We start from the raw sequence: 57338 nt of genomic DNA on the forward strand, positions 1-57338 counted from the left end.
CGTCACAGGTTCTGTATGATGCATCAGAATTTTTGTGACCTCCGGGCACGACAGAGACAGAGTAAGCTCCCGCACGCCTTCAAATTCCTCGATGTGCCGCGGATAACGCCTGCAGGTCTGGCACAGATGATCGCGTCCAAGCGCTGTATAAAGATCGCATAAATTTTCATCATTCAAAAATGCGCAGCGTTTTTCCGCTTTCTGATGAAATACCTGCCCTTTCCAGTCGATTCCCCGGCGCAGCCGTTTCCGAAAGCTTCCCTTGCAGGTCTTATATTTTTTCAGTGATCTTCTGTCGATCACGATCTGCCAGCCGGCACAGCAGGTATCCTCGCAGGCATCGGCTGTGCAGTGAAATTTTGTGTAATAATCCGGTCTTGTATATAGCATCCTTCTGTCAAAAAAATTTCTGCGGGACAGCAGAAACTTTTCCGATCTCCTTTCTCTCACTTTGCGCTCATTACATTTCAATGATTCCATTGGAGATCGCTTTGAAATGCCCTCTTGCACAGTGAATCTTTGATTCCTCGATCAGTCTTGGCTGCATGGTGTCCATAGAGCCCTTTGCTGATTTTCCGCTGTTAATATAATATACATCGGCAATATTTTTGTCAATTATTCGGCATCCCGATAAAATCAGTATATCATAATTGCCTGCAAAAAGGGAGGCTTTTCGCCTCCCCATCTGTCCTATAACTTCTCCGTTACATCCTAATACTCGAGATATGCCCCTTTCATCGGGCTTGCCGCGTGCTCGCTGAAAAGTCTCAGCACACCTTTTTTGTATTTCGGCTCGCGCGGCTTCCAGTTTGCTCTGCGCTCTTTGAGTACCGCGTCGATTTCCTCCGGCGTCTTTTCCACGCCGTGGATGCCGATAATGTTGAGCTTTCGCTCCATAACGTCGATTTCGATGAGGTCGCCCTCTTCGACGAGCGCGATGGGACCGCCGTCCACCGCCTCCGGGCTGCAGTGTCCGATCACCGGACCGGTGGAGGCGCCTGAGAAGCGTCCGTCTGTGATCAGCGCGATACTGCGTCCCAGCTCCTTATCACTGCTGATCGCCTCTGAGGTATAGAACATCTCCGGCATACCGCTGCCCTTCGGACCCTCGTAGCGGATGAATACCGCGTCGCCCTTCTGCACCTTGTGCTTCAATACCGCGTCAAGGCATTCTTCCTCGCTGTCAAACGGTCTTGCCCGCAGCACCGCCTTAAACATTTCCTTCGGGCATGCCGTGTGCTTGATCACTGCGCCCTCCGGGGCCAGATTTCCCTTCAGGATCGCGATGCTGCCGTCGGTTCCGATCGCCTTGTCGTATGGGCGGATGATGTCCTCTTTTGTCACATTCACGCCGTAGCGCGCATTGAAGTCCGCCAGCCACTTTCCGCAGCGCTCATAGAAGCCGTTCTGTTTCAGCTCCTCCAGGTTCTCGCCAAGCGTCTTTCCCGTCACGGTCATCACATCAAGGTGCAGATGCTCCTTGATTTCCTCCATAATCGCCGGAACGCCGCCCGCATAGTAGAATACCTCCGCCGGCCAGCGTCCTGCCGGACGCACATCCAGAAGATAACGCGCACCTCTGTGCAGACGGTCAAAGGTATCGCCGGTGATCTCAATGCCAAATTCGTGAGCAACCGCCGGAATGTGCAGCAGACAGTTCGTGCTTCCGGAAATTGCCGCATGTACCAGGATTGCATTCTCAAAGCTGTCCATCGTCACGATATCGGACGGCTTCATATGCGGCATCGTCGCAAGCTTTACCGCCTGCTCACCGGCCTGTCTTGCGTATGCCAGAAGGTCCGGGCTGGTCGCCGGCATCAGCGCACTTCCCGGCAGCGCCAGGCCGAGCGCCTCCGCCATGATCTGCATGGTGGACGCCGTTCCGATAAAGGAACATGCACCGCAGCTCGGGCAGGCATTGCATTTCGCCCAGTTCAGCTTTTCCTCGTCAATTTCTCCGCGCTGATATTTTGCGCTGTACATGCCGAGCTGCTCCAGAGTGAGCATCTCCGGCCCCGCATTCATGGTACCCCCCGGAACCACTACCGCCGGGATGTCCACTCTTGCCAGCCCCATAAGGTTTGCCGGCATTCCCTTGTCGCAGCTTGCCAGATAAACACCGGCGTCAAACGGCGTCGCGTTTGCGTGGATCTCGATCATGTTTGCGATCATCTCACGGCTTGCCAGACTGAAATTGATCCCGTCCGTTCCCTGGCTCTCACCGTCGCAGATGTCGGTGCAGTAATAACGTGCGCCGTGTCCGCCCGCTGCCTCCACGCCTTTCCTTACTTCCTCCACCAATACGTCCAGATGACCGCTTCCCGGATGACTGTCTCCGAAAGTGCTCTCAATCATGACCTGAACCTTTGATAAATCCTCCGGCTTCCAGCCGGTACCGATGCGCAGCGGATCAAGCTCCGGCGCTAATCTTCTCATTTCCTGACTCTTTAATTCCATCGTTTGCAGCCCCTTTCTACTTTATGTTAAATGTCCTGTCGCGATTTTTCTGTGATGCGCGGGGCGAAGGTACGTCACTCCTTTTCGCCCCGCCATCCGTCTATGCGAAGAAGGATATGATTAATGCTACCACAAAACCGGTTCCGCCTACAAGCGTTTCCATAATCGTCCATGTCTTTAAGGTTGTCTTTTCATCCATGCCCACCAGCGACTTCACCAGCCAGAAGCCGGAATCGTTGAAGTGGGAACATACTGTCGCGCCGCCTGCGACTGCCGCCGTTGTACATGCAAGGTACAGCGGGGACAGCTCTGCAATGCCCGGCATTGCCGCGATGATGCCTGCCGCCATCGTCATTGCCACCGTTGCGGAACCCACGCAGATTCTTACCAGCGCAGCTACGATAAATGCGATAACAACGATCGGAAGGTTTGCGGATGCCACCGCGTTTCCGATCACATCGCCAAGTCCGGAATACTGGAGCATATAGCGGAGCACGCCGCCGCATGCCGTTACCAGAAGGATCAGTCCGGTCGGCTCCAGAGATTTTGTCATGATCTTTTCCAGCTCATCCATCTTGTAGCCATGCTTTACGCCGAGCACGAGCATCGCCACGATGGTCGCGATCAGAAGCGCTACGAACGGCTCGCCAAGGAAACCAAGGATCGGCGCGATCGGAGCCATTGCCGGAACAACGCCAGCGACAGAATCCAAAATAATCAGTACAAGCGGAATCAGGATAATTCCAACGATCGTCCAGAAGTTCGGAAGCTTCGATTCGTCAAAGTCTTCCTGATTTGCCACATGCTCCGGAACCGGAACGTAATACTTGTTTCCGCAGATGGAGCCCCATACCGGACCTGCCACGATCATCGCGAAGATACCGCAGAAGATGCCGACCATGATCACCCAGCCAAGGTCTACGCCGAGCATCGTTGCCACCAGCACCGGTCCCGGTGTCGGCGGGATAAACGCATGTCCGACTGCAAGACCTGCCAGCAGCGGAATTGCGTAAAACAGCGAGGAACGTTTTGTTCTCTTTGCCAGCGAAAATGCAAGCGGGATCAGAATAATAAGGCCTGCGTCGAAAAATACCGGCATTGAGATAACCAGACCGGTGATTCCGAGCGCCCAGGCCGCTTTTTTATCGCCAAACCATTTTACCATCGAGACGGCAAGCGTCTGAGCGCCGCCCGATACCTCCAGAATTGCGCCAAACATCGAACCAAGTCCTACCAGAAGCGCAATACCCTTTAACGTGTTTCCAATACCATCATTTACCGCCGTCACGATATCCTCGAACGGCATTCCTGCTACCAGCCCGATGACGATCGCGCCGACCAGGATAGCAACCATTGCCTGAACCTTAAATTTAATAATCAGTACCAACAGTAATGCGAGTCCTATCAGCGCGGCGATCACCAGCCGGGTAGGATTCAGAGCGACTTCTCCAGTCATAATAATAATTCCTCCTTCAGCATAATTTCGTTTCCCTTATAACATCTGACGTCTTATGTTATGTTGGTTTTATTATAGTATTTTCTTTTATTTTCGTCAATACATCTGATGTATTTTGTTCTTTTTCTACTTTTCTAACAAAAAACAGCAGATTTTTCTGTTAAAAACCTGCTGTTTTTGTTTATTATGTCCATATTTTTTCTATTTATACCCAATCCTGAAATTTCCAGAGGGTGTTTGTCTGATGTTTTACTCCGTATTCTGCGCTTCCCCGATCTTTCTGTCGCCCGGTGTTTCCTGCGCTTCCCGCTCCTCCATCATCTTCATCAGCATCTGGCGGTTGTACGTCAGATGCATAATCATCGCACAGCGGGCGCCGGTGGAATCGCCCTTTTGTATGGCGTCCGTGACTGCCCGGTGCGTCTGGATGGTTTCCTTCATCAGCTTGCGGTGCGTCAGATTTCCGAAGGTCATGACCGCTGTGTTGATGATTGGTATCAGCGTCTCCACCACCCGGTTTTTGCTGCACTTTGCGATATATGTGTGGAACTCCACGTCTTTCTTCAAATGGTTTTTTCCTTCGCGGTATAATTTTTCCACCTCATCGCACAATTCATTCAGTCTTTTTCGCTCCTCTTCCGTTGCCGACCCGGCAGCGAGCGCGGCGATCTCCGGCTCCAGCATCAGCCGGACCTCAAAGAGCTCCAGCGCCAGTTGATAGCGGTCCTGAAATCTGGCGAAGCCCAGCGGATCTTCCTCCAGCGAGTGCGTGCTGATCACATAGGTGCCGGAGCCGCGGCGTACCTCCAGGATCCCCTTGGAGACCAGCGCCTTCACCGCCTCGCGGATCGTACTCCTTCCCACGCCGAACCGCTCCGCCAGCTCAAATTCATTCGGGATCTTCTCCCCCACCTTCACCGGCTCCTGCAGGATGAAATTCATCAGCTCATCCTCCACCTGCGATCCGAGCAGCTTTTTATTCACCTTCTCAAACTGATACATTGCATAACCTTCCTTGCTTTTGTCTACTCCTTCGGTTTATCGAGGAACCCGATAAACACGTTGCCCGATTTTTCAAACAGCTCCAGGGCGTCCTCGTCACTGATCAGATACGATTCCTCCGCGCCTGGCTCGTAAAGGCGCACATTGCCCCACTGATCGTATCCAAGCACGATCCGCACGCCGTCCACCGTATCCGCCAGCAGCACGTTGCCCTCGCTGATAAAATACTGCACCGACTCGATATCGCAGCCGGTCAGATCCAGCACCCACTTGTCGGGAAGCTGTCCCTGCAGATAATCAATATCCATCGTTCCGCTCTGGATACACGCCGGCACCTCGTCAAGCGAATACTCTGCCGCCGTTTTCTTGTTGCCGCGCTCCCAGACATAGGTCTGATCCTGATCGACGACCACGCCGAACAGCTCGTTCGCACGCACGATCGCGGTGTTGGCATTTTCGTAAATGCCCTCCAGCCTGCCCTTCGCGTACACGTAGTACAGCTCCTCATTGTGTTCCTTTTCCCCGATAGTGACCTCCCGCTCCGTCTCATTGACGATCATGCGGCTGCGCACCGTCTGCGGCGTCTGCTTTTCGGAGGCATTCTCCATCAGAAGGATCCGCTCCGTCTGCTTGCGGTCACTCACCTGCGTCGTCAGTCCGACCGCGTCCGTCTCCCGCACGTTATCAATAATGTGATCCTCCGACGCTTCCTCCCAGCCGTCACCTGATCTGCGCACGCGTGTCATGGTAAGCAGCCGGTCCTCAACCACGGCGTCCGTCACATAAATGCCGGTTTCACCGTATTCCTTGACCGTCTCGCCCTCCTCGTTGATGATGTAAACAGTGCGCATCGGGAAAATCTCGTCCCCCTCATGCGACGCGTCGATGTCCGACACCTCCGCGATTCCATAAACCAGCGCCTCGCCCATATAGCCAAGCATACGGATGCGCTCGTTCTCCCCGCAGGTAATCTGGCTGCTCTCCTTCGTGTCCATATTGTAGATGTTGATGGTACGCGAATCGTACGCCTCGTTCTCCGCCAGATAAGCAAAATACTTGCCGGATTCCGAGCCGACATAGCAGTTCGGCTTCATATTTTCCACGATTTTCGTTGTCTCAAACGTCGTCAGATTGATCTCGTACACATCTCCGTCCAGCAGCAGATAAAAATCCTCCTGGTCATCCGCCACATAAGAAATTTCCTGCACATCCGCCTTCAGAAGATCGTAGGAGCGCATGGTATCCACAAACAGCATTTCCTCGATACCGCCGGAGGAAGCGTCGTAAAAATAGACTGCCACGCCCGACTCGCCCTCGTGACGTCCGCGGTTCATGTAGCCCGCCACCACAAACTGGATGTTGCCGTTCGTACTTACCTTTAAGATCTTAATGTCATGCTGTCCGTAAATATCGCGGTAATCCGTGCCCCCCTTCTGGCGGAAGGTGAATACCTGCGCCATCTTTCCGCTCGAAGAATCGTAACTCCACAGCTCTCCGCCGATCTCAAAAGCGTAAAAGCGGCTCTTTGAATCCGTCACAAAGGAAATATCACTGTCGCAGATGCCCAGGCGGATGCCCTTATCCGTCAGCACGCCGTTATCCGGATTGAAGATCTCATTCGTCGAGCGCTCAAAATCCAGCAGCATCACCGATTCATCGGCATAGCGCAAACGGAAATATTCATTTACCGTATACAGCTCCGTGTAACCCTCCTCGCTCTGCGCGCTGATCAGGTACTCCTGCACGATCGTCGCCGTCGTCTCGTTCAGCTCCTTGATCGCCGGGATAGACTTATAATAAATCTGCGGGTTCAGATTCCCCCACACAATCTGATCTGTGGTTGTATGGATGTCCATAAAGGACAGATCCACCTCGTCCTCGTCGCCCTCCGGCTCCAGGTAGAGCGCCAAGCGGTCCACCTCCTGCCGGTTCAGGCATTTCTCGGAAAAGCTGATCACAAAATCCAGATATTCCTTCGTGTGCAGGCTGTCCTGCTGCACCACGCGGGTATAGTAATAGATGTCGCGCCCATCCGCGCGGAGCTGGATCTTCAGCACATACTCCTGGTTCATGCGCATAAAATTCTGCAGCGTGAAGGACGCCGTCACATAGTCGCCGTCCTGCGACAGGTTCGTCACCTTTGTGTTTTCCAACGACGTCTCTCCATCCGCAGTAAACACTTCAAAATAAATATCGCTCACCTGCGCGCCAAAGGTCTGCACCTCGATGCTCATATCGCGCTCCGTGGAGATCGGCGTAAGCGTGTCGCGCACCGCTGTCACCGCCATCGGCTTCACGTAACCATGCAGCGGGTTCATCTCCACATCCTTATATACCATATAAACAAGCGGAAGCGTCGCCTGCGACATATCCTCCGTCTGCATCTTTGTCTCGTCATTGATAAGCTGCGCGAAAACCGCCGCCGAAGCGACAAAAATCACCAGCAATACCGCTATTCTGATCAATACCTTTTTCATTGCACCCCTCCAAATAACGCGTCCTCCCGCTGCAGAAGCTTTCCGAGCAGCGGCTGCGCGTTCCATGCCTCCATGCACGCGGTCAGTGCCTGGTTTGTCTTTACAACGCCGTTTTTCCTTCGCACCGCACGGATCAGAATATTTTTCGGCGTGTGCTCCATGTCGATAAATTCCAGAAGCTGCACCTGATAGCCCTGCTCCTCCAGAAGCTCCGCGCGGAAAGCGTCCGTCAGAAGCGCCGCCATCCGCTCCTTCACCAGCCCATATTTCAGCACCGGCTGCATCAGCTCACTGGAAATCTGCCCGTTCAGCTCGTGCTGGCAGCAGGGCACCGAAAGGATCACCTGCGCATTCCATTCCACCGCTTTCTGCAGCGCATAATCCGTCGCTGTATCGCAGGCGTGCAGCGTAACCACCATATCCGCCTGCGTGCAGCCCTCGTAGGAGGCAATATCCCCAGTGAAAAATCTTAGTTTTTCATAGCCGTATTTTTCAGCGAGCTGATTACAGTGCGCGATCACATCTTCTTTTAAATCAAGCCCGATCATGCGGACGTCAAGCCCCTGCTGCTCGTGCAGGTAATAATACATCGCGAAGGTGAGATACGATTTCCCGCAGCCAAAGTCGATGATCGTCAGCTCACGGTCTTTATCCAGTGCCGGCAGGATATCCGCCACAAATTCCAGAAAACGGTTGATCTGCCGGAATTTGTGGTAGCGCGCGTTCACCGTCTTTCCCTCCGGAGTCTGCACGCCAAGGTCGACAAGGAACGGCACCGCCCTGCCTTCCTCCAGAAGGTACTGCTTTTTGCGGTTGTGCTCCGCCACCGCCGCCTGCCGCGGCCTGTCCGGCTTTTTTATCTTCACCGTCGCCTGCCCCTTTTTGCTCACCAGCGCCTGCACGGACAGCTCCTGCGTGTCCATCACAAGCTGCTTATAATCCTGCAGAAGCCAGGCTTCGATCTGACAAGTCAGCTCATCCTTTTCATAATTTTTGTGAAACTCCTTTTTGCCGTCGGAAACCGCTGTCTGAAAAAGAAGCCTCCCCTTCACCAGCACCGGGCGGATCTTCACTTTATCCGCCGTGCCGGCGTGACGCCTGCCGCTGATCGTGATGCGCAGCAATTTTTCGTCTAAGTGTTCGTCTAAAATCCCACGAAGTCGTTGCATATATGTCTGTCGAAATTCCGCAGACGGAATTTTCTTCCTTTCAGTCTTTGATAATTCATCTTATCACAATCAGCGGATTTCGTCTACCAGGGGTTTTTCAAATACCTCGCGGGAAAAAAATCGTCTACTCCCTCATCGCCTTATCAAGCGTCCGACGCACAGCGCCTGTGCCCGCCGTCATGCTCTGCAGATAGCCGCACACCTTGTCCGCCAGACCTGCCTCATACAGGTCAACGCCGAAGATCTCTTTCATTTTCAGCACCGGCGCGATGATGCTCCTGACATCCTGCTGCTCTGTCAGCTTTAAGCCGTCGATGCAGGGTTTTAAGGTGTCAAGCATCGGCTCCGGGCTGAGTTCGAAGGAATTTCCATTATCGTCCACTGCCATCAGATAGCGCAGCCAGCCTGCAAGCACCAGCGGGATTCCTTTCAGGGTCTTTACATCCAGCGTATCGGATTCCTGGTAAGCGCGGATGGTTTCTCCGAAACGCACCGCCAGCTTCTGCGAGGTATCCGTGACGATTCTCTGCGGCGTATCCGGCATAAACGGATTCGGGATACGCACCTTCAGAACCGTATCCAGGAAATCCTTCGGACGGATGATGCCGGGATCGGTGGCAACCGGCAGGCCCTCCTTGTATCCGATCGTTTCCACCAGCGTGCGGATGCCCTCGTCCTGCATCTCCTCATAAATTTTCCGGTAACCGAGCAGGCAGCCAAACACAGACAGCGCCGTGTGCAGCGGATTTAAGCAGGTGCAGACCTTCATACGCTCCACCTTATCCACCGTCTGTGCATCCGTGAAGATCAGACCGCCCTTTTCCAGCTCCGGTCTGCCGTTCGGGAAGGCGTCCTCGATCACAAGGTACTCTGACTCCTCGGCGTTCACATACGGCGCGATGTAGGTCTTTTTCGCGGTAATGATCGGCTCGGTTCCCTGGATATGGTCCTCCCTCAGCATCGCCTCCACGGAAGCATCCGGGCGCGGACAGATTTTGTCGATCATCGTCCACGGGAAGCTCACCTTTTCCGGGTTTGTTATGTAGGATAAAAAGCCCTCTTCCGCCAGATTGTTCTCACTCCACGCTCTGACATAGGTCTCTACCGCTTCGCGCAGGATCGTTCCGTTATGTGAGCAGTTGTCCATGCTCACCATCGCGATCGGCTTCTCTCCCGCCTGGTAACGCGCATACAGCAGCGCGCAGATTTTTCCGATGTAGCTTACCGGCGCCTGCCAGCCCTTCTGCAGATCCTCCAGCACATCGCTGCGAAAGCTGCCGTCGCCGCCCCTGATCGCGTATCCCTTTTCCGTGATGGTAAAGCTTGCCATCTGCAGGGAATCCTTCGTAAAAATCTCCTTTAAACGGTTAAACTCTTTCTCATAGCCTCCGTCCAGCGTCAGCGATTCCGCCACGCTTCCGACCACCGTTTTCTCCGTGCTCCCGTTCGCTTTGAGCGTCACCAGAATGAAATAATCGTCGCGCGGAATATTCAGCTTCTCCATCGCCTCATGCCCGCTCACTGCGATGATTCCCCGGTCGACTACTCCCTCATTCAGCAGATTCTGCACAACATTCGCCTGAAATGCGCGGAAGATATTGCCCGCCCCAAAATGTACCCAGTACGGATTCTCTTTTGTGCGCGCTGTCATTGCCTCCCGGTCATACTGCGGCAGACAATAGCCCGCCGCCTCCCATTCCTGCCTGTTTTTTAACCCCTGTTCATTTAACTGCATGTCCTTCCTTCTCCTTTTCTTTTTTCTTTTGCTCAGCCCCATTTGTTTGCTGCTAAAGCTATTATAGCCGTGTTTTCTTTAAAAACCCATTGTTGCAACTGTTGCGTATATTGCAAAACTTGCTGTTTTATGGTAGAATATTCCTGCGCATTCCTTTGCAGCAAACGCCCTTTTTATCGCCTGGCAAAAAATGCTCCGGCGCTTCCCAGACAGGAGTCTCTATAGATATGAAGAAAAAACTGCAGACAGCCTTCAGTCCGCGGCAGTATATGCTGTCGCAGGACTTTGAGCTTTATTATTACAACGATCACAATCTGTCCACGGTGAATATGCACACACATCCCTACTACGAATTTTACTTTTTTCTGGAGGGCAATGTGAGTATGCAGATCGGCGACAGTCTCTATCCCCTCGGCTACGGCGACATTATGCTGATCCCACCGATGCTCTCCCACCGGCTGCTCATCCACGGCACCGACGTGCCCTACCGCCGCTTTGTGCTCTGGATCAGCCGCGATTACGGACAGCACCTGCTTGCGCTCTCCCCGGATTACGGTTATCTGACGGAATATGCGCAAAAACATCAGACGTATCTCTTCCACACCGATCAGCTTTCCTTCAATTCTGTGCAGTCAAAAATCCTCCGTCTGCTGGAGGAAATGCATGACCGGCGCTTTGGGCGCGACGCGCAGATCCCGCTCTGCATCAACGACCTTATCCTGCTTTTGAACCGCATCGTTTATACACAAAAGCACCCGAAAATCCAGGCGGAGGAAACGCCGCTTTTCGAGCGTCTGGTAGAATATATCGAGGAGCATCTGGATGAAGACCTTTCCCTGGAGCGGCTTTCCGACGCCTTTTTCGTGAGCAAATATCATATATCACACGTTTTCAAAGACAACCTCGGCATTTCTATCCACCAGTACATCACCAAAAAAAGGCTTGCGCTCTGCCGCGAAGCCATGACCTCGGACGCACCTGTCAGCGACCTGTATTTAGGCTGCGGGTTTGGCGACTACTCCAGCTTTTACCGCGCCTTCAAAAAAGAGTATGGGATATCGCCGAAGGAATACCGGGATACCCTTTCCTTATTGCGGAAAATATGATAGAGTTATCATAATAAGCCCGCCGCAAACCGCAGCGGGCGTCATAAACGAGGGAGGATCTGCAATGTTTGAAAAGCTTGTGGCGATCGAGCCGGTAAGTCTGGTGGCGGAAGCCGAAAAGAAACTGCATGAATACGCGAAAGAGGTTGTTCTTTACCGCGATATTCCAAAGACGAGAGAAGTGATTATTGAGAGGATCGCGGACGCTGACGCCGTGCTGGTCAGCTACACCTCTCAGATTGACCGTTTTATCATAGAAAGCTGCCCGAACCTCCGCTATATCGGCATGTGCTGCAGCCTGTATTCAGAGGAGAGCGCAAATGTCGACATCGCCTGTGCGCGCGAGCGCGGCATCCAGGTGCGCGGCATCCGCGACTACGGCGACCGCGGCGTTGTGGAGTTTGTTCTGTATGAGCTTGTGCGGCTGCTCCACGGCTACGACGGCTATAAATGGAAGGATACGCCGGAGGAGATCACTGATCTGAAGGCAGGCATTATCGGTCTTGGCGTCACAGGAAGCCTGATCGCGGAAGCACTGCAGTTTATGGGCGCCGACATTTCCTATTTCAGCCGCACCCGCAAGCCGGAGCTGGAGCAGAAGGGTTATACCTACCGTCCGCTCCACGAGCTTCTCGAAAACAGTGAGGTGGTATTTACCTGTCTCAATAAAAATGTGATCCTGCTGCATGAGGAGGAATTTAAAAAGCTCGGCAGCGGAAAAATTCTCTTCAACACCTCCATCGGACCGTCCCACGATACGGAAGCGCTGAAAAGATGGCTGGATGGCGGAAATAATTACTTCGTGTGCGACACCAGGGGCGCCTCCGGCGATGTGAATGGGGAAATCCTTTCCCACGAGAGAGTTTTATCGCCGGATGCCTCCGCCGGAAGAACACGGCAGGCCTTCGGGCTGCTCAGCGAGAAGGTGCTGGACAATATCCGGCTATTTCTCAAGTCAGATACCCCGCTGCAGGCATAACGGGCGTCAAGCCAGTAGCAATGCAAGCATCGGGGTATTTGACCCGCGCGGCAATTGCCAAATGGACATGCAGGCATGTCCGCCTGGCTCGCTGCTCACGGGAATAAAAAGCTCTCTGCCTCAGCCCATTCCGGGACAGACGGCGACGCGCCTTTTCTGGTAACGGCGATCGCCGCTGCCCGCGCGGCAATGTCCATCGCCTGCGCAGCTGCAAGGCCTTTCAGCAGTGCCGCAATAAAATATCCGGTGAAGGTATCGCCTGCCGCTGTGGTGTCCACTGCCTTTACCCTGTAGACAGGCTGACGGAAAAACTGTTCTCTATCCGCATAGACGGAGCCGTCGCCCCCAAGCGTCAATACGATTGCCGCAGCTGGGAACCGCTCACGCAGCAGCTTCGCCATTTCTTCCCCTTGTGTCTCTGCCCTGCAGCCGAGAATCTGGCACGCTTCAATTTCATTCAGGACAAAATAGTCAACCATCTCCAACGGTAATCCCAGAATCTTCTCATCCATCGGGGAAGGATTCAGAATAATTTTCAGCTTTTTCTCATGCGCCTTCCGAATAATATATTCCAGATGATTGATCTCATTCTGTAAAAGCAAAAAATCGCCCGCTTCGAAAGCGTCCAGCACCGCATCTGCCTGCGCGCTGGTAATCGCATGATTTGCTCCTCCATACAAAATAATACAGTTATCCCCATCCCGGTCATTCTGGATGATGGCATTTCCCGTGCGCACCTCACGCAAAACTGTTACATATTCCGTGTGTATCCCGGAAGCTTCCATCTGCTCCAGCAAAAACCTGCCGTCCTCGCCGACGCAGCCTGCATGATAAACCTCCGCGCCCGCCTTTGCCAGAGCAGTCGACTGATTTAATCCCTTTCCGCCGCCGCAGGTGCGCAGCGCCTGTGAGGATATCGTTTCTCCCTTCTGAACAAAATGATCTACCTCATAAGTAAAATCAATATTCAGCGATCCATAACATAAAACCTTCATAGCATCCCCCTTAAGAATTGCCTGTTTATCTTCAGAATAGCAGATATCTCACGCCGGCACAACTCTGTAATCCAATTCCCGCATGCGCTGCAGAAGCTGCCGCTCCTGTTCTTCCGTCAGATTCTCCATCGGACGCCGCACCCGTGTCGTAGAAATAACACCCTCCGCTTTCAGAATTACCTTATATGCCGCAATATTATTGTTCTCACACATTACCGCATTTAAAATATTGGTCCGGCGCTGCAGCTTTGTTGCCAGCACAAAATCCTTTTTCTGAAGCGCATCCCAGAGAGCGGCATAATGCTCCGGGATACACATAGCATTTCCGGAAACCGTGCCATCACCCCCAACCGCTACAACCGCTTCAAACAAATGATCCGGTCCCACCAAAACGCTGAATGCCCCATCCCTGACAGTCATCAGCTGCTGCAGTCTTGTCATATCCGGGAAGCTGTATTTTGCCCCCACCACGTTCGGGCACCGCCTGCTTACCGCACGGCACACGTCTACCGAAAGGTCATTGACAGCGTTCTGCGGGATCCCATACAGATACATCGGAAAATCCTCCGGAATACTTTTCGCGATCGTCACATAATACTCTTCAATCGCTGCATCACTGAGCTTATAAAACGCAGGCGTCACCACTCCAATTCCGTCAGCGCCGATCTTCACTGCATGGTCTGCCAGTTCCAGCGTATCTTTCAGATTCCAGGCTCCCACATGTACAAACACCGGGACGCGTCCTGCCGCATGCCGCACAACTGTTTCTGCTGTCAGCCTGCGTTCCTCTGCCGACAGATACATCATTTCACCAGTCGTTCCACATGGATAAAGGCACTGCAATCCTCCATCTATGCAGTGATCCGTAAGGCGCTTCAGCGATTCCACGTCAATCTCATCATTTTCTGTCAATGGCGTAACCATCGGTACCACTGTTCCATATAATTTTTGCATATCAAACACCTGCCTTCATATGTATTTCCCTTCTTAAAAACTCTGCGCTTGACACTGCCTCCGCAGCGAAATCATTCCAGAACGTTGCCTCTATCGTCAGTATCCCTTCATACCCTGACGCTCCCAGTGCACCAAGATAATCCGAATAGTCATAACCGTCTCCCCTCTGCGGAAAGCGCCGGCATTCTCCGAGCGGATAATCAATATGTGCATGGCTGATAACATCACGAAATTTCAAAATCTCTCCAAAATCTTCCCCGTTCTTAACCATATGTCTCAGATCACACATTGTCCGGCAATTTTCTGCCGGGACTTTCCGTATAAATTCCGCTGCCTCGCTGATATAATTCAGATAATTGGAATTCGCCGGTCCCAGAGGCTCCACTGCCAGCAGCATTCCATGCCGCTCCAATATCCCGCAGATCTTTTCTGTAAATTCCAGCAGTTTTTCCTGGCAGCGCTTCCATTCCGACCGCGCTTGTGGCATACTTCTGCATTTTCCCGCCCCAAGCGGGATGATTCTGCACGAAAGCTTTGCCAGTCTCTCCGCTCCTTTTTCCACATGTTCCAGCCAGTAGTTTTCCGCAAAATCCGGTTCGTAAAAACGCAGATTCATCGGAAAAAGCCCCGAACACACGTCAAATGTCAGTCCGCTTCTTCCCGCATTCTCCAGGAATTCAGAAAACTCCGCTTCCGGCATCTGTGTGATCTCACAAAAATCAAGCTCTATTGTATCAAATCCTGCGCGCTCTATTTCCGAAAGCTGCGCAGTCGTCCCAAAACAGCCTAGCCTTATCATTTTCCCTTCATCCTTCCAGCGTACCGAGGATTTCCCGCAGATACGCGGCGCTCTTTGCCATGCCAACCGCTGCTTCCGGTATGTCCATCGGATGCCATCTTCTCTCATATTCCAGAGAGAGATACCCGTCATACCCAACCTCATGCAGATTATATATAATCTCTTTCCACGGAAGGATCCCTTCCCCTACGATCCGGGTAACAACAGCGCGTTCCTCCTCGTTTACATGGGTAACAGAGCCAGCCGAAAATTTTCTCCCCTCCGCCTTAAATTTGAAATCTTTCACATGAACATAAAAGATTTTATCCCTCTGTATCTGAATACATTTCCGGTAATCCTCTCCCGACAAAAATCCAATATTTGCCTGATCATAAAGAATGCCCACGTTATCGCGATCAATCTCACTTACAATGTCATACGTAATCTGCGGTCCGGTCGTCATTGTATTAAAATGATTCTCCAACACCAGCGCAACATTTTTTTCTTTTGCCTCATCGGCGAGCATCCGCATTGTACTTACAAGAATTTTCCGCTTTTCATCGAAATTTTCGTCTCCCTCCAGGAAAGTGCCCCCGTAGATCCGTATAAAATGTGCTCCCAGCATCCAGGCAATCTCTATGCATCTGCGACAATCCCGTATTGCTGCTTTCCGCCGGTTTTCATCCGGCTGATTATAATCGCTTGCGTAAGAGACGATCCCGGAAGCCTCTATTCCAAGCTTTTTTAGCTCCCTTTTCAGTTCCAGAATTTCCTCGTCCGTCGTGCTCTCATGCAGCGCACTTTTATATCCCTCCTGGTAGATAATCTCGATAGCATCCATTCCGATTTCAGAAAAAAGCTTTGCCGCTTCCAGCACAGTAAGTTCCGGTGTTCCCATCGTATGTCCTGCAATTTTCATATCGTTCACTCCATTCCGGGCAATCCTGCCTTTAACAGGATCTCATTCATAAGAAGATGGGTTTTATAGGCATCCGCACCGCTTGTAACCGGCTGTCTGCGCTCTTTGACACAGGCAAGAAAATGCGCAACCTCCTGTGTAAAGCCCATTTTGTCCTCCACACGCGCCCAGCCAAGCGCCAGCGGCGTCATTGCCGTCCGGACCTCCGTCTGCTCATTGACAATCGTCACACTGTCCGGCGCATTAACAAACGCGGACTGACAGCCTCCATAGCAGTCTATCTTTTCCACCCACTGTCCTGCCTGGCGTGAAGCCACCAGCATTCCTACGCTGCCGCTGTCAAATCTGATCTGTGCTGTCACCAAATCCTCGTAATTGGGATCTGTATACATACTGTGCGCCTCCACCGATACGGCTTCCCCACAGAACCAGCGTAACAGATCAACCATATGTATCGCATTTTCCAACGTTGCACGATACTCCGAACCATTTCTGTTTTTCTGTGCGATTACTACATCCGGTGCCTTTTCCTGAAACGCCTCTTTTACCTTCGCATACACAGGCGCATATCTCCGGTTGAATCCGATCATCAGAATACGGTTATTTTTTTCAGCAGCCTCCACCATCGCCCTGCTCCTGGCAAGCGATACCTCCAGCGGTTTTTCGCAGAAAACATCTATCCCCTTTTCCAGCAGCGGAATTACATAATCATAATGTGTGGTCTTCGGCGTCAGCACAAACGCGCAATCCATCTCCACCTCCAGAAATTCTTCAAAGCTTTTGCAGCCCTTTGCAATTTTATATTTACTCATTGCCGTTTCTATCGAGGCTGCCGAGCGGGCATAAGCCGCTACAATCTCCACGTCCGGCTGTTCCGCGAGCGCCGGCAATTCCGCAATATGTGCTATATGTCCCAGACCGATCACGCCAACCCTGATTTTTCTATCCATTATCCCTGTCTCCCTTTCCCTTCATTGTAATAGCACGCCCACATATCTGTGAACAGAGCCCGCATCCGTCGCATTTTTCCGGATCGATCACCGGCTGCTTTCCGTCATTCGAAATCGCTCCATAAATACATACCGGAAAGCACTTTTTACATCCGACACATTTCTCATAATCCACCTGTGCAAAGTAGCGTCTGCTCCGGTCCGCCTTATCAAGCGGAAGTACCTTTTCCGCTGCAACGCCAATAATATCCGTCACGTTTTTTACGGAATGCTTCTCCAGATACTGTTCCATCTGTTCCAGAATTTTTCTGATTTCATCGAACCCCTTCATATATATGAGCGATGCAATCTGTACATTAGCTGCTCCCGAAAGGAGATACCGGATCACATCTTCATAGTTCGTAACGCCTCCCGTTGCACTGATAGGACATTTCACATGCGGACGGGTCGCCGCAATCCAGTGCATAACAGACTGGATCACCCACGGGCCGCCATGTCCGCAGAAGCCTTTGTGCATAATAGGCTCCATTGTCTCGATATCCACCTCAAAGCCAACACTGCGGTTAAACATAGTCAGCCAGTCTGCTCCATCCTTTTCCAGATCCATGGCACACACAATGGGATTTGCCATCTGCTGCGTCATTTTCAGTCCAGTCGGAATCTTCACTGCTTCCCGCACATCCCGTACAGCTTTACTGGCAATCGGATAAAACTCCACTCCTTCCCTCACAAATGCTCCCACCGGACAGGAAGGCACAACTTCAATCGCATCCGCTCCGGCCTTTTCGCACTCCACTGCATATTCCGCCCAGGTTTCCTCCCTTGCGCAGTTCAGGCTGGCAATCACCGGAATATCCAGCATCTCTTTCGCCTTTTTAATCTCATCGCAATATTCTTTCAGATTCCCTTCAAATGCCTGCTCGTATGTCATAAACGTATCGGCATGATAACCGGAAATACCATTCCGTATCACAGTCATCCGCGGAAATGGATTATATCTGTTGACTGACTCCTCCTGGATGGATTTTAAAATAACAGCACCAAAACCAGCATCCTGCGCCTGTCTGCAGTGAAGGGCGTCCTTTGTTGTCCCGGCTGACGCTGCAATCAACGGATTTTTTAATTTCAGTCCCGAAAACTCCACACTTAAATTTGCCATACATCTCCCCCTAATCTTCTTTCAAAATTCCCATTTCTGTGAAAATACCGGTAATTTCTTTCCGATACGCAAGAAACTCCCGTGATTCCTTCACTGCCAGATTTCTCGGTCTTGGCAGATCGATAGGAATAATGCTCTTCACTCTTCCCGGTCTCGGCGTCAGAATGACCACCTTATCCGCCAGCATAATCGCTTCATCTATGTCATGTGTCACAAAAAGAATCGTGCATTTTTTCTGCATCCACATTTTTTCCAGATCCACGCGCATCTGCTCTCTGGTAAGAGCATCCAGCGCTCCATACGGTTCATCCATCATCAGAAGCTCCGGCTCATGTACAAGCGCTCTGCAGATTGACACACGCTGCTGCATACCCCCGGACAGCTCCCATGGATACTTGTTTTCGAATCCCTCCAGTCCGACCTGCCGGATCAGTTCCATTGCCTTCTGCTTTGTAACCGCTTTGTCCAGATTACGAAATTCCCCCTGGATCATGATATTCTGCAGGACGGTTCTCCACTCCAGCAGCAGGTGATCCTGAAATACAAATCCCACCTCTTTTACCGGCTTCGTGATCTCGTTTCCGTCCAGAACCGCTCTGCCGGAAGTAGGCGCCGTCAACCCGGTTCCAATAAACAAAAATGTACTTTTTCCGCAGCCGGAGGGCCCCAGGACAGTAACAAACTCCCCATCATTCACATCAAAATTTACATCTACCAGCGCTTCCGTATATCCTGTCAGGGTTTTATATTTCATTCCAATATGATCAAATTTCAGCATATGATTCTTCACTCACTTTCTGTCTTTGTCCGCGCGGCAGCCGGGCTGCGTTTCCGCTGCAATGGATCGCACAGTGCAGCAGAAACGATTTCACAAAGGATTACACCCGGATACAAACCTTCTTTCATTTATCTTGCCGGAAGATCCTCCGGAAGGCACGCATAAGTATAGATGTCCTCTGCCTGGATGCTCTCATCCACGCCAAGATAATTTACAAGCAGATCGCGGCAGGCATTCCAGTCCTCCTCAGATACATCTCCCAGCGTCTCGGAATCTTCTGCAAAAAGACTATCCAGCGCCACGGAAAGACTGCCCTCTACCACCGCCTGATCCAGGGTCGGGAATTTCTGCATAAAAATTTCCACAGCTTCCGCGCTGTCCTCGCGGCATTCATTCCATGCCTTCATGCTCGCAGAAATGAATTTTTCTACAGTTTCACCGTTTTCTTCAATCATGCTGTCACTTGCCACAATAGAGAGTCCCACTGTTGCCGCTCCATTATCCGAGTATCGGATAACGTTTACTTCTTTGCCCATATTCTGCAGCGTGATCGCCTGGTCATCCGCACCTCCCAGAATCGCGTCCACATCCCCATTGATCAGTGATGTTACCTTTGCGTTGGAATCCATCGTCACATAGGAAATCTTTGAATCGTCAATTTCGTTTGCCGCCTCCAGCGCTGCAAATAAGTTGGAGGGTGCATCTCCGGTAGTGATACCCACCTTTTTATCCTCCAGATCCTTCGGCACAGCGATACCGGAATCCGCCAGCGTAATTGCCGCAAAACCATTAACTGCATAAACCGGGCAGACAATCTTTATCGGTATGTCCTGTGCCACCGCCGAAGCGACAGAAGCAGAATCCACTAATCCCAGATCATCCTCACCGGTGCCAACCAGCTTCGCGGTCGTTCCCGAACCAGTCCCCTCTCCGATTGTCACATCCAGCCCGACTTCCTCATAATACCCCTTTTCCAGTGCATAGTAAAAAGGTACATGCAGGCCTGCCGCCGTGTAATTCAACCGGAAGGAAACCGGCGTAAGCGCACCTTCATCCGCCGCTCCTGCCATTCCTGCCATGGACATCGCCATAGCTGCTGCCATTGTTAATGCTGCAAATCGTTTCTTCATTAGTAGTTCCTCCTTTTTTTGTTTTATTTATTAGCTTCTTTTCGAAGCAATAAGTACCCTCTTATCATTTTGCCGTTTTATCATTTACGCGCTGACTGACATGCCAGGGAATCAGCTTTTTCTCCAGAATCTCGACGATCCCGAAAAATACCATTCCCATCAGGCAAAGTACGATCAAAATTGCAAACAGAAGTCTGGTATTGATGTCTCCGTTTGCCCTCAGAAGCAAATAGCCAAGCCCGCTGTCAGAGCCCAGAAACTCCGCTACGACCGCGCCTACCGTCGCCATGGATACCGATGTTTTCAAGCCGGAAAAAATGCTCGGCAGTGCGTTTGGGAGTTTGATCTTCCAGTAAAACTTCCATTCTGAATCGCTCATGGTTCTTGCCATATAGTACAGGCGGCCATTTAAGGATTTTAAACCTGCCACTGTATCCATCAGAAGCGGGAAAAAAGAAAGCAGGAATACCATCAGAATTTTAGGAAGTTTTCCAAATCCGAACCATACCACAAACAGCGGTCCGATTGCCACCTTCGGAATAAGCTGCAGGAAAACCATGAATGGATACAGGGTCTTCTCAAACACCTTAGAATAAGAAATCAATGTGGCGATCGGGATACTGATCAGCACCGTTGCCCCAAAGCCAACTCCTATCTCATACAACGTAGTGAACAGATTCTGCTTTATATAGGGCCAATATTGGATTAACGCGGCTACAGATGCGCTTGGCGATGGCAGAATATAGCTCGGAATTTTGAAAATCCTTACCGCCGCCTCCCAGAAAACGATTACAGCGCCGACGCTAAGAATGCTCGGTATGGATTCCTTCAAATTATACAGAAACTTCAGCCACCTCAAATGCCCCTTTCCCTGTTTCGAATAGTTTTTCTCCTGCACATCCATCGTTATCTCTCCCTTCTTTTTCGATCTGCCATCCTCTGGTTCTTACAGCCTTTTTACCGTATTTCCCTCAATTACCGCACTTTCTAAAACCCTCAGCCGCGGTTCAAGTCCCGGATTTTTTATACGGGAAAGAACCATTTCCCCGACACTTTTTCCAATTTCCTCCTGCATTTCTTTTGCATGTGTAATCTGCGGCTCAATCAGGCTCTGGAAATCGAGCGTTCCAAATCCGACCAGAGATACATCCTCCCCAATGCGGATCCCCATTTCCTTTGCTTTTACCAGAATGCCGTGCGTGAGAGACGCACTGCCGCTCACAATCGCCGTCGGCGGGTTTTTCCTTGCCATCAGTTTTTCAAACGCTTCCATCCCATATTGTCTGGAAAAAGTGCCAAACATAAAATTACCGTTTACCGCCATCTTGTCATTATCAAAAAAAGCCCGCATATATCCGTTGTAACGGTCGAAATTAGTACTGAGCTTCTTTTCTCCGCTGATAAGCGCAATATTCTCATGACCATGATCCAACAGATAAGTAACTGCATCATAGGTAGACTTTTCCTTATCAACATACACGGTATCATACACATTTTTTAATGTGTTTCTGTCAAAAGAAGCAACAGCACACTGGACATTTTTTAAAACGCCTGCAATATCTCTGGAAACAGGGCACACCACCAGACCATCCACGCACCTGGAGACCATTGCTTCTATGCTCTCCCGTTCTTTTTTTTCATCATTGTCGGTGCTCGCCATCAGCAATGTATAGCCTGCCGCCTGCACCATGCGCTCAATTTCCCTGGTTACTCCTATGATAAAAGAATCCGAAATATCCGACACTACCAGCCCGATCGTATTCGTCACATTTTTTTTCAATCCCGCTGCCAGCTTATTCGGTCTGTAATCAAGATCGATAATCGCCTTTTCTACCCTTTCCTTCATTTCCTCATTGATCGTGGGAACCCCGTTCATCACTCTGGATACGGTAGCCACCGATACATTTGCCCTTTTTGCCACATCTTTAATTGTCGCGTTCATAGCCCACCTGTAAACGTTTTCTGATCGATTCAAAAAAATATAAAACCTTTTCTCCGTAAAATTCGAGAAGTATTTTAAATTTTCCCTTTCTCTTTTGTAAGTTGTTACAAGTTTAATATATACTTTTATCCACCTTTTGTCAATATAAAGTTTGTATAATTTCATTTTTTGTGCATTTTGTACATTCTCTTTCTTTTTGCGCCCCTTTGAGATAACGTTTTCTTTCTAGTCTCAAACACTTGCTGTGAACGGAGCGAACATTTCCAATCGTAACTTCCCGCAGGCTCCCCCGCGTTTTATTTTCTGTACATTTTCCCTGGAATGTGATAAACTGTAACCATTCCGCACTGCCTGCAGCACCTGCCGCGGCCGCGGGAAAATGATTTAAGGATATAAAAGAAAGGTTCTTTATGTTGCAAACAATTGAAGCTATTAACACTGCTGTAAACAATTTTGTCTGGGGTGTGCCCGCGATGATCTGTATCATCGGTGTCGGACTTTATCTGAGTCTCCGCACACATTTTATACAGATCCGCAAATTCCCCTATGCGATTAAGACGACTATCGGAAGAATGTTCCGAAAAAAAGAGGCGTCAGACGGCGCTATGACGCCGTTCCAGGCGGTATGTACCGCGCTTGCGGCCACGGTCGGCACCGGAAATATTGCCGGAGTTGCCGGAGCGATCGCGATCGGCGGCCCGGGTGCCGTTTTCTGGATGTGGATTTCTGCGTTTCTTGGAATGTGTACGAAATTTTCAGAGGTGACGCTTGCGGTTCACTTCCGCGAGAAAAATGAGCAGGGTGATTTCGTCGGCGGACCGATGTACTACATTAAGAACGGGCTTGCAAAGCACTGGCACTGGCTTGCAGTTCTTTTTTCGGCCTTTGGCGTACTGACAGTATTCGGAACCGGAAACGCTACGCAGGCAAACACGATCACGACCGCGATCAATTCCGCTCTGCTGAATTATCATATCATTGATGATTCACAGACCGGTGCTGTCAGCCTCGTGACCGGCATTGTCATTACCGTTCTGGTCGGTCTGGTGCTTTTCGGCGGCGTGAAACGCATTGGAAAGGTGACGGAAAAGCTGGTTCCCTTTATGGCGCTGCTCTACATTCTTCTCGCCCTGGGCGTGGTATTTCTGAATATCCGGAAGGTTCCGGCTGTTTTCGGAATGATTTTTGAGGGCGCCTTCTCTCCCTCCGCCGTAACCGGCGGCGCTGTCGGCAGCTTTTTCCTCAGTATGCAGAAAGGTGTCTCCCGCGGCATTTTCTCCAATGAGGCAGGTCTTGGTACCGGATCCATCGCTCACGCCTGTGCGGACACCCAGAAACCGGTGAAGCAGGGGCTTTTCGGTATTTTTGAAGTGTTTACCGATACCATCGTGATCTGCACGCTGACGGCTCTCGTCATCCTCTGCAGCGGCGTCCCGGTCGTTTACGGCAGTGCTGCCGGAGCCGAGCTGACGATCTCCGGCTTTACCTCCACCTACGGAAGCTGGGTGTCCGTCTTTACCGCCGTCGCTATGTGCTGCTTCGCCTTCTCCACCATCATCGGCTGGGGACTGTACGGTGCGCGCTGCATCGAATTTCTGTTTTCATCAAAGGTAATCCGCCCGTTTATGCTGGTATATTCTCTCGTTGCGATCCTTGGCTCAACCATGGATCTCGGACTTCTCTGGAGCATCGCCGAAACCTTCAATGGTCTGATGGCGATCCCAAACCTGATTGCGCTGTTCCTGCTTTCCGGAACCGTAGTGAAACTGGTGAAGGAATATTTTTCATAGCAGATATTCCTCCGCATAATGTATTGCGGTCGCGCCGTCCGCTGCCGCAGTCACAATCTGACGCAAAGCCTTGGTGCGGACGTCTCCCACTGCAAATACTCCCGGCAGAGAGGTGCGCGTGGATTCGTCCGCCTTTATATAGCCCGCCGCATCAAGCTCCAGCTGCCCCTTCACCAGCTCTGTCACCGGCTTTCTTCCGATCGCCACAAACACGCCGTCCGCCGCAATTTCCGTCTCCTCTTTGGTATGCACATTTTTCACTCTCACGCCGGACAGCTCATCGTCCTGCAAAAGCTCCGTAACCGTGCTGTCCCAGACAAATTCAATATTCTCCGCAGACTTTAGCGATTCATGATAAACCTTCGACGCCCGCAGGGTGTCTCTGCGATACACAACGATCACTTTTTTTGCAACCCGCGCAAGCAGCAGCGCATCCGCAGCCGCCGTATTGCCGCCGCCCACGACCACAACTGTTCTTCCGCGGTAAAACATCCCGTCGCATGCTGCGCAGTAATGTACACCCCGCCCGGTAAGCTCTTTTTCACCAGCCAGGCCCAGCTCGCGCGGCGAAGCTCCGGTGGAAATAAGCACCGTGCGTCCATAAAAAGTGCCCTCGCCTGTGTGAACGGCCTTCACCTCCGGCGCAAGCTCTACAGACTGCACCTCCGTCATCTTCGTCTGCGCGCCGAACCTCTCCGCGCCCTTTCGCATCTTTTCTCCGAGCAGAAAACCGTCGACTCCGTCCTCAAAGCCCGGATAATTGTCAATCTGCTCCGTCAGCGCCATCTGTCCGCCCGCTGCCATCTTTTCAAAAAGAACAGTGTCAAGACCTGCCCGTGCTCCGTATAACGCAGCCGTATACCCGCCAGGTCCGCCGCCTATAATAATCACATCATATATATGTTTCATCGTATTCGCCTCCTACTGTATTTTCTACAGTATAGCGGATTTTAAACACGGGTTCTGTGAGATTGTCACATAAAGCGGATTTCCTTTCCATTTCAGTCTCGTTTGCTACTTACAGTACCAGAGACGGCGCTGTGTATACGCGTGCGCTAAGCTCATTGTCAAGCATATAGAGACTCTTCGGATCGTCGCCGAACAACTCGTATTTCTTAATCAGATTGTCCGCATTTGTCTCCTCTTCGCCCTGCTCTTTTACGAACCAGTCAAGAAACTGCATAGTGCGGAAATCCTTCACCGTGTATGCCGCATCATAAATATTATGTATCAGACTTGTCACATACTGCTCGTGCTTCAGCCCCTCCGCCAAAACAACCTTTGCGCTTGTCAGCTCTACCGCCGGTTTATCGATCGCTTCCAGGACTACTCTCTCGCCGTTGTTCTGCAGGTACTGGATCATCAGAAGCGCATGGTCGCGCTCCTCCTGCGCCTGGACCTTGTACCAGTTTCCGAAGCCGTCCAGCCCCTGATCATAGTAATAATTCGAAAAATCCAGGTACAGATAAGCAGAATAAAATTCCTTATTTACCTGCTGATTTAATAACTCAACCACTTTTTTATCCAACATTTCTTTTTCCTCCTTGTCTTTGCAGTATCGGTACTGCTGCCAGTTTCATTATAGTATAATCGCGCCTCTTGTCAACGATATTTGCAGCGATTCCTGTACTGTTAATTGACACTGTTAATTGACATCTTCCACGATTGCTTTTATAATGAAGGTGCGTTTTGAAGGGAGCGCCTGACATGAATTTTTCAGATTTTTTTCCCATGTGGAATAAATTAACGCCTGACCAACAGAATCGATTAAAGGACACCGCCTCCTTTCGTTCTATAAAAAAGGGAACTGTCATTCACAACGGTTCCATGGACTGCATCGGTCTGCTGCTCATCCAGTCCGGTCAGCTTCGCGCCTATATTTTATCAGAGGAAGGCCGGGAGGTTACCATCTACCGTCTCTTTGAGATGGACATCTGTCTGTTTTCCGCCTCCTGCATCATGCCGAGTATCCAGTTTGAGGTAATCATCGAGGCAGAAAAGGACACTGACCTCTGGATCATTCCCGCCTGGGTATACAAGCAGCTTCTCGAGGAATCCGCGCCGCTTGCCAACTACACCAACGAGATCATGGCAAGCCGTTTTTCCGAGGTTATGTGGCTCATCGAGCAGATCATGTGGAAGAGCCTCGACAAACGGCTGGCTGCCTTTCTTCTGGATGAGGCTTCGCTGGAAGGGACAAACCAGCTCAGGCTCACGCATGAAATCATCGGGAACCATCTCGGCACCGCCCGCGAGGTCATCACAAGAATGCTGCGCTATTTCCAGAGTGAGGGAATCGTAAAGCTAACCCGGGGCAGTGTAGAGATCACGGATTCCAAAAAGCTTGCGGCGCTCGCCGGGGACTGAAGTCTTCACTGCAGCTCTATAGCATCGCAAGAATATCAGACTTCGGTCTTGCCCCCGCCGACTGGCTCACGATTTTTCCATCCTTCACAACCATCAGCGTCGGAATGCTCATGATCCGGTAAGCCGACGCCAGCTCCTGCTCGTCGTCCACGTTTACCTTGCACACCTTGATGTCCGGTCGTTCCTCTGCGACTTCCTCCAGGATCGGACCGACCATACGGCAGGGACCGCACCACGCCGCCCAGAAATCAAGCAGGACCGGCTTCTCACTTTCTAATACTTCTCTCTGAAAATTTTCCTTCGTTATATGTAATACTGACATCTTTTATTCCTCCTTTGTGTTTGATGGGCTTATCATAACGCAAATAGGAACTTCCTTCCGTGACAATGTCACGCTCACTGCATTCCCGCCTCTGCATTTTCATCCGCGGTACCCGCGCGGCGTCACCCCATACCTCTTTTTAAACTGGCGGTTGAAATTGGAGAGGTTTGCAAAGCCTGCATTCTCCGCGATTATCAGGATTTTGTCGTCCGTCTCGCGCAGCTTCTCCGCCGCTGCCGCCAGCCTGCGCTCATTTAAATATGTCAGAAAGCTTGTGCCCGTCATCTGCTTAAACCAGCGCATAAAATGACTGCCGCTGCATCCGCAGAAATCCGCCATATCCTGTACAGTGAGCGGCTGCGCATAATCCTGCTCAATCCTCTGCAGCACCATTTTCAGCCGCTCCATGTCGGGAGTATCCCGCTCCGGCGCCTCCGGGCACATGCGCAGCAGACAGAGCAGCAGCTCCAGCAGCGCTGCCTTCACACCAAGCTCATAGCCGCGCTCCCGCCCGCTGCAAAGCTGCTCCGCCCTGCGCAGGCAGTCCGCGATCTGCTCATACCCTGCGTCTACCGGACAGAACACGGCGGGCTGCAAAAGCTGCCCGGAAGCCAGCGGCACCAGGTATTCCTTATCGCACACGTCGGCTGCGCCGCCGCCCAGAAACTCCACCTCAAAGATAATGTTTTCATATTCCATGCAATGTCCCGGCATTCCGTAGATTGCGTGCAATGTTCCCGGCGGCATCACAAAAATATCTCCACTTCTGGCATCCCCCATCATCCGGCCGATCTGTATCCTGCCGGCGCCCTTCTTCACAAAAATAATCTCCATATTTTTGTGCCAGTGCAGGGCGACCGACGGAAAATCGCCCGGGATCGTACAAGGATATATATTGAAAGGAAACATCCGGCTTCCATGCTTTTTCGTCTCCTGGAATTTCTCCATTTCACTTTTCCTGTCCATACGCGCTCCTTCCCGGCAATTCGCCGCACCTTATTCCCGCGAGCAATGAGCCAGGCTGCATGTCCATTTGGCGGCGGCTGCTCACATTCGCTTCTATGATAGAATAGTATCATAATCTGCGATAATTTTGCAAGATTACTTTCCTCATTTATGATAATACTATTAGTAAATAAAATAAAAATGAAGAAAGGGGCATTTCCATGAACAAAGAACTTTATCGTAAGCTTAACGCGCTCTGCACAAAACCGCTGGCGGAGGCATCCAACGAGGAGGTTTACCTTGCGCTGCTGAAGCTTGTGCAGGAGCTGAGCCAGAAGAAGGAAAAGCCGGTCACCGGCCGAAAGCTTTACTATATCTCGGCTGAGTTTCTGATCGGCAAGCTGCTCTCCAACAATCTGATCAATCTTGGCATCTATGATGAAGTCCGCGGGATTTTGAAGGATGCCGGAAAAGATCTTTCCGACATCGAGGAGCTGGAGCCGGAACCGAGCCTTGGCAACGGCGGTCTCGGCCGTCTCGCCGCCTGCTTCCTGGACAGCCTCGCCACCTTAAACCTGCCGGGCGACGGTATCGGTCTGCGCTACCACTGCGGTCTGTTCCGCCAGAATTTCCAGAACGATGTGCAGAGCGAGACGCCGGATTTCTGGCTGACGGAGCACTCCTGGGCGGAAAAGACAGACACCGTATACCCGGTTCAGCTTGCCGGAAAAACCTATCCGGCGCGCTTATATAAGCTGAACGTCACCGGCTACAACGGGCGCACCAACAGCCTCAATCTGTTTGATCTGGATACCATCGACGAATCGCTGATCCAAAGCGGCATCTCCTTCGACAAGACGGATATCGAAAAAAATCTGACACTGTTTCTCTATCCGGACGATTCCGACGACGACGGACGCCTGCTGCGCATTTATCAGCAATATCTGATGGTTTCCGCCGGAGCGCAGCTCATCCTTTCCGAGTGCGAGGCGCGCGGATGCGATTTCCACAATCTCGCCGACTACGCGGCAATTCAGATCAACGACACGCATCCGAGCATGGTAATCCCTGAACTGATCCGTCTTCTCGGCGAAAAGGGCATCGACTTCGCGGAAGCCGTGCAGATCGTCACCGACACCTGCGCCTACACCAACCACACTATCCTCTCGGAGGCGCTGGAAAAGTGGCCGCGTCATTTTCTCGGCCAGGTAGTGCCGCAGCTCATGCCGATCATTGAAAAGCTGGACGCTCTTGCACGCACGCGAACAGACGATGAGAGCACTGCCATCATCGACTGCTGGCAGACCGTTCACATGGCAAACATGGACATCCATTTTACACATTCCACGAACGGCGTTGCCGCGCTGCACACGGAAATTCTCAAAAACAGCGAGCTTGCAAATTTCTACCGCCTCTACCCGGAGAAATTCAACAACAAGACAAACGGCATCACCTTCCGCCGCTGGCTTCTGGAATGCAACCCGGCGCTCGCAAAAGAGATCGAAACGCTGATCGGATCCGGCTTTAAACAGGACGCCGACGAGCTTGAGAAGCTGCTCGCCTTTACAGAGGATGAGAAGGTACTCAGGAAGCTGACCGACATTAAAAAGGACAACAAAAAAGCGCTCGCCGACTGGCTGTACCACCGGCAGGGTGTGAAGATCAACCCGGATGCGATGTTTGCGATCCAGTCGAAGCGCCTGCACGAATACAAGCGCCAGCAGCTCAATCTGCTGTTCCTCATCCATCAATATCTGGAGATCAAGGCAGGGCACACCCCGGCGACTGCGCTTGTGAGCATTTTCGGTGCGAAGGCAGCGCCTGCCTACACGATCGCCAAGGATATCATCCACGCGCTGATCGCGCTGTCAAAGGTAATTGCCGCCGATCCGCAGGCTTCCCGGTGGATGCAGATTGTTTTCGTGGAAAATTATAATGTGACTGCAGCGGAAAAAATGATTCCCGCCTGCGACCTCTCCGAGCAGATCAGCCTCGCTTCCAAAGAGGCCTCCGGCACGGGAAATATGAAATTTATGCTGAACGGCGCGCTTACGCTCGGTACGATGGACGGCGCCAACGTAGAGATCGCAGAGCGCGTGGGAAATGAAAATATCTATATCTTCGGTCAGAGCAGCAAGCAGGTCATCGACCGCTATGCAAAGGGCGATTACTGCGCGCACGACTGGTACGAGAGCGATCCGAACCTCCGCCGCGCGATCGATTTCCTGTGCAGCCCCGAAATGAAGAAGGCAGGACATGAAGAAAATCTGTCCCGCCTGCAGAATGAACTGATCCGGAAAGACTGGTTCCAGACGCTGCCCGACTTCAACGCCTATCTGGTGCGCAAAAACCAGGCAATGATGGATTACGCCGCAAGCCCGGAAAACTGGAGCAGGAAAGCGCTTGTCAATATCGCAAAGGCCGGCTTCTTCTCCTCCGACCGCACGATTGCGGAATATAACCGCGACATCTGGCACCTGGGAGAGTAACCTGCAGAACCTGCCGCCGGCAGCTTCCTTCGGATGCATGGCAAAGCAGGGCAGACCGCGCAGTCCCCGGACCTACCGGCTCCGGCTGACTGCGCGGTCTGCTATCTTACGCTAATTCATGCATCCACACACGCATCTGGTTTTCTCCTCTGTTCGCCCATGTGTAGTAAGGAATTGCCGTGAGCACCGCTTTTTCCTTTACCGGGCGCTCCTCGCTGTACAGCGCGTCCGTGCCCTTCATCCGGTAGCCGTCTATTTTCAGCAGCATGTTTCCCGCCAGCACACCTTCCTCGCACCAGACTGCCTCCGGCTCTGCCGTCTCCGGGATCCGCAGACTCTGAACATCCATTCCGTTGTCGACTCCCTCAAAGCAGTAAACGATCGGTCCGCGCATGAGCGCCACGCAGCCTGCGTCGTCCCGCACCTTCTGGTTGGCAAATACTTTTCTGACCGGCATATCAAACAGCACCTCCACCCGGTCGCCCTCCTTCCAGGCGCGCTCCAGGTACAGATAACCTTTCTTTAAATATGCTTCCACGTCGACTGCTTCTCCGTTTACCTTCACGATCGTGCCCTTATCTTTTGGCTTTACATAGCCCGGAATGTGGATCGCCAGGGTGAATTCCGTCTCCTTCGGGGAAATCTGATAAACAATCTTTCCCTCCCACGGATAGCTGCTTTCCACGGAAATCCTCGCCTTTTTCAGATCCGCCTCCTGTCCGATCAGCAGGTGGGAGTAAACGGTATCCGTGCTCTCGCTCCACGTATAGGACGCAAGGGACGTCACCATGCGAACCAGATTCGTCGGACAGCAGGCGCACTCGTACCAGCCGGGACGCTCCGGCAACGCATGACGGTACCCGAAAATTTTTCCGGAAATGCCCGGCTGGATCTCCAGCGGATTTACATAGAAGTAGCGCTTTCCGTCAAGCTGGATGCCGCTGATAGTGCCGTTGTAAAGCTCCCGCTCCATGATATCCGCATACGCTCCGTCCGCCTCGATCTCCAGCATCTGCTTTGCAAAAAATACCATTGCGATCGACGCGCAGGTTTCCGCATACGCCATATCGTTCGGCAGGTCGTAGTCCTCCGAAAATGCTTCTCCCTCCATCGTGGAGCCTATGCCTCCGGTGATATACATCCGCTGGTTTACAATGTTGTTCCAGAGTGTGCGGCATGCCCGGTACAGCCGTTCGTCGCCGTCCTCTCCTGCCAGATCCGCCATCGCCGTATACATATAAACCGCGCGCACTGCATGTCCAACCGCTTTATCCTGCTCATAGATCGGTTTATACATCTGCGCGTATTTCGTATCCAGCGGATCAAGCGTGTACTGTCCCCAGTGCCGCCAGCCTCTTTTCACCTTTTCCTCATAGAAATAATCCGGATTTTTTCCGCGCTCCTCCAGGAAGAACCGCGCCATTTTCTTATATTTTTCTTTTCCGGTCGCGCGGTAGAGCTTCATCAGACCGATCTCCACCTCCTGGTGTCCCGGTATTCCGCGCTCCTTATCCTCACCGAAGCGGCTGATGATGTGGTCCGCCATCCGCTCCATAACATGAAGGAGCTTTGTCTTTCCGGTAGCCTGGTAATATGCCACCGCCGCCTCCATCATATGTCCCGCACAGTAAAGCTCATGGCATTCCTCCAGGTTCTGCCAGCGGTGCTCCGGCTCCTTGATGGTAAAGTAGGTATTCAGATAACCGTCCTCCTGCTGGGCCCTGGCAATGATTTCGATCATCTCATCAGCGCGCTTTTCCAGCCCGGCGTCCGGCTTTACCGTCAGCGAGTAAGCGACGCCCTCCAGCCATTTCGCCACATCGCTGTCCTGGAATACCATCCCGTAAAATTCTCCCTCGCTAAGTCCGGCGGCAATACGGAAGTTTTCAATAGCATGACTTTTTGCGACGCCTTCCACCTCGTCGTTCAGAACCTTTTCCTGAAACGGAATCACGACGTCGATCATCCGCTTCTGCATTTCGGACCAGAAGCCATCCCTGATCTGTACCTGTTTTACGGTAACTTCATCTCCCGCTTTTTTCATTCTTGCTGTCTCCCCTGTTCATATTTGCACCCGCCCTTTTTATCTCAAACGGGAAACCATTTGCCGCAACTGCCTGCGTTAAAAATATACGGATCGCGTTTGTTGTGTCCATGCCTAAATCTTTAAACAGCTCATCTGACCTTACCTTCAAATCATCGTCAACTCTTATTTGAATCGTACTTGCCATCTCAGCATCATTACCGCCTCGCTGTGATCATGCACGCCGTTTAAGCATCCTTCGGCAGGCTCTGCATATACTCATCCATCGCCTCTGCGACCTCCTTGGAGTGCGCTACCGCCTCAACCACCGTGCGCGCGCCATTCACAACGTCGCCGCTGGCAAAGATGCCCGGCTTTGTGGTGCGTCCCTTCTCATCCGTCACCAGCAGGCCTCTCTTGTCCGCCTGCAGCCCCTCCGTGTTTTTCACAAGGCGGTTCATCGGTCCTTGGCTGATGGAAACAATTACGCTGTCCGCCGGATACAGCTTTTCCGTATCCGGGATCTGCTCGACACTGCCGTCCTCGTGCTCAATGACGTCTGCAAAAATCACGCCCTCGTCCGTAATTTCCACCGGGGCCTTGCAGTAGAAAAATTCCACGCCCTCCAGCACTGCGTAATCAAATTCATGTTTGCTTGCCGCCACGCCCTCGCTGCGCGAAAAGCACTGCAGATAGCGCACGCCGTGCCGGATCGCCGTTCTCGCCACATCCATCGCGGCATTGCCCGCTCCGATCACGATCACGCGCTCGCCCAGATGATAGCTGTCCGGGCTGTTCAGATAATTGATGCCAAAATGCACGTGTCCCAGCGTCTCGCCCTTAATGTGGAGCGCGTTCGGCTTCCACACGCCGGTGCCGACGAAGATCGCCTTATAGCCGTCGCGCATCAGATCGTCTATGGAAATATCCGCTCCGATCATCGTGTTCGGGCGCACCTTGATATCTTTTAAAATCAGATGCCGGTACTCAAAATCGTCGAGCACGCTCTTCGGCAGACGAAATTCCGGGATGCCGTAGCGGAGAATGCCGCCGATTTTTTCCTTCCCCTCAAAGATCGTCACCTGGTAGCCCTTGCGCGCCAGAATGACCGCGATCGTCAGTCCGGCAGGACCGGAGCCGATGATCGCCGCGCGCATCCCGTTGGACGGCGCCGGACCCTTCACCATCTTGGAGCTGTAGGTGGTGGAGATGTAGTTTTCAATAACGGAGAAATGCACCGGAGCGCCCTTTTTGCCCAGCACGCAGTGCCCCTCGCACTGATTTTCGTGGTTGCAGACAAGGCTGCACACCGTCGTCAGCGGATTATTCTCAAACAGCATCCAGCCCGCCTCATCCAGCTTACCGTCCAGCAGCAGCCGGATGACCTTCGGGATCGGCGTGCTGATCGGACACCCCTTCTGACACTGCGGATTTTTGCAGTTTAAACAGTGATTCGCCTCGTCTAAAACATGAATTGCCATAAAATTCCTCCTCTCAGAAATAATTCACACTGCACTAAACGGTTTCACCTGTTTTTATTGTAGCATTTTTCTTATTTCAGAGACAAGTTTGTTCGCGGCATGGCAGACCTGTTTCACGACGCAGTAATATGTTTTTCCTGCTTTCAGGCTTTTTTCGCTATCGCATCAATTGCTTTTATTTCTTCCTCTGTAAAGGACATATTCCGCAGCGCTCCAATGTTATCAAGAATCTGCTCCTTCTTTGAGGCGCCGACGATCACGCTCGTCACAACCTGGTCGCGGAAGATCCAGGCGAGCGCCATCTCCGCGAGGCTCTGCCCGCGCTTTTTCGCCAGCTCATTCAGCGCCCGTATCTGTGCCAGACGTTCCTCGCTGAGCGCGGACTGCTTCAGGAAGCGTCCGTCCGAGCGAATACGGCTGTCCGCCGGGATACCGTTCAAATAGCGGTCAGTGAGCAAGCCCTGCGCGAGCGGACTGAACGCAATAATTCCCTTATGAAGCTTCGCCGCAATCTCCTTCAGTCCATTCTGCTCGATCGTGCGGTCGAAAATGGAGTAACGGTTCTGGTTAATGATAAACGGACAATGCAGCTCTTTTAAAATCGCAGCCGCCTGCTCCATCGTCTCGCCATCGTAATTGGAAAGCCCCACGTACAGCGCCTTTCCGCTTTTCACGATCTGGGAAAGCGCCTCCATCGTCTCCTCCAGCGGCGTTTCCTTATCCATACGGTGATGATAAAAAATATCAACGTACTCCAGCCCCATGCGCGTGAGGCTCTGATCGATGCTGGCGATCAGATATTTCCGGCTGCCGCCGTCCCCGTAAGGTCCGTCCCACATAGTATATCCCGCCTTGGAGCTGATGATCATCTCATCCCGGTAGCTCTGAAAATTTTCCCGGAGTATGCGTCCGAAATTTGTCTCCGCGCTCCCCGCTGGCGGTCCGTAATTATTCGCCAGGTCAAAATGTGTGATCCCATTGTCAAAGGCGGTAAACAGCAACTCCTTCATATTTTCGAGCGCCGCCGTCTCCCCGAAATTGTGCCACAGTCCGAGCGAAACTGCCGGGAGACGCAGCCCGCTTTCCCCGCAGCGGTTATACTTCATTTTACCGTAACGTTCGTTTTCTGCAAGATACATCGAAAATTCCTCCTTTTTCAATATAGTTTCTTACTGTTATTCCTGCGCTTTTTCAACATATTGTTCCCCGCTTCTGTCAGTCTGGGTGATGAAAATCTGCGGAATCAACGTTTCACAAAATATTCCTCATACCACACCAGGAAGGTGTAAATCGTCCACACTTTTCGCCAGTTATCCGAATTTCCTCCGATATAGTCCTCAAGTATCGCGTTAATTTCATCCAGATTAAAAAACTTCGCCGCCATGTCGCTCTTAAATTTTGCGCGCACATCCTGGTTATAGCGATCATCCGCCATCCAGATACGGATCGGCACGATAAAACCAAGCTTTTTGCGGAAAGCAATTTCCTCCGGCAGCACCTTTGCCGCCGCAGTGCGGAACGCTACTTTATTCTGCTCCTCATTTACCTTATATCTGGACGGCATTCTCGATGCAATATCAAAAATCCTGCGGTCAGTGAGCGGCATACGGATTTCCAGACCAGCCGCCGTGCTCATCTTATCCACATTCAGATAAATATCGCCCTCCAGCCAGATCTGGATGTCCACATTAGACATTTTGGTGAGCGGATCTAACCCTTCCGTCTCCTCATAAATCTCTTTTACCAGATTGATCGGCAATACCTTTTCATTATAATTCTTGAGTATCTTTTTCTTTTCGTCCTCCTTCATAATGTTGGTATTGCCGACATAGAAGGTTTTCAGATTATCTCCATAGCGCTCTGCATTACGGTACATATTATAGCCGCCGAAAAACTCGTCAGCGCCCTCTCCGGAATAGCAAAGCTTTGTGTGCTCTGCTGTCGCGCGGCAGGCGATCGCAAACGCGATCGCAGACGCATCGCCAAGCGGCTGCTCCATGTGATACATCACATACGGTACAATTGCAAAGTATTCTTCCGGTGTGATCCGGCAGCGGCTGTTCGCCCTTCCAAGAATTTTCGCCGTCTCCAGCGCCAGCCCGGATTCATCAAAGCGTGCCTCATCATAACCGCAGGAATCCGTCATCTGCGCATCCGACATTGCAAGCACATAGGAGGAATCCACGCCGCCGGACAAAAATGATTCCGCTGTTTCCTCCGCCGACTTCACCTCCGGCATAATCTCCCGGATCGTTTCATGGATTTCCTCAGCCCAATCCTCCAGAGATCTGCTCTCGTCCGGACAAAACTGCGGCGTCCAATAACGTTCGATCGTCAGCTTTCCATCCTGCCAGATCAGATAGCGCCCCGGCATCAGCTTTTTCACGCCTTTAAAGAAGGTATCCTCGCCTGCTACATAGGTGAGGCTGAGGTAAAGCTGCAGCATCTCCTCATTTAATTCCTTTACAAAGCCCGACTGCTCCATGATCCTGCGGATGGTCGTTCCATAAAGCAGTCTCCCATCCGACGTCTCATAATAATAGAACGGCTTTGTCCCAAACTGGTCACGCAGGCAGAAAAGCTTCTGCGCTTCCTCATCCCACAGCGCAAAGGCAAACATGCCATGCATATGATCCGCCATCCGGCATCCCCATTTCTCATATGCTTTTACCAGTATCTCCGTTTCGCGCGCTTCTCTGGAAAGCGCAGTATCAACGCCAAGCTCCCTGCAAAGCACCTCCCAGTTGCGGATATGCCCTCTGTACTCTTTTACTTTTATCATATGTCTGATTTCTCCTGTTTACATATTTATAGTTTTTCTTCTGCACTTATTATAGCTTTAAATAATACATCGGTCAATCACCTGTTCCGCGCAGGTCCGCATTCTCTTTTCTCATTCTTTACTGTTCACAGCAACCTTCGCATCGCAGCAGATGATTGAAGCGTAAAAGCAGTACTTCCCATAACGCCAAAAAGAGCAGGGTCTCTGCAACCCTGCTCCTTCATGTTCCGCGATATATCCCGGTCTGTATATGAAATTTCTTTATTCCTCAGCCGCTGCTTCCTCTGTGTCCGCCTCTGCCGCCTTATTGTGGATCTCTGTTACCGCAACCACAGTTGCTTCCGGATCCGTCATCAGATGAATCTTTTCATTGGAAGCAAGCTCCAGATCTTTTACAAGAACGCTGTCTCCGATCTTCATATTCTCCATATTGATCTCCACTTTATCTACCAGTGCTTCCGGAACAGCCTTGTATGCAATTTCATGCAGCTTTAACTGGATAAGTCCATTTACCACCTTATCATGGTTCAGCAATACGACCTCCGCCACAGAGTGTACTTCCTCTCCGCTTACCAGCGCCTGGAAATCAATTTCATCAATCTGGCGTTTCATCGAATTATAGTCGATTTCTTTAATCAGAACATCCAGCTTTTTGCCCTCTACTTCCAGCATGATCTGGCTGCCCTTGTTGCATGTTTTTAAGAGACGTTCTGCATCCTTCTTTTCAATTTTTACCGGTATCGTTTCTTTCAGTTCTTTGCCAAATACATTGCCGGTAACAAATCCTTCCCGTCTGAGTTTTTTTGCCTTTGTGTCCAAACTTCTTCTTTCAGCTTTCAAAGTATTCATTTATCTTTTCCTCCATAATCACTGAATGCCTGGCAGGCTCACATATTATAATGCAGGTCTGTAAGTATCTCCTCTTTGTTACATATACAGTATAACACCTATAGCAGAAAAAGATTAACCAAAATAAAAAGAAATGTTGTGTACTTTTTTAAAAAATTGCACAACATTTCTCCCGATCTGTTCGTATCAGATTCTCCAAAATCATGAAACCATTTTACATAAAAAGCGGAAGAATCCTCTCCGCAATAAACACAGCGCCGCACGCCAGAAGCGCTACCGTGAGCAGACTTTTCTCCCTGTAGGCTGCGATCAATGCCACAGCAAATCCGATCGCCGCCGAAACAGTGCTGTTCGTTGCCGAAAGGATTGCCGGAAAAGTCATCGCTGCCAGACACGCATATGGGACATAATACAAAAACGACTTTATGTAAGGACTGGTTATTTCTTTTTTTACGAGCGCCATCGGCAGCATACGGATGAGGTACGTCACGCCTGCCATCACCAGAATGTACACATAAACATTATGACTCATGAATGCTGTTCCTCCTTTTCCTCTTTCACCGGGCAGACATATGCGGCAATGCCCGCCACAAGCAGCGTTGTGATAATAATCACAAAACCGGATGAAACATTTTTTAATACGGGTGCTGCCGCGAACAGACTGCTGACTGCCATCGCCCCAAGTACCACCCCGGCCACTGCACGATTAGTCTTTGCAGGCGGGATAATAATCGCAAGGAACATTCCATAAATCGCTACGCTCAGTGCGCTCATCATAAATTCCGGCAGCAGATTGCCGGAAATTGCTCCGGCCAGCGTGCCAAGCGTCCAGCCCGGAATCGCCACGCACATTGCTCCGTAATTGTAATATGGACTGACCTTCCCCTCCTGGCTGGCGCTGACGCCAAAAATTTCATCCGTAATTCCAAATGACACCAGGCATCTGTGCAGCAGAGACGTCTTTGTCTCCATCTTCTGCGAAAGCGAGAAGGACATCAGACAATAACGCAGATTAATAATTAGCTGCGTCAGCGCCATCTCCCAGTAAGAGCCTGCTGCAAGTATAATATCCAGACCGGCAAACTGCCCGGCAGATGTAAGGTTCGTCAGAGAAATCAACACTGCCTGCCAGATGCTTAAGCCCCCGGACACCGCCATCATACCAAACGTAAACGACACCGCGAAATATCCAAGTGCAATTGGTACTCCATCCTTCAGGCCTCTTCTAAAGCTCTCGCGTTTCATGAAACGCCCCTCCGTTTCCTCTAAAGTCAGACTTTTGTTATTGTACCACTCCTTCCAGGGAACTGCAATCGAAAATTATGGTTACAAATTTCTTTGACACCTTTCACATAAGCACCTATAATATTTTCAAAAGAACATTACCGATTTAAAGGAGTCCGCTATGCCGCACATTATTGAAATCACTGATTTTTCCGCCCCGGAGCTCGACGTCTACGCACGCCTCACAGAAAACCAGCTTCTCAACCGCCACGAACCGGAAAAAGGTCTTTTTATCGCAGAAAGCCCCAAGGTAGTGGAACGTGCGCTGAATGCCGGATGCACGCCCGTGTCAGTTTTACTGGAGCGGAAACACATTGAAGGAGAAGCGCGCGATATCCTTGCCCGCTGCGGCGATGTTCCCGTCTACACGGCAGATTTTGATATCCTTACAAAGCTTACCGGCTTTGCGCTTACGCGCGGCGTGCTGTGCGCCATGAGGCGTCCGGCGCTGCCCACAGCAGAGAATGTATGCCTTGGCGCCCGCCGCATCGCCGTGCTGGAAAATATAATGAATCCCACCAATGTCGGCGCAATTTTTCGTTCGGCGGCAGCCCTGGGCATAGACGCTGTTCTTCTCACACCGGACTGCAGCAATCCCTTATACCGCCGCGCGATCCGCGTCAGCATGGGAACTGTTTTCCAGATCCCCTGGACGTGGCTGCCGGCAGAGCCTAAGCAGCCTTCCCCGTCCTATATCCCTTTCCTGAAAAACCTTGGATTTCAGACGGCAGCTCTGGCATTGACAGATAACTCTATTTCCCTTGCAGACCAGCGTCTTGCCGCGACCGAAAGACTTGCTATTATACTTGGCTCCGAGGGAGACGGGCTCTGCGCCGCCACGCTTTCAGACTGTGACTATACGATCCGCATTCCCATGATGCACGGCGTCGACTCTCTGAACGTAGCCGCCGCAAGCGCTGTCGCGTTCTGGGAGCTGTGCAAATATCCGGGATAGCCCCTATACACGCCCGCCCCGCGCAGTTTTTTCACCTGTAATCCCGCCTTTTCCGCAAAGACGCGGCACTCCCCGCGCTGCTCACTGTTCCCACACAAGCGCGCTTTCCTGCTTCGCCAGGATGCCGTTGCCACAATCATACCATGTCTCCAGCTTATCTTCCTGATCATCAGTCCGGTCATATACCGCTCTGTCAGAAAAGCGCTCGCCGGATAGCTTTTCTTTTTCTGTCTCCGCCAGAAGATACGCTGTCCCCGGTTCCATATTCAGACTTTCCGGCAGCCTGCCCGGAGTATATTCTTCCTGCTTTATGCACTGATGCGCCTCATCCATCTGATAAAGCGTGATCTTTACCGGGCGGTGCATTGTTGCAAAGCTGACCTTCACACTGCTTTTTGCCGTCTGGCTCTTTCCGTTTTCCGTCGTCTTTGTCTCCGCGGTTAAAGCAGACGCAAAATGTACCTCTTCCTCTTCCGATTCCCCGCTTGTGCTGAAGCCCTCTCCGGCAATCAGGTAAACCTGCCCTTCTGCCGTCTGATACACCGGGTTCAGATAATAGGAAATCCCTTTATCCGACTGTCCCGGGATCATGTATATCGTACCCTCCATGCTCACTTCATCACCCGCATCTGTGACAGTTATATTAAAATCCACATCGGAAATCCCGGTATCGTATACCGAATGCCAGCCCCTGTTTCCGTCTTTATCCTCCAGAACCGGCGTAAAAAAGGAAATCCCCTCCACATCTTTAAAGGAAATGTCCCAGTCGTAAGTATCCTCGCTGCCCTTTTTATCGATTACCGCGTAGAGTCTCCCCTCGTATCCGGAAGTATTGCTGATCTGGATTTCGTTCGCCTTCACAAGCCAAGATGCATGATCCTGCAGATACGCATCCATGTCAAAGAGATCCAGATGATCCGACGTGATGAGCGCTCCGATCAGCCGGTCATCCCCGCCTTCCGTTTCCGCACCGGGAACTGCCAGCGAACAGCCGCTCAAAAGCAGCGCCGTAAATATCCCCAAAAATATTATCCGGTTTCTACTCCTCATGCTTCTCCTCCTCTCCAAGCTCTCCGTCAAACTTTAAAATATCCCCCACATCGCACTGCAGATAGTAGCAGATGCGGTTTATCGTGTGAAAGCGGACGCCCTTTGCTTTTCCGCTGCGCAGCACGGAAAGATTTGCCTCGGTAATACCCACCAGGGCGCAAAGCTCCTTCGACGTCATTCCCCGCTCTTTTAAAACCATTTCAAGACAAACTCTGATTCCCATTTCTTACCTCTCCGTGAAAAGCATAGGATTCCTTTATATAAACAGATCATGCTCCTGTTTCATCCGCTGGTCCTCCTGCAGATAGCGTGCCGCCAGCAGCATTGCCAGCACAAAGACGATGGAAAGCACCGGAAAATGGATGGTAATGTTTACCCGGTAAAGATACCGGTGCAGTAAAAGCTGCAGCACATGAAACAGTATTTCCGCTGCGATCGTCACCATGAGCGCCGACCGGCAGAAATCCGCCAGCCTGCCGACCGTGCTGACCGCCGCATCAGAATAGCGGTCCTGCGCCAGTGCATCCAGCATTTTTACCGCGAAAAATACAGCCACCAGATCCATACTGTAGGGCATCGCTTTCACGGCAAACTGAAATACCAGAAACGCGTAGGTAAGTGTCAGCTCCTGCGCCGTCCCAAATACCGCCGCTTCCACCGACGACATACTGTTGCCGCTCCTCACAGCTTCCACGGCAGAGAGCAGATCCCCGATCCCCTGTCCAAATATCGCAAATACAAATGCTGTCATCGTAAACAACAGCAGAATTTTCAGCGCCGCCTGCAGCTTTCTTACATCCGCCGACGTATACATATGCAGCATCCGCAGCGCCAGATAGCCGCAGAGCACCGCATAGAAGGTACTCCCAAGCATCCACTTTCCGCTTCCTGCCACGCCCGTCTGCAGTAATCCCGGATTGATCATATAATAATTCACAAAAAACAGCAGCGCGCTCATAGCAGGCAGAAGCCAGTCCGCCCGGCAGAGCATTTTCCTGCTCCTCAGAATAAAAAATACAACGCATGGGAGCAGACTTAGCAGCAGATAGAACGCAACAGCCACTGCATTGCCGGCCCTCCCGGACAGAGAAAGCCTGCGCAGCCCCCAGCCGATCTGCTCAAACGGAAACGCTGTAATGGTGGTAAACATACCGGAAACCTGCATCTGCGGCAGCGCAAATATCACACAAAAGATTGCCTCCAAAACCAGTGCAGTGTAAAAGATCTTATATCTCATGCCGTCACCTCCGGATAAATCGTTATCGCGTTCAGAAATTATTGTTTTACGATAATCTTCTAAGAAAAGTATAGCACAAAATTATCGTTAGTCAATAATTTTGTGCCATTTTTCTCAACTTCTATTTCTCAGATCCTTACTGTTCACTCCGTTCGCAGTAACCTTCGCAGATCCATTTAAAATCCGCTTCGCGAATGGGATTTGCCCGCAATTTTACTATCCCTTCAGCCCGCGCGCCTGCCGGTCCATGTCCTCCACGACAATATCATATATTTCGCCAAGCGTCGCACAATATTCCAGCACCTCCCACGGCTTGTTGGTGTGAAAATGGATTTTGATCAGCTCCTCATCGCCCACTGCCAGCAGGCAGTCGCCCTCAAAATGTCCGGTGATGTAATCACTGATCTCATCCTCGTCGAGATTTTCCCCTTCGATCAATAGTTGTGTGTCATACTTAAATTCTAACATATGTTACCTCCCGTATTTTTTCTGGTTTTGATTTTATCATATTGGCGGGAGTTTTTCCACTGAAATCACAGCTATTGTTCCTTAAATACCTTTCACATCACATATTTTTTCAAACTATCGGAGACATCTCCTGTTTTCTGTGATATACTGGATCCATCAGAATTCTCTCATTACAGAGGTGACATTGAAAATGGTGTGTGAAATCACAAATGCAGATATCGCCGCTCCCCTGTTTGACGGCTGGGAGGAAACACTGATCTGGTCCTGCCTGCAGAAAGTTATGGGAAAGCTATATGCAAATGCCCCGGAAAATCCAACGGCAGCTATGGCGATCATTGCCGATTTTGCCTTTTTTGCCGGAGAACCGGATGCGGAGCTGGCAGCCTGTAAACCAGACTGGTGCACACAGGATTTCATAATCCTGGTTCCGCAAAATGATGCATGGAAGGATCTGCTGCTGCGCTGTTATGGCGCAAAGGCAACGCCTGTCATCCGCTATGCATTTTATAAACAACCCCATATATTTGATACAAAAAAATTAGAGCAGATCGTATGTGATCTGCCCGCAGAATGTGAGCTTGCTCTGATTGATGAACACTTTTACAATCTGTGCAGTGCCGAAGCCTGGAGTGCTGACCTGATATCGCAGTTTAAAGATTATGAGACATTCCGCCGTCTGGGACTCGGTGTAGTGCTGCATAGGGATGGTGTGATCCTTTCCGGCGCGTCCTCCTACACCAGATACCGGGAAGGCATCGAAATCGAAATTGACACCCGGGCAGACTGCCGCCGCCAGGGCTTTGCCCGCCTGTGCGGTGCAAAATTGATCCTGGAATGCCGGAAACGCAAGCTTTATCCAAGCTGGGATGCGCAAAATCCGGCTTCCGCCGCTCTGGCGCAAAAGCTTGGCTACCGCTTCAGTCACACTTACACAGCAATCGAAATACGGGGGTATTAAGCCATGGCCGAACAAAATCCAATCAGTAAAAAAGAGATGACGCTCAGTCTCTCCGACATTGAACATACCGCTAAGATCTGCCGGGCGCTTTCCTCGGAAACCCGTCTGGAGATCCTGCGCTGTCTCGTCGGAAAGCCAATGACGATCAGTCAGCTCGCCGAGCAGTTCTATCTTCCCATATCCTCGATGAGCCTCCACATCAACACCCTAAAAGATGCCGGGCTTATCACAGTGCTGCCAAAGCCCGGCATCCGCGGCACAAGAAAGCTGTGCGGCATTTCCGCCGCCAGCGTTTTTCTTGATCTGTTTGCCCACGAAAACCGTTTTGTCCGCAAGCCGCCTGCTTACATTTATATGCCGATCGGACATTATTGTAACTGTGAGGTCACACCGCCCTGCGGGATCGCCACGGCAAATTCGTATCTTTACGAGGAAGATTCCCCTTACGGCTTTTATTCCACCGATCACATCAACGCCTCTCTGCTCTGGCTCACAAGCGGTTTTCTGGAATACCAGTTTTCCAATGAAGCCCTGCATACCGGCGAGGTAGATCACATAGAATTTTCCTTCGAAATTTGTTCCGAGGCGCCCGGTTTTAACAACGACTGGCCCTCCGACATCTGTTTCGAATTAAATCACAGGCACATTGTCACTCTGCACACACAGGCAGACTACGGCGGACGGCGCGGTATCTACAATCCCTCCTGGTGGAATGATTCCAACACACAGTTCGGCGAATTCAAAATTATCCACATCACACACACAGGATGTTACATTAACGGGCAGAAGGTTTCCGACGAGACCATTGAGAGCCTTGCGCTCTTAAACGGCTATTGCTTCACCTTTACCCTGAAAGTAGATGCAGACAGCGAGCATGTCGGCGGAATGAATCTCTTTGGAAAATTTTTCGGAGACTATGCGCAGGATATTATTATGAAGGTGGATTATGTGTGATGCAGCATCTGTGCGGGCGCTCATTAATCTCCCGGATTTTCTTCACATCACATTTTGGTTTTCTGTCATAAGTCAGCAATCCATTGATCTCCTGCTCCACGTCAGTGAGCTGCGTGTAACAGAAGCCCCACAGTGCCTTTGACGCGTACACAGCATCAATCACACGGCTATATGCCTCCAGAAATTCCTTCTCTGTGTCCGCGCAGGTGTAGCCCCATCCGGAGCAGCGGGCCGCGTCATAGGCAATACCGCCAAATTCCGTCAGCATGATCGGTTCTCCTCTGTACGAATATCCGTCCACGTAAATACTGCGCCAGGTAGAAGGATTCCGGATCAGCCCTTCCCGGTCCGCAAGCATTTCCCGGTACTGCGCATATATCTCCGGTTCATCCTTCCCGCCGTGCCGGTAGTTGTGTATGGCGCAGATATCCGTTTCCGTCATCTGCCATCCGTCATTAGACACCACCAGCCTGGTATCATCCAGCGCGTGAAGATAATGATACATCGTCAATGCAAAATGCTGCTGGCATCTGTCCCTCTCGATCTGCGGAACTCCCCAGCTCTCATTTAACGGAACCCAGGCAACGATACACGGATGGTTGTAATCCCGCTCTACAATTTCACGCCACTCGCAGAGCATCTGTCCGGCGGTTGCTTTGCTGTACATCACTGGTGAAGGCGATTCTCCCCACACCAGAAAGCCCAGACGGTCTGCCCAGTACAAAAACCGTGGATCCTCTGCCTTCTGATGCTTACGACAGCCGTTAAAGCCCATGTCCTTCGCCAGCGTGATATCGCGGACAAATGCTGCATCCTCCGGCGCTGTCAGAAGCCCTTCGCGCCAGTAGCCCTGGTCAAGCACCAGCTTCTGATAATAAGGCTTGTTATTCAGATACACCATCCCGTTCTCTGTATGTATCTTTCGAAAGCCAAAATAAGAAGCAGCCCTGTCCCGGATATTCCCGTCCGCTTCCACGAGACTCAGCTCCACATCAAAAAGTACAGGATGCTCCGGCGTCCATGAAATTCCCTCGTCATGAATATTAAGATGGAAGATCTGCGAACAGATCACATCCACCGAAGCCTCTGCCGTTTCTGCGATCCACGCAGTACTTCCCTCCGCGATCCTGGCGCCTTCCAGAAATACCCGGTATTGCAGCATATCCTGTGCAGAAACCCGGGCGCCCCGGCAGCAGATATCCACCCTTCCTTCATCAAAGCGTACTTTATAAGTCACATTTTCAATATGTTTCTTCGGCACCCATTCCAGCCATACTGTCTGCCAGATCCCGGTACTGTTTGTGTACCAGATCGCGTCCGGCTTCTCTCTCCAGAACTGTTTTCCGCGCGGAATAAATTCGTCTGTATGAGGGTCAAATACACGCAGGACAATCTCCTGCATCCCCGCTTTCAGGTAATTTGTGATATTTACAGAAAACGGCGTACATCCGCCGGTATGCGTTCCCGCCAGACATCCGTTCACATAAACTTTTGTGTCATAATCGACAGCCCCAAAGTGCAGCAGGATATCCGTCTGTGCATCCGGTTCTTCCAGCTCCACACTTTTCCGATACCAGACAATGTCGTGCGGCTCACTGCTGCCGATGCCGCTCAGCGCGCACTGATAGACAAAGGGCACCTGTATGGTCTGCGCAAACGGTCCTCCGGACGCATACCATTTTTCTGTCAGTCCCCGGTCTGCATCATCAAATGCAAATTCCCATTCTCCATTTAAACTCCGCCATGTTTCTCTCACAAACTGCGGTCTGGGATATTCTGTTCTTCCTGTCACTGCTTGTTCCTCCAGCCTTTTTACATTTCCTGCTTTTTTAAAATCCTTATCCTGTTTACTGAATGCGGCTTCAGGCAAACCTTCCTGTCAGGCAGCGCCAGCGTTGTCACCTGCGGATAAATGTTCTGCTCCTCCCATGAATTCATATCTGATGTTTTTGGCGCATACAGGGTCGTAACCTCCGCCAGAGAGCTCCCGTCCTCCTGACAGTCCATATGCGGAAGACAGATTTCTGCTTCTTCCTCTAGCGAACGGTTTACCACAAAATAAATCTGCTCTCCTGCAGAATTAATGCCCGCCGCAGCGTCCACTACCGGCACTGCCGACAATGGCTCGATATTTCCAATCTGTTCCTCTGTATCATAGACCGGAGAATCTGTTTCAATCTCCAGAATTGTGTCAAGATCACTCTCTGCATAGAGCTTCAGCACATAATAGCTTGCTGTCCCGAACGCGTGTCCGTCCCGGCTCACAATGCAGCCTCCGGGCCATCCGTTTACCAGATCTGAATAATTGCAAAGCAGCAGCTTTTCCGCGTTACGCAGAAACATATTCAGCATCCCCGCATTAAAAATAGCCGCCTCCAGCGTCTGCTCCCGGTAAGAATCAATAATCGTCCCCAAATTATACTCTGTCACCGCAAGGAGCTTCTGCTTTTCTGTTCCGTCATTCATCACACGCCAGCTCTCCTGCAGAATTTCCTCATATTTTTTCACGCTTCCCGCTACCGCGTAATAAATATCTTCATTTCTGAATCTTTTTCCTTCCATGGATTTCAAGGCATACATATGAAGGCACAGCACATCCATGTGATCCCCGATCACCTGCTTTACCATCCGGTTCCAGTCCTGTGAACGGCAGTCGCCCTCCCCTCCGCAGACCATAAAAACAATGGTGTCATCCTTCTCCTTCATCTGCCGGTAAAACTCCATATAGCGCCTGCTGTAATCCTCCGAGCTGCTGTGCCCGATCTCCCATTCACCGAAGATCTCATTTCCCAGATCCCAGTATTTCACATGATACGGCTCCGGATGGCCATTCTGTGCCCGCATTTTCCCGTAAGTGGTGTCTGCGCTTCCGTTACAGTATTCCACCCAGTTTGCCGCCTCCTGCGGTGTGCCGCTGCCAAAATTAATACATATCATCGGCTCACATCCCAGCTTCTCACAAAGGGCAAGAAATTCATCGGTTCCAAAGCTGTTGTCTGTATACCCGCCCCAGTGGCGGTTTCTCCGGTATGGTCTCTCATCAATCGCGCCAATCCCGTCCGCAAAATGATAGCAATCCGCAAAGCAGCCTCCCGGATAACGGATCACCGGCGGCTTCAGCGCTTCGATATGCTCATACACTTCCCTCCAGATACCGGCCCTGCGGTCCGACGGCATCAGTGACGCCCCGTCCAGCCAGATTTCTCCTTCTCCCGGCAGACGGATCTCAAACACTGCCTCCCGGCAGGCGCGATCCGGGCAAAATGCAAAAGAATACTTTTTCCAGTTTGTCTCTACAGAGAATTCCCTGCTAAAAAGCTCCCTGCCCTGCCCGTCGCGGATCAGCAGCAGTATCCTGGTCTCTTCCCGCGCTTTCAGCCAGATATATCCGTCATACTCCTTCTGCTCCAGCACCAGATTTTCCTGTGCGATCCCCACATAGCCATCGTAATCGTTGTAGCAGACAATGTGCTGCGCGTACCCGTCCCGGGCGATGCTCTCCTTTGCATCCAGCGTTATCTCAAAAGCATTTTTACAGCCGGTGCGCACCCAGCCCTCTGCCACATTTGGATTGCCGTCCACAACCCCCGCCGGGATGTCTTTGCGTTTGTCAAAGCCCCTGTTTTTCAGAAGCTGGCTCCACATTCCCTCATCAATGCAGTCCCGCATAAATTCTACAAAGTGTCCGAAGATCAACGGATTCATTTCCTTTTGCGCACCTTTTGTTTTTATCGTCACTTTTCTCATCAAGCTTACCCCTTCATTCCCGACATTGCAATTCCCTGTACAAACTGCTTCTGTGCAAACAGATAAAGTATAAAAATCGGCAGGATCGACAGGCAGGCGCCAGCCATGATCAGCCCGTATTCCACCACATGCGTCCCCATAAATGTCGCAAGCCCTGCAGGCAGCGTCTTTTTGCTGTCTGAAGTCGTGAGGATCAGCGGATACAGAAGGTCATTCCACTGCGCCATGAAATGGAAGATAAACAGAGATACAACTGCTGCCTTACACTGCGGAAGCATAATTTTCCAGAAGATCCGGAATTCCCCTGCACCATCGATCCTTCCCGCTTCCTCCAGACCCTTTGGCAGTGAAATAAAGAAGGAACGCATCATAAAAATTCCAAAAGCACTTGTCGCCCGCGGCAGGATCAGCCCTGCGTAAGTATTGATCAGCCCCAGCTTAAATACTTCTACAAACAGCGGCAGCATTATCACCTGGAAGGGAATCATCATGGTTCCCATCACCAGCAGAAACAACACATTTTTCCCTGGAAAATCCATTCTCGCAAATGCATAGCCCGCCATTGTGTCTAAGGCGAGTGAAATCACGGACACAGACAGCGCAAAAATAATCGTATTCTTATAATATGTCAAAAACGGAATCCGCTCCCAGATTTCCCGGTATGCATCCAGACTGAATGTTCCGGAAAAGAGTTTCGGCGGATAAGCCACAATATCTGCCTCTGCTTTAAAGGAAGTAACCAGCATCCAGATGAATGGATATAATATAATGAATACCAAAAACAAAAGTACCACCAGCGAAAGCGCCTGGCCGCCCATTTTTTTCCATCCTCTTTGTCTCATCTTCTCTGCCCTCCTACATCATCGCACTTTGCTCATTTCTGGTCATCCGCCGGAAGGTAAGTACCGATACCACAAAAGTGAGCACAAAAAGCGCTACTGCAATGGTGGACGCATAGCCCATATCAAAAGATTCAAAAGCTGTGCTGTAGATCAGCTGCACCAGTGTCTGGGTCTTAAACAGCGGACCGCCCTGCGTCATTACATATACCTGGTCAAATACCTGGAAGGAGCCGATGATGCAGTCCACGATCGTAAAGCTTAACGTCGGCATCAGCATCGGCACCGTGATCTTCCAGAATTTCTGGAGGCCGCCCGCGCCGTCGATCTCTGCCGCCTCGTAATATGTCTCATCGATTCCGTTCAGCCCTGCCAGCAGGATCACCATGTAAAACCCAAGCTTCTTCCACACGCCGATCAGAATTACCGTCGGCATTGCCCAGGTGGTGCTTTTCAGAAGGTCGATCGGTTCGAAACCGAGGCATTCAATCCAGTAACAGAAAACTCCGATATCTTTATTGATCAGAAAGCTCCAGATAATGGAGATTACCGTCATAGAACAAATTGCCGGAATAAAAAATACTGTTTTGCAAAAGCTGTGGAACCAGCTCTGCCGTTTTACCAGAACAGCAGCGATCAGCGACAGCATAATCTGCAGCGGGACCGTGCATACAGTATAATAAATTGTATTCCACAGAGCATTAAAGAACTTGCCATCGTGAAATAACTTCTGATAATTTCCAAACCCCTGAAACTGAAAGTTCGTGAGCATCATATTAAAATTGAAAAAGCTGAATATAACTGCAACAATCAGCGGTATAAAAACAAACACCGCCAGTACCGTCATGGAGGGCAGCACAAACAGTATTCCCGCCCGCTTCCGTGCATACCCCAGAGATTTCTTTTTCACGCAACGCACATCCTTTCCGTAGCTTCTGCCCAGCCAGACTAAAAAACGTCCACCAGACGTTTTTGTCGTATGCATGGCAACAAAGCGCTGCTGCCCGATGCGGCTATTCCCGGAGGTCCGGGATCTGCGATACATCGCACAGCAGCGTCTTCTCAGCTATTTAGTTTAACAACATCTCAATCGCTGCATTAGCCTCGTCTAACGTTTCCTGAACATCCGCATTTTCCAACAGGATTTTTTCGAATGCCGGAGTAATTGCCTGATTGTCGATCTCCGCAAAGTTCGTCAGATTCTGTAAATACATTTTGCTCGCATCCAGCGGCTTGGAAAACTCTATGATATATGGATTCTCAGACAGAGCTTCCTCATCGATATCGGTTCTTGTGGGAGCAAATCCTGTGCCAAGGCACCATTTAATCTGTGTTTCCGCCGAATTCCACCACTGGAAGAAATTATAAACCGCTTCCTTCTGCTCACTGGAAGAAGTCAGATACATGCCAACGCCATTTCCCTGTGTCACCTGCATCACCGGTCCTTCCGGTGCCTGCGCAACGCCAAAATCAATGCCTGCCGCTTCAAATCCGTTGGTCGCCCACGGTCCGCAGAAATACATTGCCAGCTTCTGGCTCTCAAACAGCTTGTCGATCTCTCCGCCGGTCAGCACAGCCGGACCAAACTCCTTATCACGGATGTTCTCCGCCCACCGGGTAATCGTCTCTACATTCTGCGCACTGTTGAATACTGCCGTGCCATCTTCAATAAAATCACCGCCGTTGCCCCAGAGCATGATACACCACATCGGCGTCGTCTCCTTGAGTGCCATAGTAAAGCCATACTTATCCGTATTATCAACAATCTGCTGTGCATACGCCTCCAGCTCATCCCAGGTAGTCGGCGGAGCTTCCGGATCAAGTCCTGCTTCCTCAAAAATTGTTTTGTTATAGTAGAGCAGCAGCGTTGCATAGTCCATGGGAACTCCATAATATTCCCCATTATATACCAGACTGGATCTCAGCGCCTCCGGCACTACGTCCTCCTCAATATATCCTTCTGTCCATGCATCGTTGACTGATACATATGCTCCCGCCTCAGCATAAGCGCCCATCCGCTCCGGTGCCATCGCCACAAAATCCGGCCCTTCTCCAACCGCAAGCGTGGTGGACAATTTCTGGTAAAGGCTGTCCCACGGCATAATGCTCATGTCTATTTCAATGTTTGCATCGTTCGTCTCATTGTATTCCTGCACAAGTGCTTCCAATGTCTCCTGATCCGAACCCGTAAAGCCATTCCAGAACGTAATTACCGTCTTTTCTCCTGCATCTTCTGCTCCGGCAGCAGCCGAAACTCCCATCACCATACCTGCACCTAACAACAGAGCCATTATTCTCTTTGCCTTCATGATTTTAATTTACCTCCTTTGCCCTTTCTGTCCTACTCTCCAATTTATTCCAATATTTCTGTATTATATTGATGATATTTTCGTGTTTTTTTATTCATTATACAGATATACCGGAATTCTCGGTTCCTGTTCAAAATAAACATTTTTACCTTATGTCAGCGCTGTGTTTTCGGTATTTTGTTGTTTATAAATGTATTATATGGGGTATTTTCGTATATTTCAATAGTTTTCTTTTTGTTTGCTGTCATTTATTCCCTGTGCAATTATTTAGTACATTTTTTTCGTAGTAAATACCTGCACAGTATTAAAAAAAGCTGCTATGACCGCAATTGCGATTTACAGCAGCTATAAAACTATTACGTAACTATTCTATTCCTTTCAGCAGCTCCACAATACATGTAAAGCTCGCAATATCCCAGGCAGCCCTGCCGATAAACAGACCGTCTACGTTTTTACAGTTTGCCAGCTGCACGCAGTTTTGCGGATTTACACTGCCGCCGTAGAGAACCGGAATTTTGTTTCCGTTTTCTCCAAAAAGCTCTAAAAGCTGTTCCCGTATGATCTCATGCACATACGCCACATAATCTGCAGAAGCTGGCGTTCCGGAAGGGCCGATAGCCCAGGTGGGTTCATATGCAACCCAGAGTCTTTGGCTCTGCTGTACACTCACATCAAAGAATGCCATTTTTATCTGCCGCCGTATGACCTCCGGGGTCACTTGAAACTGTTTATCCCCGGCACGCTCTCCCACACAGAGCAGCGGCGTCATCTCAAATTTCAGAGCCGCCTTCACTTTTTTATTCAGATCTGCGTCGTTCTCATTATAATACTGGCGTCTCTCCGAATGACCGAGCTCCGCAATCTGCACACCGATTTCCTGCAGCCAGACCGGCGAGATCTCCCCTGTATAATTGCCCTCCTCCTCCCAATGCAGATTCTGGGCACCCAGCAAAATGTCGGTATCTTTTATGGCTTCCTTTGCCATCTGCAGGTGCGTAAAAGGCGGTATCATAAAAAACTGAAAAGCCGGAGCGTCTGCCGCCAGTATACGCACTTTTTTGAGATACGCCGCTGCCTCATCAAAGGTTTTGTGCATCTTCCAGTTCGTCCCAAGCAAAAACCGCTTCACAGATCACCACGTCCTTTCCTCAGACCTTTGAAAATGCCGCCATATTGCGCTCTTCCAGCTCCCGGATAGCATTTACCTTTGGCGTAGAATTACCATCTGCAAATTCCAGCGACAGCCACTCGGCAGTCACCTTCTTTGCCAGTTCCGGTCCGATGATCCTGGCGCCCATGCAGAGCACGTTCGCATCGTTACTCAGTTTTGCCCGCTCCGCAGAATAATTATCGTGGCAGACTGCCGCCCGGATCCCCGGAAATTTATTTGCCGTCATAGCCATACCGATCCCTGTCCCGCATATTAAAATCCCTTCTTTTTCATAATTGCTTTCAATTATTTTATTGCAGACCTTTTCTGCAATATAGGGATAATACGTGTTATCAAGGATGCTGTCGCAGCCTATGTTTTCCACCTCATATCCCTTTGCCTTTAAGAACGCAATGATCGTCTGTTTCAGATCCACTGCTGCGTTATCGCAGCCAATCACAATCTTTTTCATTCGTTTGCTTTCTCCTTTTTTACCCATTCCAGAAACGCACCAAACATCAGCATGACCGAAGTTGCCCCCGCATCCTGAAATCCGATCGCGCGTTCCATCAGACATTTTGCCCGGCCAAATTTTGCCGGATAGTTTTTGGTAGCTTCCACACCCTTTTTTGCCGCGTCAAATGCACGCTGGAAAAGCTCCCCGAAGGAAGTCCCCCCGCAGCTGTCCATTGCATCGCAGGCTGGTTCCAGTGCGTCCACCATCGTCTTATCCCCCGGCTGTGCTCCGCCTCTCTGTTTTACTGTATCCAAGCCTTTTCGCATCATCTGTGCAAACTCTTTTGTATCGACGCATTCTTTTACTTCCATGCCTTTTACCGCTCCCAGAAAAACAGAGCTGAAAATTACACCGGAAGCTCCTCCCATAGAGCCAAGCATTGCCATGCCAGTCTGACGGAAAAGCTGGTTAATATCGGAGTATTCTTCTCCTGCCAATTTTTCTTTTACCGCTGTAAAGCCAACTGCCATGCCAATACCATGATCCCCGTCCCCGATTCTGGAGTCGACCTCGGTAAGCAGAGGTTTGCTTTCTATGATCCGTTCCGCCATAAACAAAATCATGTCTTTCATTTGCGGCGTATGTATGATATTCATTTACACTCCCCCTTATTTTTTAAAATAGTAAGGACTATAGCAGGGAGCATCATAGTATTTTTTCAGTTCCTCATCCATACGCATAAGGCTGATAGAGGCTCCCGCCATTTCCTGACAGGTAATATAGGAATTTACATCCATATGATGTACGATAATTTCTTTTTCTGACAATCTTTGAATCAATCTCCGGTTTAAAATATACAGCTCCGCAAGCGTAGTAGAGCCAAGACCATTGATTAAGGTGCAGACCTCTTCTCCCTTTTGGATCCCCGATTCTTCCAGAAGCTTTTCCAGCAGGATATCCACGATCTCATCCGCCTTCTTCATTTCCATGCGCCGGATTCCCGGCTCCCCGTGAACCCCCATCCCAAATTCAATTTCATTGTCCGGCAAAGAAAAAGCCGGTTTTCTCTCTCCCGGTATCGTACCGCCGGACAGGGCTGCGCCAATGCTGAATGTATTGTCTCTGGCCTTTTGAGCCACACGGCAGGTCTCATCCAGATCCAGTCCCGCTCCGGCTGCAGCCCCGGCTACTTTAATTACCATGACTGCCCCGGCAATTCCTCTTCGGTCGGTGATCCGCTCTCTGGAAGCAGATGCCACATCATCCCATACCCGGACGGTTCTGCAGGAAATATCCATATTCTCCAGAAGCTCACTGGCCATATCGAAGTTCAGATTATCCCCGCTGTAATTGCCGTAGACAAATAACACGCCCTTCCGGCGCTCCACCTCCAAAACTGTCTGCATAATGGTGTTTGGATCCGGCGATGCAAAAATGTTGCCGTTAGCGCTGGCATCCGCCAGATTCTCTCCCACGAACATCCCATACATGGGTTCATGTCCGCTTCCCCCGCCGATCACAAGCGCCACCTTATCTTTCACATCCTTTACCCGTACGCCCTTCACGCCTTTCACCTGAACGTAGCGCTCCGGGAAGGTCTGAACAAAGCCCTGAATCGTCTCTGCAGGCACGTTTGCAGGGTCGTTTATCATCTTTTTCAAATCCCTCTCCTCCTTTATGACCAGTCAGCACAGGCGGGTACTGTTTTCACAGCCCCGCCCGTCCTGTGACTTATTTTTTAAATTTCAGTACATTTATGGAATGCTTCTTTAAAACGATGTCACAGCGGTTTTCTTTTGTAGCTGCACTATCCAGCTTTTGCACCTTAATTGTGTCAGGCTGGTCGGCAGTGTTGGCTGCGTCTATCTCTTCTGCATAAATGGTATAGCCTTCCAGAGAAGTCACTTCCTTTTCCCAGAAGAAATGCAGGGATACTTCCATGTCCTCCTCCGGATGTTTATTTACCAGGGAAACATAAATGGTTCCATCCTCATCTCCCGTTACCGCCGCGTCCACATAGCTGCTTCTGTGATTGTCTCCGTCATTTCCGGAGAACAGCTCCAGAAGGTCAATGCTGATCTTCTCCCGGCCGATTTTCTGGCTTTGCGGAAGCTTTACGGAATAGGACTCGCCCACCACGTCCGCCTGATAAATCTGTTTTCCTGTCTGATGACGCAGCAGCTCAAATACCGGGAACTGTGCGCGCCTTACAATGCCCTGTTCTGTAACAGATAACGCTCCCGTAATGTTTACAAAGGTAGAATAGTTTGCCATGCCGATGGTCTCGCCGTTCCGAATAAACATGTTTAAAATCAGAGCCGTTACCAGCGCGTTCTGCAGCGTGTAGGCCTTATCGTCCTCTGCGTTTTCCAGGGCCCATCCATTGAAATTCCATTCATCCCATGCAACTTTAATGGAAGAAGCGGTATCATTCATTCCCGCAGTGATAGCTGAACAGGTCATCTTATGGAGCTTTTCCATATAATCGCCGATACACATCGTTTCCAGGTAATTTTCCTGATTAAAAGGTCCCCACACGCAGGAGTAATGATGTGCAGAAATATAGTCGATCATCTGCCAGAGCTTTTTTACAACCGTTACATTCCAGTCAGTAATCTGCTCATAGCCGCAGGCCACCAGTTTAATAGTCGGATCTACCCATTTAAGAGCTTTGGCAAACTGGAAGGCCTTATCCGCATACTCCTCGGCTGTATAATTGTTCATCTGCCAGGGACCGTAGCTTTCATTTCCCAGGCCCCAGTATTTTACGCCGAACGGTTCTTCATAGCCATGGCTTCTGCGCAGGTTTGCATAGTAAGTATCTCCGGTTCCGTTACAGTATTCGATCCAGTGCATGGCTTCTTCAATGGTTCCCGTTCCCATATTAACGCAGATCAGCGGCTCTGCTCCCACTCTTCTGCAAAGTTCAATAAAGTCTGCTGTACCGAACTGATTGCTCTCCTCTGTCAGCCAGGCATACTCAAATACCTTCTTCCGGTTTTCTTTTGGTCCGATGCCATCTTCCCAGTGATAATTGGAAACAAAATTTCCTCCCGGATAACGCATGATCGTAGGTGCCACTTCTTTCAGCGCCTCAATTACGTCCAGGCGGAATCCATCAGCGTCTGCATTTGGATTACCCGGATCATAATAGCCGCCGTAAATATTTCCAAATGCATGTTCACAGAAATGTCCGAAAATTTTCGGATCCACCTCTCCGCGGGGTACATTTAAGTTTACATAAATATTTGTCATTTTCAACACACCACATCCTTTAGCGTTAATAATCAGTCATGCTTTCTCTCATACCACTTCTCTACCAGCGCTTCTCCGCTTTTTCTCTCTTCATCAAACTCCAATGTTTCGATAATTAATCCCATGCTTTCAAGACCGTCATAATATGCGTAGCTTCCGGTAGGCCAGCTTCCTCTCTGCATCATCTTCAGCCCCTTACTCTCCAGATACTCCTGGGTTTTGTCGTTGTCTGCCACCTTCCATGCCACATGATGGATTCCCGGTCCATGCTCCTTAAGATAATCTTTCCATACGCTGGGACCGTCATCAGCCGGAGACATAAACTCAATCTGTACCGATCCAAAATCATAAAAAGCCCCCTTGAAATTTCCGTCCACCTTCTGTCCCATGTAAGTGACGTCCGCACCGTCATATACAACAGTTCCGTTCAGACCAACCTCTGCCTGATGTGCAAAGCCAAATATCTCCTGCACTTTTTTTGCCGCCTCTTCCACATCGCGGACAACTACACCGATCTGCCAGACAATACTTGTATCCATTTTGTTCATTATATTTTCCTCCTTTTTTGATTGTTTACTTTTCCATCGGCAGCCCCAGATCTCTGAAAAAGGCTGTCCAATACGGTAATTTTTCAGTTGCCTCTCTGGAAATCTTATCCAGATATGTTAAATCATCTTTTTCGATCTCAAACATGAAGCTGTTAATATTCTGCTGTATCTGTTCCGGCGTTTTTCCTCCCATCAGGATAGAGGTAATGCCTTCCTGGTAATTCAGCCAGTTGATCGCAAGCTGTCCGCAGGTCACTTCATATTTCGCCGCTACTGGTTTCAGCTTATCTGCAAGCTCCACGCAAACAGGGAAGTATTTCTCCTCATACAGGAATGTGCCTACCCGGTCGTCATTTTCCGGAAGCTTAAAGGATTTATCGTACTTTCCGGTTAAGATTCCCGTAGCCGTCGGGCTATAGGGCACGATTGAAATCTCGTTTTCCAGACAGTAGGGCTTTATTTCTTTGTCTATCGTCCGCCACAGAAGACTATAGCCCGGCTGGATTACATCCACTCTGCCCATGGCGCAGACCCTCTTCATCTGCTCCAAGGTAAAATTTGATACCCCGATGGTACGGATCAGCCCCCGCTCTTTTAAGGAAAGCATGGCTTCCATGGTTTCCTCCACCGGAATAATCCCCTTCGGATCCGGATAATGAATGTAATATACATCCAGATAATCCGTGCCCAGACGTTTCAGGCTGTTCTCACAGGCCTGTATCGTATCTTCCTTTCTCAGATGGTCATACCATACCTTGCTGGCAATATACACATCTTTTCTTCTGCCGCCCAGAGCCTTGCCCAGAAGCGTCTCCGAGTAGCCGTCTCCATAACACTCCGCCGTATCAAAAAAGTTGATCCCCTCTTCCAGCGCAATGTCCACCCCGCGCTGAAACAGCGCGTCGTGTTCCGCCGACCAGACGCTTCTGTCCGGCGCCCAGCCACCCAGGGCCGCCTTAGATACCTTCCATCCAGTCTTTCCCAATGTTTGATATAACATCCTTTCACCTTCCTTATCCCTTCAGACCTGAAGTCGAAATTCCCTCTACGATATACTTCTGACCGACGGCGTACAGTACAATACAGGGGAGTG

The 57338-nt window shown here is 50.7% G+C and carries 54 protein-coding genes and 1 pseudogene (2 of these 55 cut by a window edge); 8 read left to right on the forward strand and 47 right to left on the reverse strand.

The annotated features are described in order from the left end of the window. The 8 genes from fliB to ACLU9Q_RS02560 all read right to left on the reverse strand — a co-directional run. Positions 1-390, reverse strand: the beginning of a protein-coding gene (gene fliB, locus ACLU9Q_RS02525; RefSeq protein WP_296839258.1) for a flagellin lysine-N-methylase. Its footprint begins 765 nt before the window's first position; 390 of the gene's 1155 nt are visible here — the first part of the coding sequence; it begins with the start codon at positions 388-390; its stop codon lies off the left edge, out of view. Between the two features lie 70 nt (positions 391-460). Then, on the reverse strand, positions 461-685 hold the full coding sequence (locus tag ACLU9Q_RS02530) for a hypothetical protein (protein ID WP_296839262.1): 225 nt from the start codon (positions 683-685) through the stop codon (positions 461-463). 26 nt (positions 686-711) lie between these two features. Beyond that, entirely contained in the window at positions 712-2457 is a 1746-nt protein-coding gene (gene ilvD, locus ACLU9Q_RS02535; protein WP_296906069.1) for a dihydroxy-acid dehydratase, read from the reverse strand. Positions 2458-2557: 100 nt separating this feature from the next. Further along, positions 2558-3913, reverse strand: coding sequence for a GntP family permease (locus ACLU9Q_RS02540; protein ID WP_296834726.1), 1356 nt, complete (start codon positions 3911-3913; stop codon positions 2558-2560). Between the two features lie 249 nt (positions 3914-4162). Beyond that, positions 4163-4915: a FadR/GntR family transcriptional regulator gene (locus tag ACLU9Q_RS02545; RefSeq protein WP_412624617.1), complete on the reverse strand. Its 753-nt coding sequence runs from the start codon at positions 4913-4915 to the stop codon at positions 4163-4165. A gap of 23 nt (positions 4916-4938) precedes the next feature. Continuing rightward, positions 4939-7392, reverse strand: a complete 2454-nt coding sequence (locus ACLU9Q_RS02550) for a hypothetical protein (protein ID WP_296834730.1) — start codon at positions 7390-7392, stop codon at positions 4939-4941. Further along, positions 7389-8561: a class I SAM-dependent methyltransferase gene (locus ACLU9Q_RS02555; protein ID WP_296834732.1), complete on the reverse strand. Its 1173-nt coding sequence runs from the start codon at positions 8559-8561 to the stop codon at positions 7389-7391. The genes ACLU9Q_RS02550 and ACLU9Q_RS02555 overlap by 4 nt, the downstream gene beginning before the upstream one ends. A 124-nt stretch (positions 8562-8685) precedes the next feature. After that, on the reverse strand, positions 8686-10296 hold the full coding sequence (locus ACLU9Q_RS02560; RefSeq protein ID WP_296834734.1) for a mannitol dehydrogenase family protein: 1611 nt from the start codon (positions 10294-10296) through the stop codon (positions 8686-8688). Positions 10297-10523: 227 nt separating this feature from the next. On the opposite strand from ACLU9Q_RS02560, the gene ACLU9Q_RS02565 reads away from it, so the two are divergent. Further along, positions 10524-11402: an AraC family transcriptional regulator gene (locus ACLU9Q_RS02565; protein WP_296834736.1), complete on the forward strand. Its 879-nt coding sequence runs from the start codon at positions 10524-10526 to the stop codon at positions 11400-11402. Positions 11403-11466: 64 nt separating this feature from the next. Next, on the forward strand, positions 11467-12381 hold the full coding sequence (locus ACLU9Q_RS02570) for a D-isomer specific 2-hydroxyacid dehydrogenase family protein (protein ID WP_296906066.1): 915 nt from the start codon (positions 11467-11469) through the stop codon (positions 12379-12381). Between the two features lie 95 nt (positions 12382-12476). Here the strand turns inward: ACLU9Q_RS02570 and ACLU9Q_RS02575 are convergent, their stop codons facing one another. From ACLU9Q_RS02575 to ACLU9Q_RS02620, 10 genes are all read right to left on the reverse strand, one after another. Beyond that, positions 12477-13376, reverse strand: a complete 900-nt coding sequence (locus ACLU9Q_RS02575; protein ID WP_296906063.1) for a ribokinase — start codon at positions 13374-13376, stop codon at positions 12477-12479. Positions 13377-13424: 48 nt separating this feature from the next. Beyond that, positions 13425-14330, reverse strand: a complete 906-nt coding sequence (locus ACLU9Q_RS02580) for a dihydrodipicolinate synthase family protein (protein ID WP_298514279.1) — start codon at positions 14328-14330, stop codon at positions 13425-13427. A 1-nt stretch (position 14331) separates the two neighbouring features. Then, on the reverse strand, positions 14332-15129 hold the full coding sequence (locus ACLU9Q_RS02585; RefSeq protein WP_296834744.1) for a sugar phosphate isomerase/epimerase family protein: 798 nt from the start codon (positions 15127-15129) through the stop codon (positions 14332-14334). Positions 15130-15136: 7 nt separating this feature from the next. Beyond that, positions 15137-16027, reverse strand: coding sequence for a sugar phosphate isomerase/epimerase family protein (locus ACLU9Q_RS02590; protein WP_296906056.1), 891 nt, complete (start codon positions 16025-16027; stop codon positions 15137-15139). Positions 16028-16032: 5 nt separating this feature from the next. Continuing rightward, positions 16033-16977: a Gfo/Idh/MocA family protein gene (locus ACLU9Q_RS02595; protein ID WP_296834746.1), complete on the reverse strand. Its 945-nt coding sequence runs from the start codon at positions 16975-16977 to the stop codon at positions 16033-16035. Further along, a complete protein-coding gene (locus ACLU9Q_RS02600) occupies positions 16970-18136 on the reverse strand; it encodes a 4Fe-4S binding protein (protein WP_296906052.1) in 1167 nt (388 codons plus the stop codon). Before ACLU9Q_RS02600 ends, ACLU9Q_RS02595 begins: the two co-directional genes overlap by 8 nt. A 10-nt stretch (positions 18137-18146) precedes the next feature. After that, the gene (locus ACLU9Q_RS02605) at positions 18147-18914 is read right to left on the reverse strand and encodes an ABC transporter ATP-binding protein (RefSeq protein ID WP_296834750.1); all 768 of its coding nucleotides are present in this window, start codon (positions 18912-18914) and stop codon (positions 18147-18149) included. Between the two features lie 128 nt (positions 18915-19042). After that, on the reverse strand, positions 19043-20044 hold the full coding sequence (locus ACLU9Q_RS02610; RefSeq protein ID WP_296834752.1) for an ABC transporter substrate-binding protein: 1002 nt from the start codon (positions 20042-20044) through the stop codon (positions 19043-19045). Between the two features lie 64 nt (positions 20045-20108). Continuing rightward, a complete protein-coding gene (locus ACLU9Q_RS02615) occupies positions 20109-20948 on the reverse strand; it encodes an ABC transporter permease (protein WP_296834754.1) in 840 nt (279 codons plus the stop codon). A 42-nt stretch (positions 20949-20990) separates the two neighbouring features. Further along, entirely contained in the window at positions 20991-21986 is a 996-nt protein-coding gene (locus ACLU9Q_RS02620; protein WP_296906049.1) for a LacI family DNA-binding transcriptional regulator, read from the reverse strand. 410 nt (positions 21987-22396) lie between these two features. On the opposite strand from ACLU9Q_RS02620, the gene ACLU9Q_RS02625 reads away from it, so the two are divergent. Further along, on the forward strand, positions 22397-23776 hold the full coding sequence (locus ACLU9Q_RS02625; protein ID WP_296906046.1) for an alanine/glycine:cation symporter family protein: 1380 nt from the start codon (positions 22397-22399) through the stop codon (positions 23774-23776). On the opposite strand, the gene trxB is transcribed toward ACLU9Q_RS02625, so the two are convergent. Together trxB and ACLU9Q_RS02635 are read right to left on the reverse strand one after the other, a co-directional pair. Beyond that, on the reverse strand, positions 23771-24685 hold the full coding sequence (gene trxB, locus ACLU9Q_RS02630) for a thioredoxin-disulfide reductase (RefSeq protein WP_296906043.1): 915 nt from the start codon (positions 24683-24685) through the stop codon (positions 23771-23773). The genes ACLU9Q_RS02625 and trxB overlap by 6 nt on opposite strands. Positions 24686-24794: 109 nt before the next feature. After that, positions 24795-25307, reverse strand: coding sequence for a ferritin (locus ACLU9Q_RS02635; protein WP_296834762.1), 513 nt, complete (start codon positions 25305-25307; stop codon positions 24795-24797). Positions 25308-25483: 176 nt separating this feature from the next. On the opposite strand from ACLU9Q_RS02635, the gene ACLU9Q_RS02640 reads away from it, so the two are divergent. Further along, positions 25484-26143, forward strand: coding sequence for a Crp/Fnr family transcriptional regulator (locus ACLU9Q_RS02640; RefSeq protein WP_296906040.1), 660 nt, complete (start codon positions 25484-25486; stop codon positions 26141-26143). A gap of 16 nt (positions 26144-26159) precedes the next feature. Here ACLU9Q_RS02640 and trxA read toward each other — a convergent pair whose 3' ends face one another. Together trxA and ACLU9Q_RS02650 are read right to left on the reverse strand one after the other, a co-directional pair. After that, positions 26160-26465, reverse strand: coding sequence for a thioredoxin (trxA, locus tag ACLU9Q_RS02645; RefSeq protein WP_296906037.1), 306 nt, complete (start codon positions 26463-26465; stop codon positions 26160-26162). Positions 26466-26564: 99 nt separating this feature from the next. After that, positions 26565-27431, reverse strand: coding sequence for an AraC family transcriptional regulator (locus tag ACLU9Q_RS02650; RefSeq protein WP_296906035.1), 867 nt, complete (start codon positions 27429-27431; stop codon positions 26565-26567). 200 nt (positions 27432-27631) lie between these two features. Between ACLU9Q_RS02650 and ACLU9Q_RS02655 the strand changes: the two genes are divergently transcribed. Continuing rightward, complete coding sequence (locus ACLU9Q_RS02655; protein WP_296906033.1) at positions 27632-29899, forward strand: glycogen/starch/alpha-glucan phosphorylase; 2268 nt, start codon at positions 27632-27634, stop codon at positions 29897-29899. Between the two features lie 106 nt (positions 29900-30005). Here ACLU9Q_RS02655 and ACLU9Q_RS02660 read toward each other — a convergent pair whose 3' ends face one another. From ACLU9Q_RS02660 to ACLU9Q_RS02695, 8 genes and pseudogenes are all read right to left on the reverse strand, one after another. Then, a complete protein-coding gene (locus tag ACLU9Q_RS02660) occupies positions 30006-31943 on the reverse strand; it encodes a glycoside hydrolase family 127 protein (RefSeq protein WP_296840685.1) in 1938 nt (645 codons plus the stop codon). A gap of 22 nt (positions 31944-31965) precedes the next feature. Beyond that, a pseudogene (locus ACLU9Q_RS02665) lies at positions 31966-32130 on the reverse strand (type II toxin-antitoxin system RelB/DinJ family antitoxin); the annotation flags it as partial. A 40-nt stretch (positions 32131-32170) separates the two neighbouring features. Continuing rightward, complete coding sequence (locus ACLU9Q_RS02670) at positions 32171-33403, reverse strand: NAD(P)-dependent oxidoreductase (protein ID WP_296840682.1); 1233 nt, start codon at positions 33401-33403, stop codon at positions 32171-32173. A gap of 143 nt (positions 33404-33546) precedes the next feature. Next, a complete protein-coding gene (gene mgrA / locus ACLU9Q_RS02675; RefSeq protein WP_296840680.1) occupies positions 33547-34542 on the reverse strand; it encodes an L-glyceraldehyde 3-phosphate reductase in 996 nt (331 codons plus the stop codon). Positions 34543-34646: 104 nt separating this feature from the next. Beyond that, on the reverse strand, positions 34647-36185 hold the full coding sequence (gene asnB / locus ACLU9Q_RS02680; RefSeq protein ID WP_412624618.1) for an asparagine synthase (glutamine-hydrolyzing): 1539 nt from the start codon (positions 36183-36185) through the stop codon (positions 34647-34649). A gap of 261 nt (positions 36186-36446) precedes the next feature. Beyond that, on the reverse strand, positions 36447-37034 hold the full coding sequence (locus ACLU9Q_RS02685; protein WP_302591963.1) for a 50S ribosomal protein L25: 588 nt from the start codon (positions 37032-37034) through the stop codon (positions 36447-36449). Between the two features lie 214 nt (positions 37035-37248). Then, complete coding sequence (locus ACLU9Q_RS02690) at positions 37249-37566, reverse strand: AzlD domain-containing protein (RefSeq protein ID WP_302591962.1); 318 nt, start codon at positions 37564-37566, stop codon at positions 37249-37251. Next, positions 37563-38279 carry an AzlC family ABC transporter permease gene (locus ACLU9Q_RS02695; protein ID WP_302591961.1) on the reverse strand — a complete coding sequence of 239 codons (717 nt, stop codon included), beginning with the start codon at positions 38277-38279 and terminating at the stop codon, positions 37563-37565. Before ACLU9Q_RS02695 ends, ACLU9Q_RS02690 begins: the two co-directional genes overlap by 4 nt. A gap of 160 nt (positions 38280-38439) precedes the next feature. On the opposite strand from ACLU9Q_RS02695, the gene ACLU9Q_RS02700 reads away from it, so the two are divergent. Next, complete coding sequence (locus ACLU9Q_RS02700) at positions 38440-39273, forward strand: TrmH family RNA methyltransferase (protein WP_412624619.1); 834 nt, start codon at positions 38440-38442, stop codon at positions 39271-39273. A gap of 81 nt (positions 39274-39354) precedes the next feature. Here the strand turns inward: ACLU9Q_RS02700 and ACLU9Q_RS02705 are convergent, their stop codons facing one another. The 4 genes from ACLU9Q_RS02705 to ACLU9Q_RS02720 form a co-directional block, all read right to left on the reverse strand. Next, entirely contained in the window at positions 39355-40323 is a 969-nt protein-coding gene (locus tag ACLU9Q_RS02705) for a hypothetical protein (RefSeq protein ID WP_412624620.1), read from the reverse strand. Then, positions 40313-40546, reverse strand: a complete 234-nt coding sequence (locus ACLU9Q_RS02710; protein WP_296831670.1) for a helix-turn-helix domain-containing protein — start codon at positions 40544-40546, stop codon at positions 40313-40315. Before ACLU9Q_RS02710 ends, ACLU9Q_RS02705 begins: the two co-directional genes overlap by 11 nt. A gap of 33 nt (positions 40547-40579) precedes the next feature. Then, positions 40580-41560 carry a hypothetical protein gene (locus tag ACLU9Q_RS02715; RefSeq protein WP_412624621.1) on the reverse strand — a complete coding sequence of 327 codons (981 nt, stop codon included), beginning with the start codon at positions 41558-41560 and terminating at the stop codon, positions 40580-40582. A 216-nt stretch (positions 41561-41776) separates the two neighbouring features. After that, positions 41777-42028: a kinase to dihydroxyacetone kinase gene (locus ACLU9Q_RS02720; protein WP_302591957.1), complete on the reverse strand. Its 252-nt coding sequence runs from the start codon at positions 42026-42028 to the stop codon at positions 41777-41779. Positions 42029-42218: 190 nt separating this feature from the next. On the opposite strand from ACLU9Q_RS02720, the gene ACLU9Q_RS02725 reads away from it, so the two are divergent. Both ACLU9Q_RS02725 and ACLU9Q_RS02730 read left to right on the forward strand, forming a co-directional pair. Then, a complete protein-coding gene (locus ACLU9Q_RS02725) occupies positions 42219-42986 on the forward strand; it encodes a GNAT family N-acetyltransferase (RefSeq protein ID WP_412624622.1) in 768 nt (255 codons plus the stop codon). Positions 42987-42989: 3 nt separating this feature from the next. Beyond that, positions 42990-43940 carry an ArsR/SmtB family transcription factor gene (locus tag ACLU9Q_RS02730; protein ID WP_412624623.1) on the forward strand — a complete coding sequence of 317 codons (951 nt, stop codon included), beginning with the start codon at positions 42990-42992 and terminating at the stop codon, positions 43938-43940. Here ACLU9Q_RS02730 and ACLU9Q_RS02735 read toward each other — a convergent pair. From ACLU9Q_RS02735 to ACLU9Q_RS02795, 13 genes are all read right to left on the reverse strand, one after another. Beyond that, the gene (locus ACLU9Q_RS02735) at positions 43918-45732 is read right to left on the reverse strand and encodes a glycoside hydrolase family 2 protein (protein WP_412624624.1); all 1815 of its coding nucleotides are present in this window, start codon (positions 45730-45732) and stop codon (positions 43918-43920) included. The genes ACLU9Q_RS02730 and ACLU9Q_RS02735 overlap by 23 nt on opposite strands. A 20-nt stretch (positions 45733-45752) precedes the next feature. Then, positions 45753-47687, reverse strand: a complete 1935-nt coding sequence (locus tag ACLU9Q_RS02740; RefSeq protein ID WP_412624625.1) for an alpha-L-arabinofuranosidase C-terminal domain-containing protein — start codon at positions 47685-47687, stop codon at positions 45753-45755. Positions 47688-47692: 5 nt separating this feature from the next. Then, a complete protein-coding gene (locus ACLU9Q_RS02745) occupies positions 47693-48529 on the reverse strand; it encodes a carbohydrate ABC transporter permease (RefSeq protein ID WP_302591952.1) in 837 nt (278 codons plus the stop codon). A 13-nt stretch (positions 48530-48542) separates the two neighbouring features. Beyond that, positions 48543-49436, reverse strand: a complete 894-nt coding sequence (locus tag ACLU9Q_RS02750) for a carbohydrate ABC transporter permease (RefSeq protein ID WP_412624626.1) — start codon at positions 49434-49436, stop codon at positions 48543-48545. Between the two features lie 160 nt (positions 49437-49596). Continuing rightward, positions 49597-50835 carry an ABC transporter substrate-binding protein gene (locus ACLU9Q_RS02755; protein WP_302591950.1) on the reverse strand — a complete coding sequence of 413 codons (1239 nt, stop codon included), beginning with the start codon at positions 50833-50835 and terminating at the stop codon, positions 49597-49599. Positions 50836-51199: 364 nt separating this feature from the next. Beyond that, a complete protein-coding gene (locus ACLU9Q_RS02760) occupies positions 51200-51964 on the reverse strand; it encodes a triose-phosphate isomerase (RefSeq protein ID WP_302591949.1) in 765 nt (254 codons plus the stop codon). 19 nt (positions 51965-51983) lie between these two features. Beyond that, positions 51984-52457, reverse strand: a complete 474-nt coding sequence (gene rpiB / locus ACLU9Q_RS02765; protein ID WP_302591948.1) for a ribose 5-phosphate isomerase B — start codon at positions 52455-52457, stop codon at positions 51984-51986. Further along, positions 52454-53098 (reverse strand): dihydroxyacetone kinase subunit DhaL, encoded by a 645-nt coding sequence (gene dhaL, locus ACLU9Q_RS02770; RefSeq protein WP_302591947.1) that lies wholly within the window; start codon positions 53096-53098, stop codon positions 52454-52456. The genes rpiB and dhaL overlap by 4 nt, the downstream gene beginning before the upstream one ends. A 12-nt stretch (positions 53099-53110) precedes the next feature. Continuing rightward, the gene (locus ACLU9Q_RS02775; protein WP_302591981.1) at positions 53111-54094 is read right to left on the reverse strand and encodes a dihydroxyacetone kinase subunit DhaK; all 984 of its coding nucleotides are present in this window, start codon (positions 54092-54094) and stop codon (positions 53111-53113) included. Positions 54095-54173: 79 nt separating this feature from the next. After that, entirely contained in the window at positions 54174-55697 is a 1524-nt protein-coding gene (locus ACLU9Q_RS02780; RefSeq protein ID WP_302591980.1) for an alpha-N-arabinofuranosidase, read from the reverse strand. A gap of 32 nt (positions 55698-55729) precedes the next feature. Continuing rightward, positions 55730-56245, reverse strand: a complete 516-nt coding sequence (locus ACLU9Q_RS02785) for a VOC family protein (protein ID WP_302591946.1) — start codon at positions 56243-56245, stop codon at positions 55730-55732. 25 nt (positions 56246-56270) lie between these two features. After that, a complete protein-coding gene (locus ACLU9Q_RS02790) occupies positions 56271-57245 on the reverse strand; it encodes an aldo/keto reductase (RefSeq protein WP_302591945.1) in 975 nt (324 codons plus the stop codon). Positions 57246-57258: 13 nt separating this feature from the next. After that, positions 57259-57338 carry the end of a carbohydrate ABC transporter permease gene (locus ACLU9Q_RS02795; protein WP_296831643.1) on the reverse strand. Its footprint extends 748 nt past the window's final position, so only the last 80 of its 828 coding nucleotides appear in the window; the start codon falls outside the window, past its right edge — the gene reads right to left on this strand; it ends in the stop codon at positions 57259-57261.

Source organism: Marvinbryantia sp. (assembly GCF_047017445.1).
GTDB lineage: Bacteria > Bacillota > Clostridia > Lachnospirales > Lachnospiraceae > Marvinbryantia.

What these genes read in the sequence shown, in the direction of transcription:
- ACLU9Q_RS02635 (WP_296834762.1), bottom strand. Translation starts at nt 25,307, where the DNA reads ATGTTGGATAAAAAAGTGGTTGAGTTATTAAATCAGCAGGTAAATAAG.
- ACLU9Q_RS02715 (WP_412624621.1), bottom strand. Translation starts at nt 41,560, where the DNA reads ATGAGATATAAGATCTTTTACACTGCACTGGTTTTGGAGGCAATCTTT.
- ACLU9Q_RS02730 (WP_412624623.1), top strand. Translation starts at nt 42,990, where the DNA reads ATGGCCGAACAAAATCCAATCAGTAAAAAAGAGATGACGCTCAGTCTC.
- ACLU9Q_RS02745 (WP_302591952.1), bottom strand. Translation starts at nt 48,529, where the DNA reads ATGAGACAAAGAGGATGGAAAAAAATGGGCGGCCAGGCGCTTTCGCTG.
- trxB (WP_296906043.1), bottom strand. Translation starts at nt 24,685, where the DNA reads ATGAAACATATATATGATGTGATTATTATAGGCGGCGGACCTGGCGGG.
- ACLU9Q_RS02660 (WP_296840685.1), bottom strand. Translation starts at nt 31,943, where the DNA reads ATGAAAAAAGCGGGAGATGAAGTTACCGTAAAACAGGTACAGATCAGG.
- ACLU9Q_RS02650 (WP_296906035.1), bottom strand. Translation starts at nt 27,431, where the DNA reads ATGGACAGGAAAAGTGAAATGGAGAAATTCCAGGAGACGAAAAAGCAT.
- ACLU9Q_RS02555 (WP_296834732.1), bottom strand. Translation starts at nt 8,561, where the DNA reads ATGCAACGACTTCGTGGGATTTTAGACGAACACTTAGACGAAAAATTG.
- ACLU9Q_RS02615 (WP_296834754.1), bottom strand. Translation starts at nt 20,948, where the DNA reads ATGGATGTGCAGGAGAAAAACTATTCGAAACAGGGAAAGGGGCATTTG.
- ACLU9Q_RS02595 (WP_296834746.1), bottom strand. Translation starts at nt 16,977, where the DNA reads ATGGATAGAAAAATCAGGGTTGGCGTGATCGGTCTGGGACATATAGCA.
- ACLU9Q_RS02700 (WP_412624619.1), top strand. Translation starts at nt 38,440, where the DNA reads ATGCCGCACATTATTGAAATCACTGATTTTTCCGCCCCGGAGCTCGAC.
- ACLU9Q_RS02775 (WP_302591981.1), bottom strand. Translation starts at nt 54,094, where the DNA reads ATGATAAACGACCCTGCAAACGTGCCTGCAGAGACGATTCAGGGCTTT.
- ACLU9Q_RS02540 (WP_296834726.1), bottom strand. Translation starts at nt 3,913, where the DNA reads ATGACTGGAGAAGTCGCTCTGAATCCTACCCGGCTGGTGATCGCCGCG.
- ACLU9Q_RS02585 (WP_296834744.1), bottom strand. Translation starts at nt 15,129, where the DNA reads ATGATAAGGCTAGGCTGTTTTGGGACGACTGCGCAGCTTTCGGAAATA.
- ACLU9Q_RS02545 (WP_412624617.1), bottom strand. Translation starts at nt 4,915, where the DNA reads ATGTATCAGTTTGAGAAGGTGAATAAAAAGCTGCTCGGATCGCAGGTG.
- ACLU9Q_RS02725 (WP_412624622.1), top strand. Translation starts at nt 42,219, where the DNA reads ATGGTGTGTGAAATCACAAATGCAGATATCGCCGCTCCCCTGTTTGAC.
- ACLU9Q_RS02530 (WP_296839262.1), bottom strand. Translation starts at nt 685, where the DNA reads ATGGGGAGGCGAAAAGCCTCCCTTTTTGCAGGCAATTATGATATACTG.
- ACLU9Q_RS02685 (WP_302591963.1), bottom strand. Translation starts at nt 37,034, where the DNA reads ATGAATACTTTGAAAGCTGAAAGAAGAAGTTTGGACACAAAGGCAAAA.
- dhaL (WP_302591947.1), bottom strand. Translation starts at nt 53,098, where the DNA reads ATGAATATCATACATACGCCGCAAATGAAAGACATGATTTTGTTTATG.
- ACLU9Q_RS02755 (WP_302591950.1), bottom strand. Translation starts at nt 50,835, where the DNA reads ATGAAGGCAAAGAGAATAATGGCTCTGTTGTTAGGTGCAGGTATGGTG.
- ACLU9Q_RS02690 (WP_302591962.1), bottom strand. Translation starts at nt 37,566, where the DNA reads ATGAGTCATAATGTTTATGTGTACATTCTGGTGATGGCAGGCGTGACG.
- ACLU9Q_RS02625 (WP_296906046.1), top strand. Translation starts at nt 22,397, where the DNA reads ATGTTGCAAACAATTGAAGCTATTAACACTGCTGTAAACAATTTTGTC.
- ACLU9Q_RS02620 (WP_296906049.1), bottom strand. Translation starts at nt 21,986, where the DNA reads ATGAACGCGACAATTAAAGATGTGGCAAAAAGGGCAAATGTATCGGTG.
- ACLU9Q_RS02610 (WP_296834752.1), bottom strand. Translation starts at nt 20,044, where the DNA reads ATGAAGAAACGATTTGCAGCATTAACAATGGCAGCAGCTATGGCGATG.
- ACLU9Q_RS02640 (WP_296906040.1), top strand. Translation starts at nt 25,484, where the DNA reads ATGAATTTTTCAGATTTTTTTCCCATGTGGAATAAATTAACGCCTGAC.
- ACLU9Q_RS02695 (WP_302591961.1), bottom strand. Translation starts at nt 38,279, where the DNA reads ATGAAACGCGAGAGCTTTAGAAGAGGCCTGAAGGATGGAGTACCAATT.
- ACLU9Q_RS02570 (WP_296906066.1), top strand. Translation starts at nt 11,467, where the DNA reads ATGTTTGAAAAGCTTGTGGCGATCGAGCCGGTAAGTCTGGTGGCGGAA.
- ACLU9Q_RS02780 (WP_302591980.1), bottom strand. Translation starts at nt 55,697, where the DNA reads ATGACAAATATTTATGTAAACTTAAATGTACCCCGCGGAGAGGTGGAT.
- ACLU9Q_RS02710 (WP_296831670.1), bottom strand. Translation starts at nt 40,546, where the DNA reads ATGGGAATCAGAGTTTGTCTTGAAATGGTTTTAAAAGAGCGGGGAATG.
- ACLU9Q_RS02565 (WP_296834736.1), top strand. Translation starts at nt 10,524, where the DNA reads ATGAAGAAAAAACTGCAGACAGCCTTCAGTCCGCGGCAGTATATGCTG.
- ACLU9Q_RS02785 (WP_302591946.1), bottom strand. Translation starts at nt 56,245, where the DNA reads ATGAACAAAATGGATACAAGTATTGTCTGGCAGATCGGTGTAGTTGTC.
- ACLU9Q_RS02550 (WP_296834730.1), bottom strand. Translation starts at nt 7,392, where the DNA reads ATGAAAAAGGTATTGATCAGAATAGCGGTATTGCTGGTGATTTTTGTC.
- ACLU9Q_RS02590 (WP_296906056.1), bottom strand. Translation starts at nt 16,027, where the DNA reads ATGAAAATTGCAGGACATACGATGGGAACACCGGAACTTACTGTGCTG.
- ACLU9Q_RS02670 (WP_296840682.1), bottom strand. Translation starts at nt 33,403, where the DNA reads ATGGCAATTCATGTTTTAGACGAGGCGAATCACTGTTTAAACTGCAAA.
- ACLU9Q_RS02655 (WP_296906033.1), top strand. Translation starts at nt 27,632, where the DNA reads ATGAACAAAGAACTTTATCGTAAGCTTAACGCGCTCTGCACAAAACCG.
- ACLU9Q_RS02575 (WP_296906063.1), bottom strand. Translation starts at nt 13,376, where the DNA reads ATGAAGGTTTTATGTTATGGATCGCTGAATATTGATTTTACTTATGAG.
- ACLU9Q_RS02560 (WP_296834734.1), bottom strand. Translation starts at nt 10,296, where the DNA reads ATGCAGTTAAATGAACAGGGGTTAAAAAACAGGCAGGAATGGGAGGCG.
- ACLU9Q_RS02720 (WP_302591957.1), bottom strand. Translation starts at nt 42,028, where the DNA reads ATGTTAGAATTTAAGTATGACACACAACTATTGATCGAAGGGGAAAAT.
- asnB (WP_412624618.1), bottom strand. Translation starts at nt 36,185, where the DNA reads ATGATAAAAGTAAAAGAGTACAGAGGGCATATCCGCAACTGGGAGGTG.
- mgrA (WP_296840680.1), bottom strand. Translation starts at nt 34,542, where the DNA reads ATGTATCTTGCAGAAAACGAACGTTACGGTAAAATGAAGTATAACCGC.
- ACLU9Q_RS02600 (WP_296906052.1), bottom strand. Translation starts at nt 18,136, where the DNA reads ATGGCAAATTTAAGTGTGGAGTTTTCGGGACTGAAATTAAAAAATCCG.
- ACLU9Q_RS02605 (WP_296834750.1), bottom strand. Translation starts at nt 18,914, where the DNA reads ATGCTGAAATTTGATCATATTGGAATGAAATATAAAACCCTGACAGGA.
- rpiB (WP_302591948.1), bottom strand. Translation starts at nt 52,457, where the DNA reads ATGAAAAAGATTGTGATTGGCTGCGATAACGCAGCAGTGGATCTGAAA.
- trxA (WP_296906037.1), bottom strand. Translation starts at nt 26,465, where the DNA reads ATGTCAGTATTACATATAACGAAGGAAAATTTTCAGAGAGAAGTATTA.
- ilvD (WP_296906069.1), bottom strand. Translation starts at nt 2,457, where the DNA reads ATGGAATTAAAGAGTCAGGAAATGAGAAGATTAGCGCCGGAGCTTGAT.
- ACLU9Q_RS02705 (WP_412624620.1), bottom strand. Translation starts at nt 40,323, where the DNA reads ATGAGGAGTAGAAACCGGATAATATTTTTGGGGATATTTACGGCGCTG.
- ACLU9Q_RS02580 (WP_298514279.1), bottom strand. Translation starts at nt 14,330, where the DNA reads ATGCAAAAATTATATGGAACAGTGGTACCGATGGTTACGCCATTGACA.
- ACLU9Q_RS02740 (WP_412624625.1), bottom strand. Translation starts at nt 47,687, where the DNA reads ATGAGAAAAGTGACGATAAAAACAAAAGGTGCGCAAAAGGAAATGAAT.
- ACLU9Q_RS02790 (WP_302591945.1), bottom strand. Translation starts at nt 57,245, where the DNA reads ATGTTATATCAAACATTGGGAAAGACTGGATGGAAGGTATCTAAGGCG.